This is a genomic window from Gilliamella sp. X-57 (assembly GCF_057063565.1).
This window is the reverse complement of the sequence record NZ_JBXSQI010000019.1, coordinates 1-57671: the sequence shown is the minus strand read 5'-3', so window position 1 is coordinate 57671 and position 57671 is coordinate 1. Positions and strand designations below refer to the sequence as shown.

General features: G+C 34.9%; 51 protein-coding genes and 1 pseudogene (1 of these 52 running past the window's edge). 31 read left to right on the top strand and 21 right to left on the bottom strand.

Annotation, left to right across the window (positions count from 1 at the left end; genetic code table 11):
• From hflK to tsaE, 7 genes and pseudogenes are all read right to left on the bottom strand, one after another.
• Positions 1-1017, bottom strand: partial view of an FtsH protease activity modulator HflK gene (gene hflK, locus ACYIAL_RS09730; protein WP_483751563.1) — the 5' portion only. It extends 213 nt beyond the left edge of the window; only the first 1017 of its 1230 coding nucleotides appear in the window; the start codon lies at positions 1015-1017; the stop codon falls past the left edge of the window.
• Positions 1018-1040: 23 nt separating this feature from the next.
• The gene (gene hflX / locus ACYIAL_RS09725) at positions 1041-2336 is read right to left on the bottom strand and encodes a ribosome rescue GTPase HflX (protein WP_483751562.1); all 1296 of its coding nucleotides are present in this window, start codon (positions 2334-2336) and stop codon (positions 1041-1043) included.
• A gap of 20 nt (positions 2337-2356) precedes the next feature.
• On the bottom strand, positions 2357-2602 hold the full coding sequence (gene hfq, locus ACYIAL_RS09720) for an RNA chaperone Hfq (protein ID WP_065638023.1): 246 nt from the start codon (positions 2600-2602) through the stop codon (positions 2357-2359).
• A 290-nt stretch (positions 2603-2892) separates the two neighbouring features.
• On the bottom strand, positions 2893-3804 hold the full coding sequence (gene miaA / locus ACYIAL_RS09715) for a tRNA (adenosine(37)-N6)-dimethylallyltransferase MiaA (protein WP_483751561.1): 912 nt from the start codon (positions 3802-3804) through the stop codon (positions 2893-2895).
• Positions 3801-5651 carry a DNA mismatch repair endonuclease MutL gene (gene mutL, locus ACYIAL_RS09710; RefSeq protein WP_483751560.1) on the bottom strand — a complete coding sequence of 617 codons (1851 nt, stop codon included), beginning with the start codon at positions 5649-5651 and terminating at the stop codon, positions 3801-3803. The genes miaA and mutL overlap by 4 nt, the downstream gene beginning before the upstream one ends.
• A 20-nt stretch (positions 5652-5671) precedes the next feature.
• A pseudogene (locus ACYIAL_RS09705) lies at positions 5672-6376 on the bottom strand (N-acetylmuramoyl-L-alanine amidase); the annotation flags it as partial.
• A gap of 63 nt (positions 6377-6439) precedes the next feature.
• On the bottom strand, positions 6440-6916 hold the full coding sequence (tsaE, locus tag ACYIAL_RS09700) for a tRNA (adenosine(37)-N6)-threonylcarbamoyltransferase complex ATPase subunit type 1 TsaE (RefSeq protein WP_174796579.1): 477 nt from the start codon (positions 6914-6916) through the stop codon (positions 6440-6442).
• Between the two features lie 128 nt (positions 6917-7044).
• On the opposite strand from tsaE, the gene tusB reads away from it, so the two are divergent.
• The 3 genes from tusB (at position 7045) to ACYIAL_RS09685 (ending at position 9119) form a co-directional block, all read left to right on the top strand.
• On the top strand, positions 7045-7326 hold the full coding sequence (tusB, locus tag ACYIAL_RS09695) for a sulfurtransferase complex subunit TusB (RefSeq protein WP_483751559.1): 282 nt from the start codon (positions 7045-7047) through the stop codon (positions 7324-7326).
• Positions 7327-7444: 118 nt separating this feature from the next.
• Positions 7445-8008 (top strand): L-threonylcarbamoyladenylate synthase type 1 TsaC, encoded by a 564-nt coding sequence (gene tsaC / locus ACYIAL_RS09690; protein WP_483751558.1) that lies wholly within the window; start codon positions 7445-7447, stop codon positions 8006-8008.
• A 4-nt stretch (positions 8009-8012) separates the two neighbouring features.
• Positions 8013-9119, top strand: coding sequence for an anhydro-N-acetylmuramic acid kinase (locus ACYIAL_RS09685; RefSeq protein ID WP_483751557.1), 1107 nt, complete (start codon positions 8013-8015; stop codon positions 9117-9119).
• Positions 9120-9143: 24 nt separating this feature from the next.
• Here ACYIAL_RS09685 and ACYIAL_RS09680 read toward each other — a convergent pair whose 3' ends face one another.
• Both ACYIAL_RS09680 and hda read right to left on the bottom strand, forming a co-directional pair.
• Positions 9144-9923 carry a Cof-type HAD-IIB family hydrolase gene (locus ACYIAL_RS09680; protein WP_483751556.1) on the bottom strand — a complete coding sequence of 260 codons (780 nt, stop codon included), beginning with the start codon at positions 9921-9923 and terminating at the stop codon, positions 9144-9146.
• A 1-nt stretch (position 9924) separates the two neighbouring features.
• Entirely contained in the window at positions 9925-10608 is a 684-nt protein-coding gene (hda, locus tag ACYIAL_RS09675; protein ID WP_085247622.1) for a DnaA inactivator Hda, read from the bottom strand.
• Between the two features lie 985 nt (positions 10609-11593).
• On the opposite strand from hda, the gene mnmG reads away from it, so the two are divergent.
• Together mnmG and rsmG are read left to right on the top strand one after the other, a co-directional pair.
• Positions 11594-13486 (top strand): tRNA uridine-5-carboxymethylaminomethyl(34) synthesis enzyme MnmG, encoded by a 1893-nt coding sequence (gene mnmG, locus ACYIAL_RS09670; RefSeq protein ID WP_483751555.1) that lies wholly within the window; start codon positions 11594-11596, stop codon positions 13484-13486.
• Complete coding sequence (gene rsmG / locus ACYIAL_RS09665) at positions 13464-14063, top strand: 16S rRNA (guanine(527)-N(7))-methyltransferase RsmG (RefSeq protein WP_483751554.1); 600 nt, start codon at positions 13464-13466, stop codon at positions 14061-14063. Before mnmG ends, rsmG begins: the two co-directional genes overlap by 23 nt.
• A gap of 43 nt (positions 14064-14106) precedes the next feature.
• On the opposite strand, the gene ACYIAL_RS09660 is transcribed toward rsmG, so the two are convergent.
• Positions 14107-15342, bottom strand: a complete 1236-nt coding sequence (locus tag ACYIAL_RS09660) for an N-acetylmuramoyl-L-alanine amidase (protein ID WP_483751553.1) — start codon at positions 15340-15342, stop codon at positions 14107-14109.
• A 466-nt stretch (positions 15343-15808) separates the two neighbouring features.
• Here ACYIAL_RS09660 and miaB point away from each other — a divergent pair, with 466 nt between their 5' ends.
• From miaB to ACYIAL_RS09590, 14 genes are all read left to right on the top strand, one after another.
• The gene (gene miaB, locus ACYIAL_RS09655; protein WP_174796410.1) at positions 15809-17236 is read left to right on the top strand and encodes a tRNA (N6-isopentenyl adenosine(37)-C2)-methylthiotransferase MiaB; all 1428 of its coding nucleotides are present in this window, start codon (positions 15809-15811) and stop codon (positions 17234-17236) included.
• 76 nt (positions 17237-17312) lie between these two features.
• Complete coding sequence (locus ACYIAL_RS09650; RefSeq protein ID WP_483751552.1) at positions 17313-17792, top strand: zinc ribbon domain-containing protein; 480 nt, start codon at positions 17313-17315, stop codon at positions 17790-17792.
• Positions 17793-17817: 25 nt separating this feature from the next.
• The gene (locus tag ACYIAL_RS09645; protein WP_483751551.1) at positions 17818-18840 is read left to right on the top strand and encodes a PhoH family protein; all 1023 of its coding nucleotides are present in this window, start codon (positions 17818-17820) and stop codon (positions 18838-18840) included.
• A gap of 18 nt (positions 18841-18858) precedes the next feature.
• Positions 18859-20796: a penicillin-binding protein 2 gene (gene mrdA, locus ACYIAL_RS09640; RefSeq protein ID WP_483748189.1), complete on the top strand. Its 1938-nt coding sequence runs from the start codon at positions 18859-18861 to the stop codon at positions 20794-20796.
• A complete protein-coding gene (gene mrdB, locus ACYIAL_RS09635; protein WP_174796413.1) occupies positions 20796-21905 on the top strand; it encodes a peptidoglycan glycosyltransferase MrdB in 1110 nt (369 codons plus the stop codon). Before mrdA ends, mrdB begins: the two co-directional genes overlap by 1 nt.
• Positions 21906-21919: 14 nt before the next feature.
• Positions 21920-23101, top strand: coding sequence for a serine hydrolase (locus tag ACYIAL_RS09630; RefSeq protein ID WP_483751550.1), 1182 nt, complete (start codon positions 21920-21922; stop codon positions 23099-23101).
• Positions 23102-23560: 459 nt separating this feature from the next.
• The gene (gene rpsB, locus ACYIAL_RS09625) at positions 23561-24298 is read left to right on the top strand and encodes a 30S ribosomal protein S2 (RefSeq protein WP_065638006.1); all 738 of its coding nucleotides are present in this window, start codon (positions 23561-23563) and stop codon (positions 24296-24298) included.
• 88 nt (positions 24299-24386) lie between these two features.
• Positions 24387-25244, top strand: a complete 858-nt coding sequence (gene tsf, locus ACYIAL_RS09620; RefSeq protein ID WP_483751549.1) for a translation elongation factor Ts — start codon at positions 24387-24389, stop codon at positions 25242-25244.
• Between the two features lie 119 nt (positions 25245-25363).
• Positions 25364-26098 carry a UMP kinase gene (gene pyrH / locus ACYIAL_RS09615; protein WP_483751548.1) on the top strand — a complete coding sequence of 245 codons (735 nt, stop codon included), beginning with the start codon at positions 25364-25366 and terminating at the stop codon, positions 26096-26098.
• A 29-nt stretch (positions 26099-26127) separates the two neighbouring features.
• Positions 26128-26685, top strand: a complete 558-nt coding sequence (gene frr, locus ACYIAL_RS09610; protein ID WP_065636398.1) for a ribosome recycling factor — start codon at positions 26128-26130, stop codon at positions 26683-26685.
• Between the two features lie 270 nt (positions 26686-26955).
• Positions 26956-27726 carry a hypothetical protein gene (locus ACYIAL_RS09605; protein WP_483751547.1) on the top strand — a complete coding sequence of 257 codons (771 nt, stop codon included), beginning with the start codon at positions 26956-26958 and terminating at the stop codon, positions 27724-27726.
• A gap of 13 nt (positions 27727-27739) precedes the next feature.
• Positions 27740-28090 (top strand): HEPN domain-containing protein, encoded by a 351-nt coding sequence (locus tag ACYIAL_RS09600; protein ID WP_483751546.1) that lies wholly within the window; start codon positions 27740-27742, stop codon positions 28088-28090.
• Positions 28091-28536: 446 nt separating this feature from the next.
• Entirely contained in the window at positions 28537-29742 is a 1206-nt protein-coding gene (locus tag ACYIAL_RS09595) for an MFS transporter (RefSeq protein ID WP_483751545.1), read from the top strand.
• A gap of 64 nt (positions 29743-29806) precedes the next feature.
• Complete coding sequence (locus ACYIAL_RS09590; RefSeq protein ID WP_483751544.1) at positions 29807-30877, top strand: alpha/beta hydrolase; 1071 nt, start codon at positions 29807-29809, stop codon at positions 30875-30877.
• A 98-nt stretch (positions 30878-30975) separates the two neighbouring features.
• On the opposite strand, the gene ACYIAL_RS09585 is transcribed toward ACYIAL_RS09590, so the two are convergent.
• Positions 30976-31851 carry a LysR family transcriptional regulator gene (locus tag ACYIAL_RS09585; protein WP_174796581.1) on the bottom strand — a complete coding sequence of 292 codons (876 nt, stop codon included), beginning with the start codon at positions 31849-31851 and terminating at the stop codon, positions 30976-30978.
• Between the two features lie 732 nt (positions 31852-32583).
• Between ACYIAL_RS09585 and ACYIAL_RS09580 the strand changes: the two genes are divergently transcribed.
• Positions 32584-33966, top strand: coding sequence for a hypothetical protein (locus ACYIAL_RS09580; protein WP_483748177.1), 1383 nt, complete (start codon positions 32584-32586; stop codon positions 33964-33966).
• Positions 33967-34773: 807 nt separating this feature from the next.
• On the opposite strand, the gene ACYIAL_RS09575 is transcribed toward ACYIAL_RS09580, so the two are convergent.
• The gene (locus tag ACYIAL_RS09575) at positions 34774-35739 is read right to left on the bottom strand and encodes a hypothetical protein (protein WP_483751543.1); all 966 of its coding nucleotides are present in this window, start codon (positions 35737-35739) and stop codon (positions 34774-34776) included.
• Between the two features lie 115 nt (positions 35740-35854).
• Positions 35855-36922 carry a hypothetical protein gene (locus ACYIAL_RS09570; protein WP_483751542.1) on the bottom strand — a complete coding sequence of 356 codons (1068 nt, stop codon included), beginning with the start codon at positions 36920-36922 and terminating at the stop codon, positions 35855-35857.
• A gap of 374 nt (positions 36923-37296) precedes the next feature.
• Here ACYIAL_RS09570 and deoC point away from each other — a divergent pair, with 374 nt between their 5' ends.
• Genes deoC through ispC form a run of 3 tightly spaced genes read left to right on the top strand, consistent with a single transcriptional unit; the run spans position 37297 to position 39961 of the window.
• The gene (gene deoC, locus ACYIAL_RS09565; protein WP_483751541.1) at positions 37297-37962 is read left to right on the top strand and encodes a deoxyribose-phosphate aldolase; all 666 of its coding nucleotides are present in this window, start codon (positions 37297-37299) and stop codon (positions 37960-37962) included.
• A gap of 57 nt (positions 37963-38019) precedes the next feature.
• Complete coding sequence (deoR, locus tag ACYIAL_RS09560; RefSeq protein ID WP_174796422.1) at positions 38020-38781, top strand: DNA-binding transcriptional repressor DeoR; 762 nt, start codon at positions 38020-38022, stop codon at positions 38779-38781.
• Position 38782: 1 nt separating this feature from the next.
• Positions 38783-39961 carry a 1-deoxy-D-xylulose-5-phosphate reductoisomerase gene (gene ispC / locus ACYIAL_RS09555; protein ID WP_174796423.1) on the top strand — a complete coding sequence of 393 codons (1179 nt, stop codon included), beginning with the start codon at positions 38783-38785 and terminating at the stop codon, positions 39959-39961.
• 114 nt (positions 39962-40075) lie between these two features.
• Here the strand turns inward: ispC and ACYIAL_RS09550 are convergent, their stop codons facing one another.
• A complete protein-coding gene (locus ACYIAL_RS09550) occupies positions 40076-41035 on the bottom strand; it encodes an aminoimidazole riboside kinase (protein WP_483751540.1) in 960 nt (319 codons plus the stop codon).
• Between the two features lie 314 nt (positions 41036-41349).
• Here ACYIAL_RS09550 and ACYIAL_RS09545 point away from each other — a divergent pair, with 314 nt between their 5' ends.
• Entirely contained in the window at positions 41350-42819 is a 1470-nt protein-coding gene (locus ACYIAL_RS09545; protein WP_483751539.1) for a glycoside hydrolase family 32 protein, read from the top strand.
• Between the two features lie 132 nt (positions 42820-42951).
• Here ACYIAL_RS09545 and ACYIAL_RS09540 read toward each other — a convergent pair whose 3' ends face one another.
• Together ACYIAL_RS09540 and ACYIAL_RS09535 are read right to left on the bottom strand one after the other, a co-directional pair.
• Positions 42952-44433: a SulP family inorganic anion transporter gene (locus ACYIAL_RS09540; RefSeq protein ID WP_483751538.1), complete on the bottom strand. Its 1482-nt coding sequence runs from the start codon at positions 44431-44433 to the stop codon at positions 42952-42954.
• A 471-nt stretch (positions 44434-44904) separates the two neighbouring features.
• Positions 44905-45909: a LacI family DNA-binding transcriptional regulator gene (locus ACYIAL_RS09535; RefSeq protein ID WP_483751537.1), complete on the bottom strand. Its 1005-nt coding sequence runs from the start codon at positions 45907-45909 to the stop codon at positions 44905-44907.
• Positions 45910-46117: 208 nt separating this feature from the next.
• On the opposite strand from ACYIAL_RS09535, the gene ACYIAL_RS09530 reads away from it, so the two are divergent.
• Positions 46118-47359 (top strand): oligosaccharide MFS transporter, encoded by a 1242-nt coding sequence (locus ACYIAL_RS09530; RefSeq protein WP_483751536.1) that lies wholly within the window; start codon positions 46118-46120, stop codon positions 47357-47359.
• 188 nt (positions 47360-47547) lie between these two features.
• Entirely contained in the window at positions 47548-48309 is a 762-nt protein-coding gene (gene cysE / locus ACYIAL_RS09525; RefSeq protein WP_483751567.1) for a serine O-acetyltransferase, read from the top strand.
• A 60-nt stretch (positions 48310-48369) separates the two neighbouring features.
• On the opposite strand, the gene ACYIAL_RS09520 is transcribed toward cysE, so the two are convergent.
• The 5 genes from ACYIAL_RS09520 to recN all read right to left on the bottom strand — a co-directional run bounded on the left by ACYIAL_RS09520 (position 48370) and on the right by recN (position 53236).
• Positions 48370-49203 (bottom strand): mechanosensitive ion channel domain-containing protein, encoded by an 834-nt coding sequence (locus tag ACYIAL_RS09520; RefSeq protein ID WP_160431415.1) that lies wholly within the window; start codon positions 49201-49203, stop codon positions 48370-48372.
• A 61-nt stretch (positions 49204-49264) separates the two neighbouring features.
• A complete protein-coding gene (gene slmA, locus ACYIAL_RS09515) occupies positions 49265-49858 on the bottom strand; it encodes a nucleoid occlusion factor SlmA (protein WP_065637987.1) in 594 nt (197 codons plus the stop codon).
• Complete coding sequence (dut, locus tag ACYIAL_RS09510; RefSeq protein WP_483751566.1) at positions 49855-50313, bottom strand: dUTP diphosphatase; 459 nt, start codon at positions 50311-50313, stop codon at positions 49855-49857. The genes slmA and dut overlap by 4 nt, the downstream gene beginning before the upstream one ends.
• Entirely contained in the window at positions 50297-51523 is a 1227-nt protein-coding gene (coaBC, locus tag ACYIAL_RS09505; RefSeq protein WP_483751535.1) for a bifunctional phosphopantothenoylcysteine decarboxylase/phosphopantothenate--cysteine ligase CoaBC, read from the bottom strand. The genes dut and coaBC overlap by 17 nt, the downstream gene beginning before the upstream one ends.
• Positions 51524-51574: 51 nt before the next feature.
• Positions 51575-53236 (bottom strand): DNA repair protein RecN, encoded by a 1662-nt coding sequence (recN, locus tag ACYIAL_RS09500; RefSeq protein WP_483751534.1) that lies wholly within the window; start codon positions 53234-53236, stop codon positions 51575-51577.
• Between the two features lie 383 nt (positions 53237-53619).
• On the opposite strand from recN, the gene ACYIAL_RS09495 reads away from it, so the two are divergent.
• The 5 genes from ACYIAL_RS09495 to ACYIAL_RS09475 all read left to right on the top strand — a co-directional run.
• Positions 53620-54561 (top strand): hypothetical protein, encoded by a 942-nt coding sequence (locus tag ACYIAL_RS09495; protein ID WP_483751533.1) that lies wholly within the window; start codon positions 53620-53622, stop codon positions 54559-54561.
• Entirely contained in the window at positions 54515-54871 is a 357-nt protein-coding gene (locus ACYIAL_RS09490) for a hypothetical protein (RefSeq protein ID WP_483751532.1), read from the top strand. Before ACYIAL_RS09495 ends, ACYIAL_RS09490 begins: the two co-directional genes overlap by 47 nt.
• Entirely contained in the window at positions 54868-55350 is a 483-nt protein-coding gene (locus ACYIAL_RS09485) for a three component ABC system middle component (RefSeq protein WP_174796435.1), read from the top strand. The genes ACYIAL_RS09490 and ACYIAL_RS09485 overlap by 4 nt, the downstream gene beginning before the upstream one ends.
• Positions 55347-57287: a DUF3732 domain-containing protein gene (locus ACYIAL_RS09480; RefSeq protein WP_483751531.1), complete on the top strand. Its 1941-nt coding sequence runs from the start codon at positions 55347-55349 to the stop codon at positions 57285-57287. Before ACYIAL_RS09485 ends, ACYIAL_RS09480 begins: the two co-directional genes overlap by 4 nt.
• Before the next feature lie 203 nt (positions 57288-57490).
• Positions 57491-57671, top strand: a 181-nt coding sequence (locus ACYIAL_RS09475) for a transposase (protein WP_255306853.1), incomplete at its 3' end; no start/stop codon positions are given.

Sequence of the window (57671 nt, the reverse complement as noted above, 5' to 3'; positions counted from 1 at the left end):
TTCTAGAGGCAATACCATTAAATTTCCACTTTTATCATTAACTATAATTTTATTGGTTTTAGATAATACTCTTTCCATGGTTTCAATATATAGGCGTTCTTTAGTGATTTCTGGTGCTGCTTTATATTGTGGTAAGATTTTTTCAAAACGAGCCACATCTCCTGCAGCTTCGAGTTCCACTCTAACCTTATAAGCATTAGCATCAGCTAAAATTCTTGCAGAGCGCCCTTCTGCCTGTTGTACTTGTTGAACTTTTTCTGCAGCAGCTTTATTTATTTCACGTTTTTTGTCTTCTCGAGCATTCATTGCATCATTAAAGGCTTCTTGTACTGCTTCAGGAGGACGAGCTGATTGGAAATTAAGATCCACTATACTAATTCCCATATCATAATTATTGATAACATTGACTAACTCATCTTTTGTACGGGTTTCCAATGCTGAACGTCCATCAGTTAAAATATCATCCATACTTGAGCTACCCACTTCAGTACGTAAAGCACTATCAGCAGCTTGTTGTAGACTATCTTTAACATTAGTGACATTAAATAAATATTTTATAGGATTACTGATGCGATATTGAACATTCATCTCAACAAAGACTAGATCCTCACCAGTTGTTATCATAAAACCATTTACATTAAAATTATGCGTACCTTGCGTATCAACTTTATATACTTTATCAATCAATGGTGGATGCCAATTTAAACCAGGTTGAATAATTTCTGGTTGGACTTGCCCCAAGCGAGTAATCACACCGCGTTGACTTTGGTTAATGGTATAAAAACCGCTGACACTCCAAACAAGAACAAATAAAGCGATTATAGATATAATAATTTTAGTAGTATTCATTGGTAATTTAATTCCAGAGGTCCCTCTATTATTGCCTAAATTACCTTTTTTTAAGAGGTCTTTAATTTTATCAAATAAACCACCAGATGAATTATTTGTTGGTTTTTTGTTATTATTTCCCCATGGGTCGTTATCTTGTCCGTTATTTCCGGGCTGATTCCACGCCATATTTTATATGCTCCATTTAACAATTAGTTGTTATTTTGCTTATTGATCAAGTATAACAGATCTGGCTCTTGTTTACAGAGGCGATTCCATTCAATTGAGGGAATTCTCACATCTAAATGAAAACTACCATCCTCATTAATAAATTCATTTTCTACCGCGTTTAACTGATATAAACGGCTTCTAAGTCTTGCTAAATGAGCAGGTAAACTTAAATGGCAAACTTGAATTTGCTTGGCTAACCTTTCTTTTAAAGCAATAAATAATTGATCCAATCCTAAACTATTTTGCGCTGAAATCCAAACTCGAATTGGTATGCCATTTTCATCCCGATCAATACTTGGCTGCTTACCCTCAATTAAATCAATTTTATTCATAATGAGTAATGTTGGAATTTCATTGGCATCAATTTCAAGCAACACTTCATCAACAGCATGCATATTATCCAATATATTTGGATCAGCAGCATCAATAACATGTAATAATAAAGTGGCTTCTTGCGTTTCAAGTAGTGTCGCTTTAAAAGCGGCAATTAAATCGTGGGGTAAATGACGAATAAAACCAACAGTATCAGCCAAAACAACTTCCCCAACATCATCAACAGTAATCCGCCGTAGCGTTGGATCGAGCGTAGCAAATAACTGATCAGCAGCGTACACCTCAGCATTTGTTAATGCATTAAATAGTGTTGATTTACCCGCATTAGTATAACCAACCAAAGATACTGTTGATAGATCAGCTTTATTTCTTGATTGACGATTTTGATTTCGCTGCTTTTCGACTTTTGCCAGCCTTGATAAAATCAACTGAATACGATGACGAATCAATCGTCTATCTGTTTCTAGTTGCGTTTCACCAGGACCACGTAAACCAATTCCCCCTTTTTGTCGTTCTAAATGCGTCCAACCTCGGACTAATCGAGTTGAAAGGTGTTGTAACTGCGCTAGCTCGACTTGCAATTTACCTTCATGTGTTCTGGCTCGTTGTGCAAAAATATCAAGAATCAATCCTGTTCTATCAACAACACGACATTTACACAACTGTTCTAGGTTGCGTTCTTGGGAGGGGGTTAAAGTATGATTTACTAAAATAACGGAAGCATCAAGTTGATCAACTTTTTCAGCGATTTCCTGCGCTTTACCTTCACCAACAAAATATTTGGTTTGAGGCGATTTTCTTGAAGTTGTTATGATATCGAGAATATCTATTTGAGCTGAAGAAACTAATACTTCAAACTCTTTAAGATCCTCGATATCACTTTCTTGAGGGAAGAATACATGGACTAATAAGGCAGTTTCACCGCCTTTATATCGTTCAAACAATCAGATTCTCCACTGAAATATCAGCTTTCAGCTCCCTCTTCAGGCTGAGATACCAATCCAGAAATAGGTCTAGATGGTACGACTGTCGAGATAGCATGTTTATATACCATTTGGCTTACAGTATTTTTTAACAAAATAACAAACTGATCGAATGATTCAATTTGTCCTTGTAGCTTGATACCATTAACTAAATAGATTGATACAGGAATGTGCTCTCGACGAAGCAAGTTTAAATAAGGATCTTGTAATGACTGCCCTTTTGACATAAGTTTATCCTTTAAAAAATAATTATATGAAGATAAAATAAATACATTTATAATGTAATCAATGTATTTTTACATACTATTTGAAATATATCTTTAGTATCTACCAAAATAACATAAAAAGCGCTTCTCTTGAACCGATCAACTAAAATTTATGCAAAAATAACTAAATTTTTAATAAATTTAAACTAAAAAAATAAAAAAATACTAAATTATTGACAATAATGTACATAATTTTACCAACAATACAATTCATAATTGTATACTATTATTCTCGCTATAAAAATTACTACTTATAATATTTTTTGGAAAATTGAGTCCATATTATCATTATTTAGCCATGTGATCGGTTGTTTCCAGCCACGAAGCCAAGTGATCTGCCGTTTGGCTAATTGACGAGTAGCACAAATACCTTTAAATACCATTTCATCATAACTTATATCACCATTTAAATATTCCCACATTTGGCGATACCCCACACAACGAATAGAAGGCAAATTTAAATGCAAATCAGATCGCTGCATAAGCAGTTTTACTTCATCTTCAAAGCCTTGATCTAGCATCTGTAAAAAACGTTGTTCAATTCGTTTATGTAACTGTGCCCGATCTTGCGGCATAATAGCAAACTGCATAATATCATAAGGTAATGCTTCACCGCTTTCTTGTGTCAGTTCCGTTAGACTCTTACCCGAGATTAAATAAACTTCTAAAGCACGATTAAGGCGCTGTGGATCGTTAGGATGAATTCTTTTAGCCGAAACGGGATCGACTTTTTTTAGTTCATCGTGAATCGCTTGCCAACCTAATCTATTGGCTTTTTCTTCTATTTGTTCACGAATTTCACTATTGGCCGCTGGAAGTGGTGAAAGCCCTTCAATTAAAGCTTTAAAATAGAGCATTGTCCCACCAACTAACAATGGAATTCGACCTTTTTTTAGTGATTTTTCAATTTCTACAATTGCATCATGCCTAAAATTAGCCGCTGAATAACTCTCTGCGGGATCACACATATCAATCAATTTATGTGGATAATTTTGTTGCTCTTTTTTAGTTGGCTTTGCGGTACCGATATCCATACCGCGATAAATCAAAGCAGAATCGACACTAATAATATCAATAGGATAACGATCGTAAAGCGCCATAGCAAATGCCGTTTTACCCGATGCTGTTGGTCCCATTAACGAAATAATTTTTGGTTTATTCATGATAAAATTGATTGAGTTAAAGATTGTATATCAATCGGATATAAAAATGATTCTTGTTGTAATAGATTAATATCTATCTCTTCTAATTGAGCAAGCAACGGAATGACTTTAGCCACACTCCAGATCATAGTGCAATTATCACCATACTGATTAGCTAACCAAGCCGCTATTTGTGTAGGATCTAACACTCCTTTTTTTGAATCTGATATAAAAGCAATTAAAGCAGGTAATAATTGCTGCCAATTCATAGTGCGCAACATTTTAGGAACATTTTGCAAATACAATTTTGCTTTATCAATATAAAAATCAAAACCTAAAAAGTTCAACTGAGGTTGATAACTGGAAAGCACTTGCTGCTCTTGATGATTGATTAAAATTGTTAATGGAATAAGCAATTTTTCAGAATCTTGTGATAATAATTTAATAGCAGTCACTTTTTGCTTAGCAATAGATAATTTCATTAACATTAATTTTTGCTGATTATCTTCATACTTTTCAAGTAATGCAATATCGGGCTGAATAACCGTTAATACCCGACCAAATTGTACTAATGATGAGCTATCTAGTTGCTGTTGTAATGCTTGTAGTGGCGTACTTCTTTTAGGAAATAATGCGTCAATAACCGCTTTTTGTGGTTCAGTTATTTCATTTTCTTCTGCCGATAAGAATGACTGTTTTTGCTCAAATTGCACTGTCTCTTGGGAAGGTGCAACATTGACTAACTCACCATACAATGCATTTTCTTTAGCATAATTACTTGATTTTTTCGATAATTGACTACGGGTTTGATAAGAATTAGCAGCCGTTTTTTGATTAAAGATATTCTCACCCGCTGCTTGTCGATTAGGTGTTATGGTGACTTTTTCTTCTGATACAGATGAATTCGATTCAAGAGCCATCACTATCGCTTGATAAACAAAATCATGAACCAGTCTTGCTTCATGAAAACGGACTTCGTGTTTGGCTGGGTGAACATTAACATCAACTTGTTTTGGATCAATTTGTAAAAACACCACATAACTTTGTTGTTCATTAGTGCGACTGATGTAAGCCTGACGCAATGCATGATTAAGTAATTTATCTTTGATGACTCGCCCATTAACATAAAAATACTGCAAATCACTACTTTCACTACTAGTGACCCAACCTTGAATGAGTAAATCATCATGCTGCCAATCCAGTTTTACAGCTTTTTGCATAAAAGATCGACCGCAAACTAATTCGACTCGTTTTTCAAGAGCTGATGAACGATACTGCTTAACGAGTTTACCATTATGTTGTAAATTAAAGGTAACATCGGGGCGTGCAAGTGCAATACGCCGAACAAACTCTTCAATATGCATAAACTCAGTTTTTTCTGTTTTTAAAAAACGACGTCTTGCAGGTGTATTATAAAACAGATCAAGGACTTCGACAGTCGATCCTACAGGGTGAGCTGCAGGTTTAATCATCGGCTTCATATCCCGTCCTTCAGCGTAAACTTGCCATGCTTCGGATTGTTCAGCGGTACGTGAAGTTAATGTCAATCTAGCAACCGAACTTATACTCGCTAGCGCCTCACCACGAAACCCAAGACTAATAATGGCGTCTAAATCATCTAACGTACTGATTTTACTTGTCGCATGACGAGCAAGTGCCAACGCTAATTCATCTTTAGCAATACCACAACCATTATCACGAATACGAATTAATTTACAGCCACCTTGCTCAAGGTCAATATCTATTTGAGTACTACCCGCATCAAGGCTATTTTCAACTAACTCTTTGATGACAGACGCGGGGCGTTCTACAACCTCACCAGCAGCAATTTGATTGGCTAATTGGGGAGAAAGAATATGAATTGCCATTAATGTTGTTCCCCAAATTTTGGATTTTGTTTAACGTAATTTTTTATACCTTGATAGATAGCTTTCGCTATCTTATCTTGATGAACATTACTACTTAGCAAGCGTTCTTCACCTTCATTAGAAATGAAGCCAACTTCAACTAAAATTGACGGGATATCTGGCGAACGTAATACGCCTAAACTTGCATATTCTGGGGCAGATTTATGTAGTTTTACTGTCTTTTTCATTTCTTTTAATACTTGTGTTGCTAACTCATAACCCACTTGTTGAGAATAAGAAAACTGTAGATCTAATACTGCTTGGCTTAAGTGAGGATTATGATCGTCGCTTAATGCATCACCAGCACCACCTAATAATTCTGATTGTTTTTCGCCCTGTTCAAGCCATCTGCCCAATTCTGTATCAGCTCGCTTAGTTGACAAGACCCAAATCGAAGCACCTGTAGCCTCCCTATTTGGCGCAGCATCAGCATGTACTGAAACTAATAAATTAGCTCTATTTTTACGGGCGATTTCCGAGCGCTGCGAAACAGAGATAAAATTATCACGACTACGGGTTAATACTCCCTTAAAATTGGGATCTTTATTTAGCAAAGTAGTGAGCTTTTTGGCGATTGAAAGCGTCACTGTTTTTTCATATAAGTTATTTTTTCCTATTGCACCGGAATCTTTACCGCCATGACCCGCATCGACGGCAACCACAACATTGGCTGCATAAACAGAGCTACAAAGCAGCAATAATATAAAAATAGTGATTAATTTTTTCATTCGTCTTTTTATTGTTTACTTCTATTGTGATAACTTAATAATTGTTTGACCTTTTTCGCTTGTTGCTTGCACAAAAGCGGTACGCTCAAGCGCTAAATAAGCCAAATGAATTTCAAGATCAGCACTAGGCAAAATACCTTTTGCTTGCTCGGGCCACTCAATTAAACAAATCGATCGCAAAGCAAAATATTCACGAATCCCCATAAACTCCAGCTCTTCAGGATCGCAAAGTCGATACAAATCAAAATGATAAACAGAAAAGTTTTCAAAATGATAGGGTTCTACTAATGTATAAGTTGGACTTTTTACGTTACCTTTATGACCTAATTGTTGTAAAAAACCACGACTAAAAGTCGTTTTACCTGCACCAAGATCGCCAATTAAATGGATAACAATAGTATCATCATGCTTGGACAAATAGTTTAAACACAGTTTGGCAATTCTACTACCAAACAAAATTGTTTGTTGCTCATCGGTTAAAATAATCGGATTCATGATGAATTCTTTGTTCAATAAATAGTTCTTATTATATACTAATAACCATTAAAGATGTACCAAACAAGATAACCTTAATTTTGTAAAAATGTTTCAGGAAACCCTACGTTTTAGTATAAAAAGTGAAAAAAATGCTACATACAATCTCGACAGCAAATCATTCAATCATAAACCCACAATTAATATCAGATCAAGATGCCGTATTGTTCTGGCAAAATGGCGTCGTTCTGGCGATACAAAATAACCCATTATTAAATGATATTATCCATAAAACCGAGCATTGCTATATCATCAATAGTGATATTGAAGCTCGTGGACTAAGTAATATTATCGATTCAAGGCTTAAAATTATTAATATGCAACAGGTTGTTGAACTTACAGCTAACCATTTTCCACAAATGAATTGGGAATGACTATAGACTAAGACATTCACTATTACCACCATTTAAAAGCTAAATCATACTAATTTGCAAAACCTAAAACCTAGGTTTAATATAAATATCAATTGTACTCAGTTAATATTCAAATTTAATGGCTAATTTATTAACGCTATCTGAAATAAGTAATTATTTAAAAAATGGTGAAGTGATCGCTTACCCAACTGAAGCCGTTTTTGGTCTAGGTTGTGATCCGGATTGTGAATCAGCCGTATTAAAGTTACTACAACTAAAACAACGATCAATAGATAAAGGCTTGATTTTAATTGCTAGCCGTTACCAACAACTAATTCCCTATATAGATGAATCAGCCATCACCAATGAACAAAAACAGTTAGCATTTACTAACTGGCCAGGGCCTGTTACTTGGGTTTTTCCTAAAAATAAAAATACGCCTTATTTTTTGACAGGTAAATTTGATTCTATTGCGGTGCGCGTCACCAATCATCCTTTAGTTTGTAAGCTTTGTGATCTTTATGGCAAACCGATTGTGTCAACTAGTGCTAATCTTTCTACTTATAACCCTTGCAAAACCGCCATCGAAGTTGCCAAACAGTTTGGTCAAAATTTTCCTATTTTAGGCGGTGAAACAGGCCATCGATCACAACCATCACAAATTAAAGACATCAAAACAGGGCAAATCATCCGGCAAGGGTAACTTTATGCAAAATTTATATATTGGTGTGATGTCAGGTACTAGCATGGATGGAGTTGATATTGCTTTGGTAAATATTACCGCAAAAAATGTCACATCAATAGCGAGCAACTGCTATCCAATACCTGCCGATTTAAAACAGCATTTACTAAAATTATGTGAAAGCCAGCAAACCACATTACAAAATTTAGGTGAGATAGATCATCAAATAGGCAAACTGTTTGCTGATAGCATAAATCAGTTTTTAAAAGATAATAATATTGATAAACAACAAATTAAAGCTATTGGCTGTCACGGACAAACAATTTACCATTCACCAAACGGTGATAATCCTTTTACCTTACAAATTGGTGATGCTAATATCATTGCCGCAAAAACAGGTATAACTACTATTGCTGATTTTCGTCGTAAAGATATGGCTTATGGCGGACAAGGCGCACCACTTGTTCCAGCTTTTCATAAAGCAGTACTACAAGATCCACAAATAAATCGCGTGATACTAAATATCGGCGGTATTAGTAACATTTCGGTATTAATACCCAATCAACCCATCCTAGGTTATGATACTGGTCCAGGTAATGTATTACTAGATGGTTGGATAAAAGAGCACTTAGATAAAAACTATGATAAGGGCGGATTATGGGCAAAAACAGGTAAAATAAACCAAAAATTATTAAACCTTTTATATCAAGAAGACTATTTTCAAATACCCGCCCCCAAAAGTACAGGACGAGAACTATTTAACTTATCGTGGCTTTATAAAAAATTAGCAGGAACACATTTAAAAGCACAAGATATTCAAGCAACACTGGTTGAATTTACCGCTTTATCCATTGCCAATGAAATTAATAAATTACCTATAGTCAGCGCATTACCTTGTGAGCTTTTAGTTTGCGGTGGAGGTGCTAAAAATCCACTAATTATGCAAAGATTATCGGCTTTATTACCCTCATGGGCAGTATTAACAACCGATACAAAAGGTATAAATGGAGACGATATGGAGGCAATAGCCTTTGCTTGGCTTGCTTATTGTCGAATCAATAATATTCCATCAAACATTCCAGAAGTAACTGGCGCAAGTCAAGCTGTTTGTTTAGGGGTTATTTATCAATAAACTAAAAATATAGATAAATTTTGATTAAATCAATCCAAAATGTTGTAACCCTTTAATTATTCCATCATTATCATTAGTATCTGTAACAAACTCAGCTTGCGCTTTTAATTCATCAACAGCATTACCCATAGCAATTGGATGATCAACGGTTAGGAACATTTCAAAATCATTCATGCCATCACCAAAGGCATAGGTTGGCACATCAGTAAATCCTTTATTTTTTAACAATTGAGTAATACCATAACCTTTAGAACCACCGTGATTAAAAACATCAACACAGTAAGGTGTATTACGAATAAAGGTTAACTCAGGGAAGATATCTCGATAAAGCGCCTCACCAGATTCACAAAGTAATAAAAGCATCTGAATAGGTGATTTTAAATAAATCTGATCATCGACAGGCGGAACTTGCTCTTTTAGGAAATGATAAAATTTTTTAGTCGGTTCACTATCTTGCGACACTCGCATAATTTCGTGATTATAAAAAGACAACGGAATACCTGTTTGCTGTTTAGAGTATTGATACAAACGATCAATAACACCCTTATCAATATCATTAGTAAAGACCTTTTCGCCTTCATATAAAACAACTTGCCCGTTCATGCCAATTATCGACTCAATTTGAGTCTTTTTCATTAAATCAACCACTTCACAAGGAGTTCGACCCGTTGCAATCATTGGCGTAATATTTTTTTGTTTTAATTTTTTTATAGCTTCAAAAGAGCTGGGTAATACATCAATTTGGCTATTAAATAGTGTCCCATCTAGATCAAAAAAAACAATAGCTTCAGGTTTTTGACTCATATCACAAATCCAAAATATGTTTGATAAAAGGAATGGTTAATTTACGTTGTTGCGCAAGCGTTGCCACCTCAAACTTTTCTAATAAAGAAAACAGTGTGCGCATATCACGGTTAACACGTTTTAATAAAAATAACCCAACTTCTGTTGATAATTCAAACCCACTTAATTGCGCTCTTAATTGTAAGGCTTTAAGCTTGTCATCATCGCTAAGCTCTTTTAATTGATAAACCTGACCCCAAGATAACCTAGAAACCAAATCAGGTAATATAAAAGAAATTTGTTTAGGTGGTCTACTTGCCGTTATCAATAATTTGCTCACGTTTTTTTCAGTTAAACGGTTAAATAAATCAAAAATAGCTTCTTCCCAATCCCTATGGCCTGCTATTGCATCAATATCATCTAAACAGACTAAATCATAATGATCTAATCCCTGCAGAATTTCAGGTACAAGATGATAATACTGCTTTAGCGGAATATAACTGGCTAATTTATTTTGACTTGATGCATGTAAAAGGTGAGTCCGACCCGCAGCGCTAGCCGACCATATATAAAAGATATTAAACCCCTCTTTACCTAATAAGGTTTGCAATGAATCAAACAATAATCGATTATCACCGACATAAAAACTATCAAAAGTTTCATTATTGGGTAATGAAAAAGGTAAAGGTAGCTGCGAAAGAGTAATAAACGAACCTCACAATAAAAACATAATCATGTTAAGTATAAATTTGCTTTTATAAAAATCAATCACTTTTCTATAAAAGTGAAATATCCTACCCTTTAAATTATTCAATGTGTACTTTAGTTGTACAAATATAGCTTAATTCATCACATAATAAGACAAAACTGAATCCATCGACTAATGTGATCATGACTTATTGATTCTTTTCCTGACTTTTATAGCATTATTTTATACTCATATTTAGGCAATAACTTACCATACTGTCGTTTTTTTATAAAAAATAAATTATTTTCATCAGAAAAATATTTTTTATTCCGTTGAAGCTAATAACTATGCAGCTTTTTTCCTAAAGCCAGGCATAAATTAAAAAAACATTTCTATATAACAAAAAAATAATACTCCCAATTAATGTTAGCTTCATTAAGGAGATATAGTTAGGTATAAAATAAAGTAATTGATAAAAATGATTCCAAGCAAAAATATAAAGTAAATTAAAAAACAACATTACAAAGATAGAAAGATGATTAAATTATTTAATAACGGATCTTTCATCCGAGTACAAAATAAAACCAATAAAAGGTAAAAAATCAAGCAAACAAATTTATTTTTTGTGGATAACTCTGTGATCAATTAGGATCATAAGCTGTTATCACTGCATTAATAACCTTAATCAATAAATCAACTGTGGATAAAGATAATAGTTATTAACAAGTTTAAACTTAAAAAGATCCGATCAATTAACAGAATTAGATGATCGATAAGATCCTATAAAATAATTATAAAAATGAGTTATCAACAAAAATGATCCATAGTAATAATAAAAATAATAAAAAGATCATCTAAAAGATCTTATTTAATTTAAATGGCGATCAAAATAGATCATTTGACGTAATCGAAAAGATGAGTAAAATTCCCTACGCTAAATAAACCAAATCTCCCGATCTAAATTAGCGATCATCTTTACAAAAAATAAATACGAGGCTTTTTTATGTTTTATCCAGATCTTTTTGATGTCATCATCGTTGGTGGCGGTCATGCAGGAACAGAAGCCGCAATGGCATCAGCAAGAATGGGACGAAAAACACTACTTTTAACCCATAATATCAACACATTAGGACAAATGTCCTGTAATCCAGCCATTGGTGGTATTGGCAAAGGACACTTAGTTAAAGAGATTGATGCAATGGGTGGATTAATGGCTCATGCTATCGATCTATCAGGGATCCAATTTAGGATCTTAAATAGTCGCAAAGGTCCAGCTGTTAGGGCTACACGTGCACAAGCAGATCGATCTCTCTATCGAAAAGTGATAAGGACAGCTCTTGAAAACCAAGAAAATTTAATGTTGTTTCAACAATCCGTTGAAGATGTGATCATTGAAAACGATCAGATCATTGGTGTAAAAACTCAAATGGGTGTTTCTTTTAAAGCCCAAGCTGTTGTATTAACAACCGGTACTTTTTTAGACGGTAAGATCCACATAGGACTTGATAATTATAGTGGCGGTCGCACTGGCGATCCAGCTTCGATCGGTTTATCAAAATCACTACATCAATACTCATTTAGAATGGGGCGATTAAAAACCGGTACCCCACCGCGAATTGATGCTAGAACTATTGATTTTTCAAAATTGGGCACGCAATATGGCGATGATCCTGTTCCAGTATTTTCATTTTTGGGTAATGCAAATGAACATCCTAAACAGATCCCTTGCTATATCACCAGCACTAATGAAACAACACACGATATTATTAGATCTAATTTAGATCGCAGCCCTATGTATACCGGCATTATAGAAGGCGTAGGACCAAGATATTGTCCATCAATTGAAGATAAGATCATGCGTTTTGCTGATCGTAATTCTCATCAGATCTATTTAGAACCAGAAGGATTAGACAGTAATGAGATCTATCCAAATGGGATCTCAACAAGCTTACCATTTGATACGCAACTTGCATTTGTGCGCAGTATGAAAGGATTAGAAAAAGCCAATATTGTAAGACCTGGCTATGCGATCGAATATGATTATTTTGATCCAAGGGATCTTAAACCAACACTTGAAAGTAAAGTGATCAAAGGTCTCTTTTTAGCTGGACAGATCAATGGTACAACAGGCTATGAAGAAGCGGCAGCACAAGGTATGCTTGCAGGTTTAAATGCAGCGCGCTTTGCATATGATCAAGATCAATGGTATCCAAGTCGCGATCAGGCTTATTTAGGTGTGCTAGTTGACGATCTTTGTACACTTGGTACTAACGAACCTTATCGCATGTTTACCTCGCGTGCTGAATATCGTTTAATGTTACGCGAAGATAATGCTGATATTCGTTTAACTGAAATAGGTCGCAATCTAGGCATGGTCGACGATTACCGTTGGCGTTGTTTTAATGAAAAATTTGATGCTATAGAGCAAGAAAGATCGCGTCTACGTGATATCTGGGTACATCCTCATATTGAAAGTATCGATGAAGTTAATGCTGTTTTAAGTGCTCATTTGACTAAAGAAGCCAATGGTGAAGAGTTACTTAAACGGCCTGAAATGAGTTATAACACATTGAAATCACTTTCATTATTTGCACCTGGGTTATCTGACCCACAAGCTGCCGAGCAGGTTGAAATTCAAGTAAAATATGATGGTTACATTAAACTGCAAATAGAAGAAATTGAACGTCAAAAGCGCAATGAAGAAACGCTTATTCCTGAGCATATTGATTATGCCGAAATATCTGGATTATCGAATGAAGTTGTGGCGAAATTAAAGCAACATAAACCTGTTTCTATAGGACAAGCTTCGCGTATTTCTGGTATTACACCAGCCGCTATTTCAATGTTATTAGTTTATTTAAAAAAGAAAAATTATGTTAAAAAAGAAACTCACTAATCTAATTGATCAAACGGATCTTTCGATCTCTCAATCGCAAATAGATCAATTGATCCATTATGTTGAGATGCTAAGCAAATGGAACAAAACTTACAACTTAACAGCAGTGCGCGATCCGAGCGAGATGTTAGTTAAGCATATTATGGATAGCTTAGTTGTATCGCCTTATTTAACTGGCAAAACCTTTATTGATGTAGGAACAGGCCCTGGTTTACCAGGCGTTCCATTAGCGATTATTAACCCCGATAAACAATTTGATTTGGTTGATAGTTTAGGTAAGCGTATTCGCTTTTTAAAGCAAGTACAGTTTGAATTAAAGCTAACAAATATTAACCCAATACAAAGCCGAATCGAAGAGTATAACGATAAAAAATTTGATGGGGTTATTAGCCGAGCTTTTGCCTCTTTGCAAGATATGCTTAATTGGTGTAAGCATCTTCCCGATCAACAAGGATCTTTTTACGCTTTAAAAGGGAGTGATATTGATCCTATTCCTGAAGGTTTTACGCTTAAACAAAATATCAAATTAACTATACCAGAATTAGATGCTGAAAGATGTTTGATTATTATTCAATAATTTTATACTAAAACACAGGTTTTTCTGAAACTTTTGTACAATATTAATGTTTACGTTTTTTCAAATAATCTTTAATACCATCAACAATTGATTTAGATACCTGATTTTGGAATGAAGCAGTCTTTAATTTTTTTTCTTCAGTAACATTACTAATAAAGGCTGTTTCGACTAAAACAGATGGAATATCCGGCGATTTTAATACTGCAAAGCCTGCTTTTTCAAGTGATGGTTTATGTAACTTATTAACTTTTTTCATTCGATTTAAAATAGCATTACCAAGTAACACACCATTACTTAACGTTGTTTTTTGAACCAAATCTAAAATAGTATCATCTAAATATTTATCGCCACTGCGACTTACGCCACCTATCTGATCTGCTTCGTTTTGAGTTTGAGCTAAATAACTTGCGGCGGAACTACTTGCCCCACGTGTTGATAATGCAAAAACAGAGGAACCACCGACAGAACGATTAGCAAACGCATCAGCATGAATAGAAATAAATAGATCAGCATGTAAAGATCGTGCCTTAGCTACTCGTACTTTTAAAGGAATAAACACATCTTCATTACGTGTCATGTAGACTTTTATATTTGGCTCTTTCTTAAGTAAATTATAAGTACGACGTGCAATTTGTAAAACAATATCTTTTTCACGTGTTTTATTGTAGCCAATAGCGCCAGGATCTTCACCACCATGTCCAGGATCGAGTACCACGATAATCGGGGCATTTTTATTTTTATTCGTTTGTGTTTTGATCTCAGATTGTTTTTTATTGAGATCACCTTTTTTATACTCTTCTAAAAGTGCAAGTAAAGGATCATCATCTGTGGTGGAAGCAGGTTTAGATGGATAAAGATCCATCACTAAACGATGCTTAAATTTCGCTATCGGTGCTAAGGTAAAAGTATTAGGTTTAACGCCCTGTTTTAATTCGATCAATATTCTCACTGTTTTAGGATCGCGTTGAACAACGCGTATCGATTTAATATAAGGATCGTGCTTTAATACTTTTGAAGAAATTTTTTTTAAGGTTGGATTTAAATTAATATTGTTAATATCAATTGCGATCCGGTTTGGATTACTCAAGAGAAAGTGTTTGTATTTTAATCTAATATTTGATTCTAAAGTGATTCTTGTATAGGTTGATGATGGCCAAACGCGCACAGCAATAACTTGCGCCATTGTTGCAGCAAAGCCTATACGAGTGACAGATAACAAACAAGTCGCAATAATACCTTTAACTAATAGGCGCTTTGTAGGACTAAATGTTTTTGACATATTTAATCTAAACACTTTATTTTCTATATGAGTTAATCGCAAATAATAACATAAATTATAAAGATATTAAAAAGAATGATTCTTATCTTCACCCACTTTTTAATCAATAACGCATCCATATTTAATGTTATAGCTCAATTAGCATTTAATAAACAATTATATGATATTACAAAATTGATTTTATTGGTTTTTATCCATCTTAACATCAGATGGTATATGTGATAATAGCAAAAATCACAAAACATCTGAAAAAGACACTGAAAAAGTGTTTTATACTAAAACACATATCTACCTGAAACTTCTTGACAGTATTTTTAGGGATTCTAAAAGGCCTATCTAACGTTTTGCGTTGCCATTTTTTATTTTATTATAGACCCTATAACTACAAAGGATTACAATATGGCTCGCTAAAATCGCGGATTTAAACCCGTTTTCATTTTAACAATTAAATATAGCTGAGTTATTGATGAGCAAAAAATTACATATCAAAACTTGGGGCTGCCAAATGAATGAGTATGACTCAACAAAAATGGCAGATCTCCTTGAATCCACCCATGGTTTAACATTAACAGACAATGCCGAAGAAGCTGATATTTTATTACTAAATACCTGCTCTATTCGAGAAAAGGCTCAAGAAAAGGTCTTTCATCAATTGGGACGTTGGAAAAACTTTAAACAACATAATCCAAATATCATCATTGGTGTTGGTGGTTGTGTTGCTTCGCAAGAAGGTGCTCAAATTCGTAAACGTGCACCATTTGTAGATATTATTTTTGGACCGCAAACTTTTCATCGCTTACCTGAAATGATTGAACAGATTCGCAGTGGTAACGATAATCATATTGTCGATGTTAGTTTTCCTGAAATTGAAAAATTTGATCGCCTGCCAGAGCCTCGTAGCGAAGGACCAACCGCATTTGTTTCTATAATGGAAGGATGCAATAAATATTGTACTTATTGCGTGGTTCCTTATACTCGTGGCGAAGAAGTTAGCAGACCTTGTGATGATGTCATCTATGAAATTGCGCAACTGGCTGAACAAGGTGTGCGTGAAGTCAATTTATTAGGTCAAAATGTTAATGCTTATCGTGGACCAACGTTTGATGGTGATATTTGTTCCTTTGCTGAGTTATTACGCTTAGTAGCAGCCATTGATGGTATCGATCGCATTCGCTTTACTACCAGTCATCCAATTGAATTTACTGATGATATTATCGACGTTTATCGTGATACACCAGAGCTAGTTAATTTTTTACATTTGCCGGTACAAAGTGGTTCAGATCGTGTATTAAACTTAATGAAACGTACGCATACCGCGCTTGAATATAAATCGATTATTCGAAAATTACGTAAAGTGCGCCCTGATATTCAAATTAGTTCGGATTTTATCGTCGGTTTCCCGGGCGAAACACAAGAAGATTTTGAACAAACCATGCAACTGATTGCTGATGTCAATTTTGATTTAAGTTATAGCTTTGTTTATTCATCACGCCCAGGTACACCCGCAGCTGAAATGGAAGATAATGTATCAGAAGAGGAGAAGAAGCAACGCCTTTACATTCTTCAAGAACGAATTAATCAGCAAGCCATGCAATTTAGCCGTCGTATGTTAAATACTGTTCAGCGTATTTTAGTTGAAGGTCCGTCCAAAAAAGACCTTATGGAATTAACGGGTAGAACAGAAAATAATCGAATTGTTAACTTTGAAGGTCGTCCTGATATGATTGGCAAGTTTGTTGACGTTGAAATTACTGATGTTTATCCAAATTCATTACGAGGAAAAGTGATTAGGACTGAAGATGAAATGGATCTACGTGTAAGCGAATCACCAATGTCAGTTATATCACGAACCCGAAAAGAAAATGATTTAGGCGTTGGGATCTATCAACCGTAAAAGTGAACGTAAAATATTTAGCTAGTTTTTATAATAGAACTTAGAAAATAATTAAATAAAGGATAGAAAGGAAAATATGTTTATTATTTTTGGAACTCGTGGAAGAGAAGTTAACGAACATAGTGGACAATTTAATTGCCCAAATTGTTGTTCACAACAAAATATTACTAACGACGAAAAACAACAAAAATATACGCAGGTAAAAGTAGCTAAGTATTTTACACTGTTTTTTATTCCTATTTTCAGTTACGAAACATTAGGGCGTTATATAAAGTGTAATGAGTGCAATAGTGATTATAATGAAAAAGTGCTCGAATATGTGCCGCCAACATTTGAAGAACAAGTTGCATCATATGTTGAACAAGAGTTAAAAAGCGGAACACCTATTTCAATGCTGGTCAATAAATTAAAGGCACAAGGATTTGATGAAAAACAATCAACAAATGCAGTAGATAATGTTGTTAACGGAAACATTGTTTCTTGTCATCAATGTAAAATGGATTTTTTTAAAGGCGTTGAAAAATGTTCTTTATGTGAACAGCGTCTTAGTAATTAAAATTAATTGATTAGAGGTTTTATCTTTGAATATTACGACACATGAAACCATGCTTGAACCAGCTGATAATCAGCGGCTCAATAGTCTTTGTGGTCCTTATAATGACAATATTAAACAACTTGAGCGTCGATTAGGTATTGAAATTAATCACCGTGGGAATTTATTTGCAATAACTGGTGATAGAATTTGTGTGCAAGCGACTGTCGATATTTTGCAGTCTCTTTATAAACAAACCAAAATAAAAGATAAAACGGTTGACATTGAACCCGAACAAATTCATTTAGCAATAAAAGAAACTGGTGCGCTTGAAAAGGTCAGTGAACACTTACCTGCTTATATCGATCATCAAGGCGGAAAATTAGTAACGATTAAAACTAAACGAGGTTTGATAAAACCCCGAACCGCGAACCAAGCACAATATATTGCGCATGTTTTAGATTATGATATTTCATTTGGCATTGGACCTGCTGGAACAGGTAAAACCTATTTAGCAGTAGCTGCCGCAGTTGATGCGCTTGAAAAGCAACAAATTCGTCGTATTGTGTTAACTCGACCTGCTGTTGAAGCAGGTGAAAAATTGGGCTTTTTACCTGGTGATTTAAGCCAAAAAGTGGATCCTTACTTACGTCCACTTTATGATGCCTTATTTGAAATGCTCGGCTTTGAAAAAGTCGAAAAATTAATTGAAAAAAGTGTGATTGAAGTGGCACCACTCGCCTATATGCGTGGGCGAACGCTAAATGATGCGTTTATTATTCTTGATGAAAGCCAAAATACGACTATTGAACAGATGAAAATGTTTTTAACCCGTATTGGCTTTAATTCAAAAGCGGTCATCACTGGCGATATCACCCAAATTGATTTACCTCGTCATCAAAAATCGGGTTTACGTCATGCTATTGAAGTACTCAGCCAAGTTGAAGAAATTAGCTTTAATTTTTTCAATAGTGAAGATGTGGTGCGTCATCCAGTGGTTGCTAGAATTGTTAACGCTTATGAAAAATGGGAAGAACAGCAACATAAGCCACAAACAGAAAAAAGTATTTAGAGGAGCTCTATTATCTCTATATCAAGTAAAAAAAAGAGAACGAACATTCGAGATCATTCAGCAGAAGCAACGTTGTTTTTTCGCAGAGCGTTATTTTCATTTGTTGTTATTATTATTTTAATTATTATTTTGCTGGTTAACCTTTCGGGGTTACAGATTTTGAATTACAGTTATTACAGCACAAAATCCAATGATAATCGCATTGAAATTATTCCTATTCCACCTAATCGCGGCATGATTTATGATCGTAATGGTACCCCATTAGCCATTAATAATATTACATATCAATTAAATATCATTCCCGATAAGATAAAAAATCTAAATGAACAATTTGAACAGTTAAAAAGTATCGTCGATTTAACTGATGAAGATATTGAAAATTTCCAAAAAGAACGTCGTAATTATAAAGCGCACAGGCCAGTTCCATTAAAAGATAATTTGACCGAACAACAAATTGCTCGTTTTGTTGTTGATCAGCATCGGTTTCCATATGTTTCAATCGCCGATATACAGCATCGCTACTACCCTTATGGTGCATCTCTTACTCATATTCTTGGCTATATTTCTAAAATTAACAGCCAAGATAAACAGCGTTTAGATGATGAAAATAAAACCAGTGATTACGTGGCAACGTTTAATATTGGTAAAATGGGAATAGAAAGGTATTACGAAGACGTATTACACGGAACGCCGGGTTATGAAAAGGTTGAAGTCAACAGCCGAGGGCGTATTGTCCGACAACTTAACCAGCATCCACCGAAAGCAGGCGAGGATATCTATTTATCTATTAACCTTAAATTGCAGCTTTATATTGAGCAATTACTCGCTGGACGTAAAGCAGCCGTAGTTGCTATTGATCCGAATAATGGTGAGATTTTAGCCTTGGTTTCTAGCCCAAGCTATGATTCCAATCCATTTGTAGGCGGGATATCAAGTAGTAAATATAGCGAATTGCTTAAAGATCCAAATAAGCCTCTTTTTAATCGGGCTTTACTGGGCGCTTATCCGCCTGCTTCGACAGTGAAACCTTTTATTTCTATTGCGGCTTTAAGTGAAGGTGTTATTTCACCAAAAAGTGTGGTTAATGATCCCGGTTGGTGGCAATTACCTGGTACTGAACGACGTTATCGAGACTGGCTTAAATGGGGGCATGGTCGCGTTGATGTATTAAGAGCGATTGAAGAATCAGTTGATACCTACTTTTATCAAGTTGCCTATGATATGGGGATTGATCGCTTAAATTTATGGATGACTAAATTTGGTTATGGTGAGCGAACAGGTATTGATATATCACCAAACGAAGAAACTCGTGCGGTTATGCCGAGCCGTGAATGGAAAATGAAGCGCCATAAAAAGTCTTGGTTACAAGGCGATACCATTCCAGTTGGTATCGGTCAAGGTTATTGGACGGCAACCCCAATCCAAATGGCAAAAGCATTAACGACCTTGATCAATAATGGTAAAACTTACACACCACATTTTTTATTATATAAAAAGAGTGATATTTTAAATTCAAATGAACATCAACCAATAGTTAATCCTGAAAATTATATCGAAACAAATAGCTTAGTTGATGTCAACCCAACTTATTGGTCACTTGCTAAAGAAGGTATGAACCGTGTCATGTTTGGATCACGAGGAACGGCACGTAAGATTTATGCTGATGCAAAATATCAGGCAGCAGGTAAATCAGGTACCGCACAAGTTTACGGTTTGAAACAAGATGAAATCTATAATGCGCATAAGATCCCTGAGCATTTACGCGATCACGCATTATTTATTGCCTATGCCCCTTACGATAAGCCAAAAATTGCATTAGCCATTGTTTTAGAAAATGGTGGGGGCGGAAGCTCAAACGGTGGTGCGGTAGCGCGTAAAATCTTAGATTTTTACCTTATTGGTAATAATTCAACAGAGCTAGATGAACTATCATCCAATACAGGAATAGAGGACTAATGATGAATAATATCAAAAAGAGTTTTTGGCAAAAAATACATATTGATCCCCTGTTCTTTTTATTTATTACATTATTGCTTGCTTATAGCCTTTATATTCTTTGGAGTGCAACTGGGCAAAGTATTGATATGATACAAAAGCGAGTAATACAAATATTGCTTGGATTTATTGTAATGATTGTACTAGCTCAGTTTTCACCCAGAACCTATGAAAAGTGGGCACCATATCTATATGTCGTTTGTATTTTGATTCTATTATTAGTGGATATTTTTGGTTATACCAGTAAAGGCGCACAGCGTTGGTTAGATTTAGGTATTTTGCGGTTTCAACCTTCCGAAATAGCCAAAATAGCGGTGCCATTAATGGTTGCCAAATTCATTCATCGTGACGGATGTCCGCCACCATTAAACACCACCTTACAAACACTTGCTATTATTGGCGTACCGACGTTACTTGTTGCGATGCAGCCCGATTTAGGTACCGCAATTTTGATTGTCATGTCAGGCATTTTTATTATCTTTTTAGCGGGCATGAACTGGCGCTATATTCTTGTTGCACTTATTTTAATAGCAATATTTTTACCGATTATGTGGTTCTTTTTAATGCATGATTATCAGCAAAAACGCGTATTAATGCTGATCAACCCTGAGCTTGATCCAAGTGGGGCTGGCTATCATATTATTCAATCGAAAATAGCAATTGGATCGGGCGGTATATGGGGTAAAGGTTGGCTTGAAGGTACACAATCGCAACTTGAATTTTTACCAGAGAGGCATACCGATTTTATCTTTTCAGTTATTGCTGAAGAGTTTGGTTTTGTTGGATCTATCGTTTTACTGATTCTATTTTTATGCTTAATTGTGCGCGGGCTGATTATTGCTACGCAAGCCCAAACCACATTTGGGCGAATCTTATCGGGTGGGCTAATTTTAGTGTTTTTTGTTTATGTGTTTATTAATATAGGTATGGTCAGTGGAATCTTACCTGTAGTTGGTGTACCATTACCACTCATAAGCTATGGGGGCTCATCTTTAGTCGTATTAATGGCAAGTTTTGGCATTATGATGTCTATCCACACACATCGATATATGTTATCTAAAAATATTTAACGGAATTTAAATAAATGACAAAGAAATTTAAATTATCTTTTGCTTTTTTCGTGCTTACAGTTTGTTCATCAGCATCGGCCGAAATGGCATTTCCTATTCCAGCTATTCCACAGTTAGATGCTGAATCTTATATTTTAATCGATGCAAAATCAGGTGAAATTTTAGCGCAATATAATGCTGAACAGCAGCGCGATCCGGCAAGTCTAACAAAAATGATGACCAGCTATGTGGTGGGTCAAGCGCTACAGACAGGGCGCATTAAAAATGATGATATGGTTGTGGTCAGCAAAGACGCATGGGCGACAGGTAACCCAGTGTTAAAAGGGTCATCATTAATGTTTTTAGAAGTCGGTAAAACGGTATCGGTTTCTGATCTTAACAAAGGCATCATTATCCAATCTGGTAACGATGCGTGTATTGCTATGGCTGAGCATGTTGCTGGTAGCCAAGGTGCTTTTGTTAATTTAATGAATGATTACGCCAAAAAAATTGGACTAAATCATACCCATTTTGAAACTGTACATGGACTTGATGCACCAGGGCAATACACAACAGCCAAAGATATGGCCTTTTTAGGACAAGCATTAATTCGTGATTTACCTGAAGAATATTCCATTTATAAACAAAAAGAATTTACCTATACCCTATCAAAACCCCAACTTAATCGAAATGGATTACTTTGGGATACTACATTAAATGTAGATGGCATCAAAACAGGTCACACCAATGCCGCAGGTTACAATTTAGTTGCTTCAGCGGTTGATGGCAATACTCGTTTAATTTCAGCGGTACTGGGTGGTCGCACCTTTAAAGGCCGTGAAGAAGAAAGTAAAAAGTTATTAGTCTGGGGATTCCGCTTTTTTGAAACCGCAAACCCTATAAAAGCAGGTACGCCATTAGCGACCGAAACGGTTTGGTATGGTGATGAAAATAAAGTTCAATTAGGTGCGATTGATGGATCTTATATCACTGTACCAAAAGGCCGCTCTGCAGATGTGCAAGTTGAATATAAAATTGATGATTATATTTATGCCCCAATCACTAAAGGCACTACAGTGGGTAAAATGCAGTTTCTATTAGATGGCAAAGTGATTAGCGAACAACCTCTGGTTGCTTTACAAAACATCGAAGAAACAGGATTTTTCGGTGGTATATGGGATTGGATCTGCCTACAGTGCCATAAGTTATTCAGCTAATTTTTATTATCATTGTTCTGTAAGCGGACGCTTACAGAACAACCTACCCCCCTCAAAAAATATAATCTAATATAAAAATCACCGCTCAAAAACTGTTATAAAAAATATTGATTTTATTTAAGTTTTTATTGTTTGTTTTAATATTTGCTTATTAAATAAATAATGTAAGCTTAATAAAACTTACCTATATCTAAATAACGATAATTAGCTTCTCTAACAGCTAATAAATAGAAATAAAGCTGGTAATCTTATACTTTTTATGCTATAAAACGCACGCTACATTTCATATTATTTTTTTTGTAAAATTAATGATGAATAAAAGCATTAAATTTAATGATTAATTAACGTTATAACACACACATATCATTACACTTTTCCGGGGTGCCTTTTACCTTGTGTAATTAGGTCGGTTAAAGCGGATATGTGGAGGCATAACCCCAACGTCAAAATGAGGAAATCATGACTACAGTATCAATGCGCGATATGTTACAAGCGGGTGTACACTTTGGACACCAAACTCGTTATTGGAACCCAAAAATGAAACCATTTATTTTTGGTGCACGCAACAAAGTTCATATTATCAATCTTGAAAAAACAGTACCATTGTTCAATGAAGCATTAGCTGAATTAAACAAGGTTGCTGCTCGTAAAGGTAAAATTTTATTTGTTGGTACAAAGCGTGCAGCTAGCGAAGCAATTAAACAAGCAGCTGAAAGTTGTGGACAATACTATGTTAATCACCGTTGGTTAGGTGGTATGTTGACTAACTGGAAAACAGTACGTCAATCAATCAAACGTTTAAAAGATTTAGAAACACAAGCTAGTGATGGCACATTTGATAAATTAACCAAAAAAGAAGCACTTATGCGTGCTCGTGAAATGGCTAAATTAGAAAATAGCTTGGGCGGAATTAAGAATATGGGTGGCTTACCTGATGTGATCTTTGTGATTGGTGCAGACCACGAACATATCGCTATCAAAGAAGCTAACAATTTAGGTATTCCAGTCATTGCTATTGTTGATACTAACTCAGATCCTGATGGAATTGATTACATCGTACCAGGTAATGATGATGCAATCCGTGCAATTCAATTATATGCTAATGCAGTTGCTGAAGCAGTACGTTCTGGTCGCGAGCAAAACCAATCTCCAGTATCTGAAGAAAGCTTCGTAGAAGAAGCTCCAGCAGCAGAGTAATAAACTCAAATATTTTCAGGGTCGATACTTAATGCTATCGACCTATTCTAATGAAAGTTATCACAATGGTTAAATAGAGGATTAAAAAATGGCTGAAGTTACCGCTTCTATGGTAAAAGAACTGCGCGAAAGAACTGGCGCAGGTATGATGGAATGTAAAAAAGCATTAGTTGAAGCTAATGGTGATATCGAACTTGCAATTGACAACATGCGTAAATCAGGTCAAGCAAAAGCCGCTAAAAAAGCAGGTCGTGTTGCGGCTGAAGGTGTTATTATTTCTAAAATCTCTGCGGACAAAAAATTCGGTATTATCTTAGAAGTAAACTGTGAAACAGACTTTGTTGCGAAAGATGCTGGATTTTTAGCATTTAGTGATAAAGTTGCTGAAGCAGCATTAACTGAACGCACTAGTGATATTGCTGCACTGCAAGCTAAATTTGAAGAAGAGCGCACAGCTTTAGTTGCTAAAATTGGTGAAAACATCGGCATTCGTCGCGTTGCACAAATCGCTGGTGATGTTGTGGGTAGTTACCAACACGGTGCGCGTATTGGTGTATTAGTCGCTGCTAATGGTGCTGATGATGAATTAGTTAAACATATTGCAATGCACATTGCTGCAAGCAAACCAGAGTATGTTGATCCCAGCGATGTTCCAGCTGATGTTGTTGAACATGAACGTAACATTCAAATCGATATCGCAATGAAATCAGGTAAACCACGTGAAATCGCTGAAAAAATGGTTGCAGGCCGTATGCGTAAGTTCACTGGTGAAGTATCACTAACTGGACAACCATTTGTTATGGATCCTTCAAAAACGGTTGGCGAATTATTAAAAGAAAAGAGCGCAGCAGTTGCTTCATTCATCCGTTTTGAAGTGGGTGAAGGTATTGAAAAAGTTGAAGTTGACTTTGCTGCAGAAGTTGCTGCAATATCGAAACAATCTTAATCGTTTCAAAAAACCGCCGTTAAGGCGGTTTTGTTTATCTACAAAATATTTTAAAATTACTATAGGCTAATTTTTTTAGCTTATTGAGTAATAAAACAACGAAATAGTGAGACTTCAGTATGGTGACCCCTTTCTATAAACGTATTCTTCTTAAACTCAGTGGCGAAGCACTACAAGGCGACGAAGGTTTTGGTATTGATGCCACCGTTCTAGATCGCATGGCGCAAGAAATCAAAGAGCTAATTGAAATGAATGTTCAAGTCGCTGTTGTTATTGGGGGCGGTAATCTATTTCGGGGTGCAGGGCTTGCTAAAGCGGGAATGAACCGCGTTGTTGGCGATCATATGGGAATGCTAGCAACTGTAATGAATGGTCTTGCGATGCGAGATGCGTTACACCGAATTGAAGTTAATGCCCGTTTAATGTCAGCCATTCCATTAAACGGTGTATGTGATGATTATCGCTGGACCGAAGCAATTAGCTTGCTTCGTCATGGTAGAGTGGTTATTTTGTCTGCTGGAACAGGCAATCCATTTTTTACCACCGATTCAGCCGCATGTTTACGTGGTATTGAAATTGAAGCTGATGTTGTTTTAAAAGCCACCAAAGTTGATGGTGTTTATTCAGCCGATCCCATTAAAGATCCAACAGCAACACTTTATAAAACATTAAGTTATGACAAAGTGCTTGATGATGAACTTAAAGTGATGGATTTAGCTGCATTCACATTAGCAAGAGATCATAATCTACCCATTTGTGTCTTTAATATGAATAAACCTGGTGCATTGCGTCGCGTTATTTTAGGTGAACAAGAAGGGACATTAATTAATAACAAAGCAACAGTAACCAGTTAATTATCTTTATTTTAAATAAGGCTTTTATTATGTTAAACGAGATTCAAAAAGAAGCGCAAACGCGCATGGAAAAAAGCATTGATGCGTTTCAAAATCATATTTCTAAAGTTCGAACCGGTCGTGCATCACCAAGTTTATTAGATGGCATTATGGTTGAATATTACGGCAGCCCAACGCCACTGCGTCAACTAGCTAACATCGTTGCTGAAGATGCAAGAACGCTGGCTATCACCGTATTTGATAAATCATTAACTCCTGCTATTGAAAAAGCAATTTTAACGTCTGATTTAGGGTTAAACCCAGCATCAGCAGGTACTGTTATTCGCGTACCATTGCCACCACTAACAGAAGAACGCCGTCGTGATTTAACTAAAATTGTTCGTAACGAAGCGGAACAAGGTCGTGTATCTATTCGTAATATCCGCCGAGATGCCAACGATCAAATCAAAGCATTACTAAAAGATAAAGAAATTTCAGAAGATGATGAACGTAAAGCACAAGATTTAATCCAAAAAGCGACAGATGCCGCAATTAAAAAATTAGATACAGTGCTTGCCGATAAAGAAAAAGAGTTAATGGAATTCTAATTCTTCTACTTTTTCCCTTTTCTTCCAAACGCTCTGTTTTATAAAGTAGAGCGTTTTTCCCTTGAAAAACTAATTTTTATACTGAAACCTATTTTAGGATGGAAAATACCAATATAAGTAATCTAAATTTTTATTGGTTGATAGGAAAAATCTTTTTCTTGTTAATCATAAGCAATAATTTATAATGATTAATTACTGGACGTCCGATATTACTATCGCTTAGTTATTTTATGTATTATTCAATTCAATTCTGTATAAGGATTATCAACGATGGCAAAATCTAATGTACCTGCAACAAAAAGCACAATGATATTAGATAAGCTAATACAGATTCTTTTTTCTGAACGAACTTTCGAAGGTTGTGAAGAATTTGAGTTCCGTAAAAATTTGAAGCCTTTTCCTCAAGGAGATTTAATTGGGGATCAATTGTGGGCATTTTTTTATGCTTGTAAGAGGGATGTTTCAACTGCATTATCGCTATTTGAAAGATCTTTTTCTTATAATGAGCCTTATTTTATGATGAATTATATAACCTATTTGTCTTATATAGGGTTAATTAAAAAACATATTGCAGAAATTATTAGAGCAAATAATCAAATTTCAAATAACTTTAATTTGTTAAAGAGTTTGTTTGATGCATATTTATGGAATGGTAATTTTGAGGGAATTAATAAAGTATATCAAGAACTTGATAAATTAAATAAAAAAGATGTTATTTCTGAGTTATCTCAACATCTTGATTCATTGCATCAATTTCAAACTAATTTAAAATTGAGTGATGAAAATATGCAATTTTTACTTAAAACTTTTCTTGATATAGCAGATACCTATCGGTTATCACATTCTAAAATTTGTTGTGAGTATTATCCAGACGACGATATTAATATTATGATACTAACAACCAACGACTCTGATTTTGTACGTTTGGCTAAAATAGATGGTGAGTTGGCTGATAAAATTGCTGAAAATGAACACCTTCATGATAAGGCTTTCGGAGTCTCTATTCGTTATCTAAAATCTGAATATCGAGTTATTACTTAGGAGGCGAAAGTAAGTGTCAGTAAACTGCAAAGACTTTCTCTCTTTTGCTGAAGATTCATTAAAACGGAATGATGAAATCGGTTATCGTAATGCAATTGCTAGAGCATATTATAGTTGTTACCATGCTATCTTATCTTCAATCAATTTTAGATTACCTAAAGATGAACCATCTCATAAAAGTGTGACCGATTATTTAGCAGCTCCGGGTAAAGATGAAGCCATTCCAAGAATGAAATTAATTTCTTTAAGGGCAAGATTGTTAGAGCAAAAAGCACTTAGAATTAAATGTGATTACCATTTACAAGAAACATTAGACAAAAAAGAAGCCGAACTTAGTATAGCTAAAGCTAGAAAATTTATATAAGATATAGAAGAATTTATACCTTTATCAAATGACTCAGCGCCAAACTCTTAACTATTACTACCTTTAAAAATAGCCCATTTAAAAAATATAGAAAGTCCCCCCTCAATGATAACGGTAAAAAAGCATTTAAAAATGTAATATAGACAGATGTAATATTTACTTTTTTAACTATTATTCAAAAAAAACAACCTAATTATCCTCAACAAAACCGGCTTATACCCCATGCCTTTAAGGCATACATAACTATAAAATATAAGTATTTTACATAGATTGATGAAGTGCCTATACTTTTTTGAAGTTAGTTATTTAAACTATTTCTGCTTGTGTTATCCGCTCTGATCTTATCTATATAGATAAGTTGGTTTTTGGTTTAGAGGCATTTTACTGGCCAAGGTTTCAACGTTAATTCCACTATGGAGCTAGTTGAATAAAAGGTACTTTATGTAATGAAAACACTATTATCGTGTCAGACAGAACCAGAAAAAGCATCCCATTGGTCTGCTATTTTTTCATTATTCATGGGGGTAACCAGCCTTATTGCGGCTGAGTTTATTCCTATCAGTTTGTTAACACCTATTGCACAAACATTAAAAATTACTGAAGGAATGGCAGGTCAAACGGTCACTGCTGTGGGGATTTTTGCTGTTATTGCAAGTTTGCTACTAGCGCCGCTAACAAAAAAAATAAATAGACGATTAGTGTTATTAACGCTCTCTATTTTATTGATAATTGCTAATATATTAGTCGCATTTACACCTAATTATATCATTCTACTGATAGGGCGCAGCATATTGGGGATATGTGTTGGTGGCTTTTGGTCTATGGCCTCAGCGGTGACGCTACAACTTGTACCGACAAAAGATCTATCTCGTGCATTAAGTATTATCTATGCTGGTGTTTCAGTGGCAACGATTATTTCACTACCATTAGCAAGCTATTTAGGTAATCTGATTGGTTGGCGAAATATCTTTTTGCTATCGGCATTACTGGGTGCTATCGCCTTTATTTGGCAATTTATTGCATTACCTACTTTACCTGCACAGCAAGGTAATAGTTTTAAAAATATGTTTTTTCTCTTAAAACAGCGCTGGATAACGATAGGAATAGTAGCTACGATATTTAGTTATGGGGGATATCACATATTTTTTACATATTTAAGACCATTTTTAGAACATAATCTTGCCTTGCAAACAAATACCCTCTCTACGCTTTTACTTCTATTTGGCATTGCTAACTGTATTGGCACCCTTATTGCCGGTTTTGTGATGGGTAAACAATTTAAAATAACGATGATAGTTGTTCATTTTATTTTATTGATGCTTGCTATTATTTTAATGTTTATCAATAAAAATATAACATTCAATATGTTAATCGTTATTGTTTGGGGGTTGATGTTTGGTTTTATTCCGGTAGGTTGGTCTACTTGGATTGTACGTACACTTGCCGATAAAGCCGAAATGATGGGCGGATTATCTGTTGCGGCGATTCAATTTTCTATCGGATTGGCAGCGGCAATGGGAGGCATCATCTTTGATCATAAGGGGATGCAAGGTATCTTTTTTAGTTCTGCGCTAATTTTTTTATGTGCCTTGATATTAATTAAACTCAGCTTTTGGTTATTTACTCGTGTAACAGCACATCCTATTGCATAGTAATATTTTTTGCAATTGATTGAAAATATTAAATTAAAATTCACTTATTAAAAGGATCACATTAATGAAAAAGGTTTTATTTTATTTCAAAGATAGTACTGCTTTAATCGTCTTTTTAAGTCTTTTTGGGTTATTTTTATCACCATCAGTAATGGGAGCCGATATGTCTAACAATGCGAATAATTTTTATCAAAGCGATAATGTCACTATGCAAAAAGTTAGTTTTCTAAATCAATATAAAATGAGCGTGGTTGGAAATTTATTTATGCCTAAAACGCTTGATCCAAAAAATAAATATCCAGCCATTATTGTTGGACATCCAATGGGTGCGGTTAAAGAACAAAGTGCCAATTTATATGCGACTAAAATGGCTGAACAAGGCTTTATTACATTAGCCATTGACTTATCTTTTTGGGGCGAGAGTGAGGGGCAGCCGCGTAATGTTGTATTGCCCGATATATATGCAGAAGATTTCAGTGCTGCAGTTGATTATTTAGGTACTCAAACTTTTGTGGATCGTCACAATATTGGCGTAATTGGTGTTTGTGGTAGTGGTAGTTTTGTTATTAGTGCCGCTAAAATTGATCCTCGTTTGAAAGCTATTGCAACGGTAAGTATGTACGATATGGGTTCGGCCAATCGCCATGCTCTTCACCATTCGTTAACACTTGAACAGCGAAAACAGATCACTAAACAGGCGGCAGAACAACGTTATGTTGAATTTACCGGTGGTCAGACATTATATACAAGTGGTACGGTCAATAAAGGGCAACTCAAACCAGAAGATGGTCCAATTGCCCATGAATTTTACGATTTTTATCGTACGCCTCGTGGTGAATATACGCCAGCCAGTTCAACGCCAGAACTAACGACTCACCCAACATTAACCAGTAATGTAAAATTTATGAACTTCTATCCATTTAACGATATTGAAACCATTTCACCACGACCAATGTTATTTATCACAGGTGATCAGGCTCATTCTAAAGAGTTCAGTGAAGATGCTTATAATCGCGCAATAGAGCCGAAAGAACTCTATTATGTAAAAGGAGCTGGGCATGTTGATCTTTATGAGCGAATCGATTTAATCCCTTTTGATAAATTAACAACCTTTTTTAAAACGCATTTAAAATAGCCATTAATTTTTAATGAAATGTTGTCCCATAGCAAAGGGAGTAAGAATTTACGAAGCTCCCTTGCTTTTGCTCATCATTATAAAATAGCAGATGAATATCAAAAATGTTCTTTTAGCTGTTTTAAAAACAGTTCAGCAGCTTTAGAAAATACATGATATTTTTTCCAGACAATATTCACATCTACTTTCAATTTTGGATATAAAGGTCTAAAACAAAGCGGGTTATTGCCTGTTGTATTAATCAGTTTATCTAAACACAAGGCATACCCAATATGTTGTTCAACCATTAAAGCAGCATTAAATATTAAGTTATATGTTGCAATAATATTTAATTTTTCATAGTTTCGTTTAAACCATTGTTCAATGCTATCACTAACATATTTTTGTTGGGAAACAATCAGTGGTAATGACCATAAATCAGATGGAGAAATGACTTCAAGGTTTGCCAACGCACAATCTTTTCTCATTAATACTCCCCATGTATCTTGTTGAGGAAGGCACAATGATTCATATTTTGTTAGATGAGTCGGTTCAATTAACACACCAAAATCAAGTAATCCCTTATCAATACGTTCGGTGACATCATTTGCATTACCACTATAAATATGGATGCGGATGTGTGGGTAAACCTCTTGCATTGATTTAATCACATTCACCACCAACTTCATTGCATCGGTTTCACCACAACCAATATAAATATCACCACTAATACTTTCGGTGGGTGCTTGAAACTCTTCTTCTGTTTTATGCACAAGTTCCAGTATTTCCTCGGCACGTTTACGTAATCGTATTCCTTCATCGGTCAAGGTAATTCGCCTACTGCCACGAATAAATAGGGGGGTGCCAAGTGTTTGTTCAAGCTCCATCAACTGACGAGATAAGGTAGGTTGAGTTAGATGCAAATGGTTGGCGGCAGCGGTAATACTTTCTTCTTTAGCAAGAGCAAGAAAATAACGTAAAATTTTTATATCTATCATTTCCTTTTCCCATCATTCTTGTTTAACAATTATTTGATTTTTATGTTTAAAAAATGTTATGTCAGAAAATGACGAATATTTACTTCCATTATTAACATAATCTTTTAAAAATCATCAGATGTTTTATCACAAATGATTTAAGTTGGATAGGTTACTCTTTGTTACCGCTCAGTATTGCCAAGCGAGTTAATTGGCATAGAGCATTTGGCAAAAAGTCAAATAAGCTTTGGACTTACACAGATGAGTGTTTTAGATGGTTTTTTGTTAAAAATCGGTCAGAAAATGTGCTGATTTTATTAAAGTTTTTATTGGCGCTTTTTTTATTCAAAAAACACCGCCAAAACCATTCTCCAAAACACGCCACCAAAAGCTTAACTTTACTCACTTAACAAATCTTTACAAAATTTTAACAAAAAAACTAGCGCATTCTTAATCATCCAGTTACAATCTAAAATCCTTCAAAGCAAGGGAAAGCTCATTAGTTGAGTGGTTAATTATAAAGAAACAAAAAACAAGTAATTACTTGACGGGATAATCGAAATGCGTTACCATGTATGGCATCTTGCCTGCCAAATCCGATATAAATTTTTTCAATTTCATCATAGTCAGAAACAGACACAATTCTTATTTTTATCACCTAAGTCATTTTGCGTAGCGAAGCTGTGTTTATCGGCAGGACTGTCGTTGAGGTCCAGGTTTAAGCCTTTATCGTTATTATCAAGGTATTCATTGGTCTTTGCACCGTTGTTGTTATTGCCGTGTTCGTTTGATACACAAGCGTTATCGGCGCAAACCACAAAGGCAATTGCGGGCAGTGCGCCTTATTTAACGTTTGATGGAGGTCGAACTAAGGTAACTTCAAATGATGATTTATTGAATATTATTTTGCCGGATGGTACAAAGGTCACCCCTTCATCCAATACTTCAAGTGCAACAAATCCGATACTGATAAGGAATGGAAGTACTTTTGATGATATACACATGGTGCTGCCGCTAGGGGCAAACACAGTGAGTTTAAGCGACTTAATTACTCAAGGCAATTGGGGGGATGATGATGGTGATGGTCAGGGTACTAATGGTGTTACGGCAACAGGGAGTATATCGGTGAGTTTTACTGATAAGAATGGCAGTACAGTAAGTCGTAGCGATACATTAGATATATGTAGTGCACCTTATAAGGTAATATTACGTAGTACAAATGGTAATTTAACTACTCAGTATGGTATACCGAATAGTAGGCTTTTCAGAGGTAGTGGGGTAACGTATTATATCAATCCAAATTCACCGCCTAAAGTTTGTTACGCAAGGCCGAATCTTGATGAACGCAATGGTACAGCTAACATGTGGAAGGGTTCTAAGGGTTTTTTAGTTCAGTCAACACGTTTGTCATCTTATGGACTTAATTTCCCTACTACGGGTGCCGATGGATTGTTTTTTGATTTAGATATAGTTGGGGGTGATGCAAGTCAGTTGACTTGGTCTTCGGTTCCTCATGGTGATATAACTGCTACTGTCACATGGGTAAAACCAAACGATAATGATACATGGATTTCTGATAGATCCCAATATGTAACACGGGTAACGTTAAGAGGTCCTAGGGCGGATAGCGCTCAGATACAGTCAGATAGTCCTAGTCCACTTCGTAAACCTATTTTACCGCAGCTCATTGAATTAGAGGGTAGGGATAAAAGTGGTAATGTGGTGAAGTATGGTTTTGTATTGCAGAAGTGGTTTGTCAATCGAGGGAATTATAAGGATACTCCTTCAGGTCAAACTACATGGTGTAGTAGTTTGGGCTATCGTCTGTCTAGGATAAGGGATTTAACCAATGCAAAATGTGGTGTACGGGCGGATGATGGGTTTCCATGTGTAGATGGGATAGATAGCGCCACGCCGTCGTCAGGTACTACGAATTACCAGCGTCATATAGGTGCAGGGTTTTTCACGGAGTGGGGCAGCATGGGCAATTACGCCGATGCGGGCTTCCGCATTTTTACTGGCTACTGGACGAGTGATGCAATATACGACACTAATTTTGATGTCAACTCGAGTAATGGTTACGTCTACAGATACCGCGGCGGCAAACATCCTGCTGTTTGTACTACTCCTTAGTTAGGGGGTGGAGGGCGCTTATGGAGCAAATAGAGGGTAATATAACAAAGAAACAAGCCTTCGCGCAGTTTAGGCTTCCCATTGGCTTGCGCTTGTTGCGACTGAAAGAAATATAATTTCCTATATTAATAAAAACGTGCACAAAAATAAGCACAGGGCTCTTTTAAAAATCCCTCAAGCGAGGGATTGATTTCGATTAATGGATTAAGCTATCAAGTGGGATATTAAACAGATGATTAAATCTTTTAATCACTGGTCGGGTTAAGTGAGCTTTATGCAGGCATTTACCCAGATAAATCCCGATTTAGCTTAGCACTATTTTTACAAAATGATGTGTTAGCCCAATGTCCTTATATAATTGAATGTATTTATCCCGATAATGGAAGTGAATATCAAGGCACCGGCGAATACTAATTTGTTAAAATGTGTCATAACCATCATATCAATCAAAAATTTACCAAACCCGCCTGCCCGCAAACGAATGGGAAAGCGGAAAAGGTGATATGGGCTTTAATGGAGATGTGGCATAATCAGCAAATATTTAGTGATTCAAAAAATAGGCAACAAAAACTTAAGCTATTTTATTAACTATTATTATATGGTTAAACCGCATAAAGCGATTTCTGGAAAAACGCCTTATGAGTTTTTAAAGGATTATTTTAATCATGAAGTGTAAAAAACTAAGTATTTTCCTACAATTAAAATTTATCAATATAATAAATTCCTCTTTTAGATCATTTTCTTCTTATGCCTAATCTTAATTATAAATAAAATAAATAGCAGGGTATATATTGATATAATTTATGCTTAATAAGGCAAAAAATCATCGTTTAGTTCATCTTGATTGTTGCAATAATTCTCTTCTTTTTGTGTACATTGACGAGAAAATGCATTATCTGAATCCTCATTGCTACGTTTTTTATACTTACATTTCGAATTAAGTAAGGTATAGTTATGTTTTTTAGTGTTAAATTGAAAAGTTTTAGTTATTACAATCTCGCTATTTTCTTTAATTGGACAATATTTATGCTGAATTGCTTGTTTTTTATTTTCATCAAAGGAAATATCGAGCCCTTCTAAATTCAGATAAATAAATTTTCCTTTTTTCTTATCAAAGGAGTAAAAACGATGAAAAATAGGTACACCCACTATATCATCAGTTGTTTTTGAAATATAAAAATCATTATCAACGCCATCAAAGTTGTAATCATCCGAGCCTTCTGGTGTCCTGCCTAATATCCAATCACCATTTTTTATTGTATCAACTGACATAAATCCATAATCTCTAATGGCAACATCGTTAATAGTTTGCAATAAACTACCATCTTTTTTACGATAAACATTAATACCAATCATTTTAAAATAGCAACCATTTATGGATAAAACGATTTTAAAAAAGTAATCTTTGGTTGTTCTACGTTGTAAAAATTCTATTTTTTTAGACTTTTTTTCAAATGAGTCTGAGCCGGAATCTAAAAAACATCCAAATTGTAATTTACTTTCTAATTTTGTTTCAGGCAAAGATTCTGAGCTTTCATTAGCTGAAATATTATCGGACTCAACGTCATCCTCATTTTCAGTTAAAAGCTTAGGATGATTGGTTATATTATTTATATATACAGTTGCATTACCAGAAAAATCACTACCATAATCATAATAATACTCTTCTTTATATTTGCCATTCGTTCTGATTTCGATACCATAAAAATGATCAGCAAAGACAAGGTTAGGTAAATATAAGATAAACGCTATAATGTATTTTATTGTTTTCATATCTTTTTCACTTAATCATATTATCCGCTTATTCAGCTAACAACAATTTATAATTGTTTTATAAAATTTTTTGGCATTTTAGTTGATAACCTATGTCTATTTAGGTTTGCAATTGCTAGTCGCCACTAAATGCATTCCATGGTATCCAATGAATTATTTCGCCATGATTTTTACTTTGATAGCTGACTTTAAACCATAAAAGTTTTTTACTTGCATCGATATTAGTTTTATCGATTTTCTCTTCGTCCCATTCTACATCAATAATTTTGACAAAATCATTTCGTTTTAAATAGTTATCAGTTGGGTGCTGAAAGTTGGGTTGTTTATAAAGTGGAACTTTTGTTAGTTGAATATAAGAATGAATATCTCTTTTTTCGGTTGAGTTATCCAACAAATCTGAAAGATTGTCCATATCATAAAAAGTAAAATCACCTTTAGAATTTAGAATATCTAAACCAATCATATATCGGTATCCAAAGTTATTTAAATCCTTCATTCTTTGAAACACTTCAATATTTTTGAAATGGTATTGCTTATCTTCATTTGCTATTATTACTGTATATTTATCTAAGTCATAATCCTCAATTGATTGATAGTGTTGATAAAAACTAATATTACCAACTTTACCAACAAAGACGTCAAAATTTTTGTGGGATAAACTTTCATCAGTATGTGGAAAATAGGAATAAGAATTTAATAGGTAAGGCTCAAAAAAAGCCAATGAATCATCTAAATCTTTAATATTGTTAACTTGTTTTCTTTCTGTGCAATAAGAATATCGGGTTTCCATCAAGTTGATTAATCGTCTCTTAACGAATGCGCAATCAACAGTTAGATTGTTGTTTTCAATCGTTATGGGAATATAACCCTCAGTATTATTCGTTGTTATATACGTGTAAAAAAATGCGGGTTTATTATTCCAATTGGCAAATTTAATATCAAGTGAATGATAAGGCCTAATCAAATTTTTAAATTGATAATCTATATTATCAGCTTTTAGTTCTAATATAGTGGATTTTAAAAATTGATTATTTTCTTCATCACAACGATAAGTGGTAAAGTTATACGATTTTGAATTAATCATGAACGGATAGTTTTTAACTTCTGATTTGTTTGAGCAATACTCTTTAGCATTACAAATAGTACTTATTGACATACATAATATTAATATTATTTTTTTCATTTCCAATTTTTGTTTTAACAAATAATGGTTTTTTAATTTATTGAAAAACACAAACATCTATTGATTTTCTCCAAAATATTAGACAGAAACTATCTCTCTAAATAATTTATTTTAGTAATATAATTGATCCAGCTGAAGGTAAAATGCAGATGAGCTTAGTTAAGCTATATTTCAAGTATTTATTTTGTAACTTTTATGCTAAAAATAAAAGACGATTTTCAATTTTTATCTGTACTATTTCAATCAATTACGCCATAATGTTATAAAAATAACAGTACTTGGCTATATTTGTTATTTTTATAACATCCCTATTTATTTACATACTAACAATATTTAATTAAACATTATTACAAAGACATTTTAAGGATCTCGTTATGAGTTATGCAAAGTATATTGATCATACTTTACTCGCAATGAATGCGACGGAAGATCAAATTCGTAAGCTTTGTGATGAAGCTAAGGAATATCATTTTTATTCGGTTTGTGTAAATTCAGGCTATGTGCCTTTAGCAGCAAGTTTACTTAACGGTAGTGATGTAAAAGTGTGTGCGGTGGTTGGCTTTCCACTTGGTGCTATGCTCACTAGCGCTAAAGCGTTTGAAACTGAAATGGCGGTTAAAACTGGCGCGCAAGAAATCGATATGGTTATTAATGTAGGTTGGTTAAAAAGCAATGATTTCGATGCCGTTAAACGGGATATTGAAGCGGTATTTAAAGCTTGCGGTATAGTGCCATTAAAAGTCATTTTAGAAACCTGTTTATTAACCAAAGAAGAAATTGTTAAAGTTTGTACAATTTGTAAAGAAATTGGCGTTGCATTTGTGAAAACTTCAACCGGCTTTAGCGTGTCGGGTGCAACTGTTGAGGATGTTAAATTAATGCGTGATACTGTAGGTAAAGAGATGGGCGTTAAAGCATCGGGCGGTATTCGCGATCGTGCAACTGCTGAAAAAATGATTCAAGCAGGTGCAACGCGTTTAGGTGCAAGCGCAGGCATTGCTATTGTATCGGGTGATACCACATCATCAAGCAGTTATTAATCAATAAACTTATCAATAAGCGACTTTATGTCGCTTATTGATATTGATGGAATCTGAATGGAAACGCAATCGCAAAAAAGAATTAATGACCTCATTCAAATTTTAAAAAAAACAGATAAGATCCATTTAAAAGAGGCCGCTAAGTTGTTAGCGGTTTCTGAAATGACCATTCGACGTGATTTAAGTAACATCCCTACATCATTAACGGTTTTAGGTGGTTATATTGTTAGTGAAGCTCGTTATCAAGCAACGCAATATTTTGTTTCCGATCAGCAAGATAAACAAGTTAACGAAAAGCTACATATTGCTAAACTAGCTAGCAAACTTGTTTTTGCAAACGATACCGTTTTTTTTGATTGCGGTACCACAATCCCTTTTATCATTGATGCTATTGATGATGAAATAACCTTTACCGCTATCTGTTATTCATTAAACGCATTTTTAGCATTACAAAAAAAACCTAATTGTAAGACAATTTTATGTGGTGGTTATTATCAGGTTAATAATGCTATTTTTACCTCTATTGGACAGCATTGCCAATTAAATTCGATTTGCCCAAATAAAGCGTTTATTTCAGCTGCTGGGGTTGATATATCACGAGGAGTCACTTGTTACCATTTTGATGAACTTGATATGAAGTTGCAAGCTATGAAACAATCTGATCAGCGTATTTTGATTGCCGATCATACTAAATTTAGTCAAGTCAAGCCGGCTTTTATTAGTGAATTAACGCTGTTTAATCAAATTATTACCGATAAAGCCCCGACTAAAGAATTTATCTCTTTTTTCAATAACCATAATTTAAAACTAATGTATTAATATGCAAAATATCACAATTTTAGGGTCGACTGGTTCAATTGGTTGCAGTACGCTAGCGGTTATTGCTCAAAATCCTCATTTGTTTAAGGCGTATGCCTTAGTGGGTGGCAATAATGTTGCCAAAATGACTGAGCAATGTTTGGCATTTAAGCCTAAATACGTTGCTATGGCAACAGCGCAAGCGGCTAAGGAGCTAAGAGCAAATCTTGCTAATCTAAAATTGGATATTGAAGTGTTAAGCGGTGAACAAGCCATTTGTGATTTAGCGCAGTTGCCCGAAGTCGATCAAGTGATGGCCGCTATCGTTGGTGCTGCTGGGCTAAAACCAACCCTTGCGGCAATTAAAAAAGGTAAACGTATTTTGCTTGCCAATAAAGAATCTCTTGTGACCTGTGGGCATCTGTTTATGCAAGCGGTTAAAGAGTATGGCGCTGAACTGTTACCTGTGGATAGTGAACATAACGCGATTTTTCAAAGTTTGCCAATAGCGGTACAGCATAATTTAGGTTTTGCTAATTTGGCTGAACAGGGCATTACTAAAATAGTTTTAACGGGTTCTGGTGGGCCGTTTCGTGATTGGGAATTCGATAAGCTTGCATCGGTTACGCCAGCGCAAGCAGTTGCACATCCTAACTGGTCGATGGGTAAAAAGATTTCTGTGGATTCGGCAACCATGATGAATAAAGGACTTGAGTATATCGAAGCTCGTTGGTTATTTAATGCAAGTGCCGACGAAATGGAAATTATTATTCATCCGCAATCGATTATTCATTCCATGGTACGTTATCAAGATGGTAGTGTGGTGGCAGAACTAGGTGTGCCTGATATGTGTACGCCGATTGCTTATGCTATGTCTTACCCCAAACGGGTTGCTTCAAGTGTACCGCCTTTGGATTTTTGTCAAATTTCGGCTTTAACGTTTACACAGCCTGACTTTAATCGTTATCCTTGTTTAAAATTGGCAATAGAAGCGTCCAATCAAGGGCAAGCTGCCACAACGGCACTTAACGCAGCCAATGAAATTGCGGTAGAAGCATTTTTGCAACATGAAATTGGTTTTATGGATATTGCCAAAAATGTAGCAAAAGTATTAGATCAATTAGCTTTCCCTGAGCCAAGGACAATTGATGAGGTTTTTATGATTGATCAGTGGGCAAGATCGCAATGTGGTCAGCACTAAACGCGATTTGATTTTTATAAACAGTGAGTTAAATAGGTCGTAAGGGCAGTCAATCGCAATGACATTTTGAAAGTATTATGTTCAATGTTGCTGCCCTATTCATGCTTTTCTTGACTAAGCGATTTGTTTAGCGGTTAATGTTGGATTATCGCTAATAAAGGATTGTAAAAATCTGCTATCGGGTAGCGCAGTTAACGCGCCTTTTTGGGTGGTCGCTAAGGCACCACAAGCACTAGCTATTGTCATCATGCTTTCTAACATGAGTTTATCTTCAGGCATTCCTGATGATGCAATACTGCTAAGTAGTCCAGCCACAAAGGCATCGCCCGCACCAGTAGTATCAATACTATTTACATGGTACGAATCAAACGAAAATGTTTTGCCTTGCCATAAGGCAATACTGCCATCTTTACCTTTAGTGATTAACTTTAATGGTGCTTTATAGTGCTGTTGTAGTTTACTTAATGCTTCATGCCAGTCATTGCATTGCGTGAGCCAAAATAGTTCTTCATCTGATAGCTTAAGGATATCAGCATCATGACAAAATTGAGTTATTGTTGTGCGCATTTCATCTTGATTTGCCCACATCTGTTCACGCAAGTTAACATCGAAGCTAATTAAGCCATTTTTAGCGGTAAGGTTTTCAATGGCAGTTTTAAGCGTTTGCCGACAAGTGTGGCCGACTAGCGCCAAAGAGCAAAAATGTAAAATATCTTGGTTAAAATCAGGTATCGCTTGCTGAGACAAAAATTGATCAGCAGAAGGTGAAACCAAAAAAGTAAAACTTCGCTCCCCATTTTGACCTAAATCAACAACAACGGTACTTGTTTTATGGTGATCATCCTTTTCAAGGCTTTGGCAATCAACATGATATTCAAGAAACGTTTTTTCCATAAAATGACCAAAAGGATCATTTCCCACTCGGCCAATAAAAGCGGAAGGTAACCCTAATTTTGCAATACCAATTGCGACATTAGCCGGTGCGCCACCCGCACAGGCTTGATAATTCATATCGCCAAATGGTAACAAGTCAATAACAGCATCTCCAAGAGACCAAACTTTAGTATTATTCATTTTTTACTCGATCATAATTAGTGACTAAGGTAATCTAGCATAAATACAGATTACCGCTAAGCTTTGTAAAATATGTCATCTTTTTGCTTTTTAATAAAGTCATTGATGTTTAATTTATTGTTGAATTAATGATGGTTATTTTTTTAAAAGTTTGTCATAGACTAAATCATTTGGCAAAAAATTCATTGTTAACGTTAAAAATGTGTGACTATCATCACATATTTTATCGCTAATTTCATTAATGGTTAACGTTAACAATTAAATTAAGATACTATTAAATAAAGATATCTACTATTGGATAAAAAGGGGTTTTTATGTCTACTGCTATAGATAAAGCTAATCAAGCTGTTAAAAATTTAGAAAAAGTGATGAATAAACAATACTATCCTCATTTTCATTTAGCACCCTCAGCAGGTTGGATGAATGATCCTAATGGTTTGATTTACTTTAACGGTCAATATCATGCTTTTTATCAGCATCATCCTTATGATGAAAATTGGGGGCCAATGCATTGGGGGCATGCTGTTAGTGATGATTTGGTTACATGGCGTAGATTGCCAATCGCGATTGCTCCTGATCAAGAATTTGATAAAAGTGGTTGTTTTTCTGGCTCAGCTGTTGATAACCATGGTGAATTATGCTTAATTTATACAGGTCATCTTTGGTTAGCAGGTCAGGGTAATGATGAGCATATTCGTCAAACGCAATGCTTGGCTACAAGTAAAGATGGTGTCCATTTTGAAAAGCAAGGTGCAGTACTTACGCCAAAAAATGGCATTATGCACTTTCGCGATCCTAAAGTGTGGCAACAACATGGCAAGTGGTGGATGGTGGTCGGTCAACGAACGCCAAATGATGTGGGGCAAGTTTTACTTTATAGTTCAGATGACTTAAAAAATTGGATATTTGATCATGTCGTGGTAAGTGATATCGATCCTGATGTTTATATGCTTGAATGTCCTGACTTTTTTCCGTTAGGTGATAAATGGGTTTTGATGTTCTCACCGCAAGGCATGAAAGCAACAGGCTATCAGTATCGCAATCTATTTCAATCGGGCTATATTGTGGGTAACTGGCAACCTGGGCAACAATTTTCAACGGTTAAACCTTTTCAAGAGATGGATTTTGGGCATGATTTTTATGCACCGCAATCATTTCTTGCGGCCGATGGGCGTCGTATTGTGTTTGCTTGGATGGATATGTGGGAGTCAGCGATGCCAAGCAAAAAAGATAAATGGGCTGGTGCATTTACGCTACCGCGTGAACTCATTTTAGATCAAGATAATAAAGTCCGAAACCGCCCGATTAAAGAACTTGAAGCATTGCGCGAAAAACCGGAATCATTTGGTGAAATAATACTGAGTAGTGAACTTAAAAACACCAATATTCAATCCATTAGTTGCGAACTTACTATTGAATTTGATTTAACACAAAGCACCGCTGAACGTTTTGGTTTACAACTAGCAGCAACTAATGATGGTAAGCAGGCGACACTTTTGTATATTGATCTACAATCAGAACGCCTTATACTTGATCGCAGTTTATCGGGGATTGAATTAACTGGTTATCGTAGCGTACAGTTACCAAAAACAGGTAAGCTAACTTTGCATATTTTTGTTGATGCCTCATCTGTCGAGGTTTTTGTTAATGATGATTTGTATAGTCTCACTAGTCGTATTTATCCACAATTACCAGCCGAGCGAGTCATCAACCTCTTTGCTGAAAACGGAAAAGCGAAAGTTAAAAAATTGGAAAGTTGGCAATTGCAGTCTATTTATGCGTAATGTCTATTCACTGCCTATTGGCAGTGAATTTTCGTTTTAAAATCTGCATTTTTATTGTTTCATTCCACATAATCACAACCAATAAGTCATGATGCAAAACTATCAATGCAGCTATTTTTATTACCTATTAGTTTAGTGATTATTTAGTGTTTGTTTCGCCTTGGGTTTATCATAAACGCCAAAATGGTCTACAATTGTACTACTGGCTTTATTTAGCCCTAACACTTCCACCTGTGCCCCTTCTTTGCGGAATTTAATTACCACTTTATCTAAAGCTGCTACAGCGGTTATATCCCAAAAATGTGCGTGGGTAAGATCAATTGTTACCTTTTGTACAACTTCTTTTAAATCAAATGAGCTAATAAATTTGGTAGAAGAAGCAAAAAATACTTGTCCATACACGGTATAAATACGTTGTTCCTTGCTGGGTTGCTCAGTTTGAATTTGTAGGTAATGAGCGACTTTATTGGCATAAAACAGTGATGCCAGTAATACCCCAACAAATACGCCATAAGCAAGGTTATGGGTAAATACAACGACAACTACAGTTGCCAGCATCACAATATTGGTTGAAAGTGGGTACGATTTAAGGTTCTTAATCGAGTCCCAGCTAAAGGTTCCTATGGAAACCATGATCATCACAGCTACTAACGCAGCCATTGGAATTTGGCTTACCCAGTCTTGTAAAAAGACAACTAATAATAAAAGTACAGTTCCGGCTATAAATGAGGATAGACGCGTTCGTCCGCCTGACTTCATATTGATAATTGATTGCCCAATCATTGCGCACCCCGCCATACCGCCAAAGAAGCCTGTCACGATATTGGCAATACCTTGCCCCTTGCATTCTCGGTTTTTATCACTCGGTGTATCGGTAATATCATCTACAATGGTTGCGGTCATCATTGATTCTAATAAGCCGACAATGGCTAATGAAAGGGAGTAAGGCAGAATAATCAATAAGGTATCAAGGTTAAAAGGAACATTGGGCAGTAAAAATGTAGGCAAGCTAGTGGGTAATGTACCCATATCACCCACCGTGCGTATATCCATGCCAAAATACATATAGATACCAGTAAGAATAAGAATGCAAAGTAGTGGTGAAGGAATCATTTTTCCTATTTTGGGGATATAAGGGAACAGATAAATTATGCCAAGCCCAGCAATGGTCATTGCATAGACATGCCATGTGACATTGGTTAGCTCAGGAAGTTGTGCTAAGAAAATTAAGATGGCTAATGCATTAACAAAACCTGTTACCACAGAGCGAGAAACAAAGCGCATTAAGTTTCCTAATTGAAGAAAACCGGCAATAATCTGAAAAATACCGCATAAGATTGTCGCAACAAGCAAATATTCAACCCCATGTGCTTTAACCAGTCCAGCAATTACTAGCGCCATTGCACCGGTAGCGGCAGATATCATACCCGGGCGACCTCCGGCAAAAGCAGTAATAACCGCTATACAAAAAGCCGCATACAGCCCCATTTTAGGGTCAACACCGGCAATAATTGAAAAAGCAATTGCTTCAGGAATAAGGGCAAGTGCTACAACAATGCCCGATAGAACATCATTTTTGATATTGGAAAACCATTGTTTATGTAAAGATTGCATTGAATTTAATCACCACTGAAAAAACAAAAGAAAATTACAGCGTGAAGCAATGCATTTATAAGGTTATCAAAAGTTGATAGAAAAGATATGACTTGTGTGCATCACGCGAGTAACTATAATAATTCTTGATAGAAAGAACGCGCAAAAAGCTACACAGGTATACTCCATAATTAAATTATATTTTTTTATAATAATAGAACTTAACCCATTGTACAATGGATAATTTTTACATTATCGTTGAAAGTTATAATATTTTTATTGCTTTAAAAATTTTAATCTAACAATGTAAATTTAAATGTATGCCGTTGCAATAGATCTATTTATTATAGGATTTAATGACGGAATTAACCGTCATCATTAAAAGTAAAATAGACAAAATTGAAAATGGGATTAGGCATTGGCGGTTATACAATGTTTTAGATCTGTTTTTCTATGCCTTTATTTGGTTTGATCTAATATATTTTATTTCAATTACAAAGAGGCTCTTTCTAAATAAGGTGATGCTACCTGTATTATCTCTTTTTGTTTTTTGCTATTAATAATATGTAATGCTGCTTGTTCACCAATCTCATAATGAGGCAACTGGACGGTTGTTAATGGAGGATAAAATAGTTCACCCGTTCCCACCATATTATCATAACCTAACACAGCAATATCATTTGGGATATTAAATCCTTGACCGAGTAAAAATTGATAAGCAACAAAAGCGATTCGATCATTACCACAAATCAGTACATCAAAATCAGGTTTTTTATGACAATGTTGTTTCAATATATCAACCGTCATCATATATTCTTGTGCAAGGTCATCTGATAATATTGAGGTGTGATAACTGGTAATAGTATTTAAATGATAACCCGCATCGAGCCAAGCTTGCTCAACGGCTTTACGTCTGGTTTTGCCTGCTAATGTGTTTTCTGATAAATAGATACATAGTGGCTTTTTATAGCCTTTATTTATGACCTGTTGCATGGCTTGATATTGACCTAAATAGTCATCTGGAATGTAGCAAGCGAGTTGCTTTGAATCACTTATGCAGTTAGCTAATACAACATTTTTATCTAATAGCTTTTCAGGTAGTTCAACTTTTCTTAATCCCATTGTGGTATAGATAATACCGTTAGGGCGATATGACAACAGAGTATTAATGGCATGATCGGCATCTTTATCATCAAATAAATTAACAATAAAGGTATTCCATCCATGATTTTGGGCTGTTTTTTCTATGGCTTGGAGTAATTCTACTGAAAACGGTGTCATGGCGGTTTCTAATGCTAAAACACCAATAGCACAAGGTCCCGAGTTATCACCACGAATCTTTCTTGCCGATAAATCAGGCACATAATTAAGTTGCTCAATAGCTTGTTTAACGCGTTTATAGGTTTCTTTATTTAATTTGTCAGGATTATTTATTGCACGTGAAACCGTCATCAGTGAAACAGATGCTAATTTTGCAACATCTTTAAGTGAAGCCATAGTTAATCCTTTTGCTTAACAAGATAAAATGATTATCAGTCATTACTTATGGGAGATGATACCACAAATATAAATGATAAAAAGTGTGAGGAGGTTAACATTTATGATAATCGATTCTATCTATTTCGTATTAAATATGGTCATAATGTTAACATTAACATGTTAACGTTAAACTTCATCAAACTTCAACAATATAAGAGTAATAAACATGAATATGATACAAAATAGAAACTATTGGTTCTCGTCTGGTTACCTTATTACGTTTTACGCTGCGTGGTCGCTTTGGTGGTCTTTTTATTCCATTTGGTTAAAAGGTAAAATTGGCTTATCGGGCGAACAGTTAGGTATTGTTTATGCCGCGAATTCTGCCGCAGCCATGTTTTTTATGATCTTCTATGGCATTATCCAAGATAAATTACAAATAGGAAAAGCGGTAGTAACTTTTCAAAGTATCATTATGGTGCTGATTGGTCCATTCTTAATTTATGTGTATGAGCCTTTATTGAAAAATGATTTTATTTTTGGTGTGTGTATCGGCGCCCCTGTTTTAAGTGCTAGTTTTATTTCAGGTAGTGCTTTGATTGATTCGTTTATTGAGCGTATTAGTCGATTATTTGGTTTTGAATTCGGTCCTGCGCGTTTTTGGGGATCGTTTGGTTATGCGGCTGCCACCTTTGTTGCCGGTATTTTATTTAGTATTGATCCGCATATTAACTTTTGGATGGCATCGGTGGTTGCCGCTATCTTTTTAATTATTAATATTGTATTTAAGCCAACATACTATCAAGGGTCGCAGACCGAAAATAACAATACTGCTTTAACAGAAAAAACATCGACCATACCCACAATGGGTGAAATTTTCTCACTATTTGGTTTACAAAAATTTTGGTTGTTTGTCTTATTTGTGATTGGTACTTACAGCTTTTATACCATCTATGATCAGCAATTATTTCCGAATTTTTATACCAGTTTTTTTGAAAAGAAAGAAGATGGTTATCAAGTTTATGGCTATTTAAATTCTTTCCAAGTTTTTTTAGAAGCAACTTGTATGATTATTGCACCTTATTTTATTAACAAAATGGGAGCTAAAAAGTCATTGTTAGTTGCAGCACTAGTTATGATTTGCCGAATTGCATTATCAGCAACATTGGATAATGTTTATTTTATTTCATTAGTAAAACTATTTCATGCAATTGAAATTCCACTATTTATTTTGGCGATGTTTAAGTATATCGTCGGTAATTTTGATGCAAGATTATCGGCGACCCTTTATTTAGTTGGATTTAATATTTCATCCAATCTTGGTGTTATTGTGTTGTCATGGCTAGTTGGTAAATTATTTGATAATACCGGATATGCGACAACATTTTATGTCCTTGCCGGTGTTGTTTTACTGACTTCGGTGATAGCAATATTTACTTTAAGCGATGAGCAAAAATCAAAACAATAATAATTTTAAATTCGCACTAACAATAATAACAAAATGGAAACATGGAATTTCCATTTTGTTTTTTAACGTGATGATAAATGAATACAAAACTTGCTTCTAGGTTAAGTTTGCGAAACAATGTTAACAATTTTAGTTATTGTGTACAGGAACATGTCGTGAACGATGCAAAAATAGTTGTTAAACCCGAGATGTTGTGGCAAGCCATTCGACAAGAAGCATCGACATTAGTCGAAAGCGAACCAATGCTGGCGAGTTATTTCCATGCAACTTTACTCAATCATGAAGATCTGGGTAGTGCTTTAAGCTATATTTTAGCTAATAAGCTTGTTTCTCAGGTTATGCCGGCTATTGAAATTCGTGAAATTGCTCGGCAAGCATATAAAGCTGATGAAAATATTATTCAGTCCGCAATAAACGATATTCTAGCTGTCTATATTCGCGATCCAGCAACTCATTATTATTCAACGCCACTGCTTTATTACAAAGGTTTTTTATCACTACAAGCTTATCGAATTGCACATTGGCTTTGGCAGCAAAACCGTAAATCATTGGCGATTTTTTTACAAAGCCAGATTGCGATAGTGTTTGGGGTAGATATTCACCCAGCAGCAAAAATTGGCTATGGGGTGATGTTTGATCATGCGACAGGCATTGTGATTGGTGAAACCGTGGTAATTGAAAACGATGTTTCTATTTTACAATCCGTCACCTTAGGTGGCACGGGTAAACAAAATGGTGATCGCCACCCAAAAATTCGTGAGGGTGTAATGATTGGTGCGCACTCCACGATTTTAGGCAATATTGAAATAGGCAAAGGGGCTAAAATTGGTGCGGGTTCAGTTGTGTTAGATCCTGTGCCACCGCATACCACCGTTGCCGGCGTGCCAGCAAAAGTAGTGGGTTGTCCTGATTGCGATAAGCCAGCTTTAAATATGGATCAAGATCTTTAATCACTAGCAAATGATAAATAAAACTCCATTGAAAGGGAGCAATGGAGTTTTTATAAATGGCTACTTAGTATTAAGGTTTACATCCATGGTTGGATATGGAATATTAATATTATTTGCAGTTAATCCATTTTTGATATTTTCAAGCAGCTCGCCTTTCACTACACCATAATTTTCATTTAATGTCCAAACTAAAACATTAAAATTCATTGAGGAAGCATCTAACACATCTAATCGAATGGTTGGCTCTTTGGTGGTTAATATATTATTAGTTTTATCAACGGCTTGTTTTAACACTTGATAAACTTTTTGAATATCTGAATTATATCCCACATTAATCACTAAATCTAAACGTCTTTCAGGTAAACGTGTATAGTTAATAATGTTGGCACTCACTACCTGACTATTCGGGATCACAACAAGTTCATTCGTTGGGGTAACAATAGAGGTTGAAAAAATTTGTATAGAATCAATAACGCCTTGCTGGCTATTGATGACAACAGTTTCACCAACTTTAAATGGACGAAAAATAATTAAAATAACCCCAGCGGCAAAGTTAGATAGCGAACCTTGTAATGCCAAACCAATCGCTAAACCAGCGGCACCAATAACAGCAACAATCGAGGCCGTTTGTACGCCTAATTGCCCTAAAACCGCCACTAATGTTATGACAATGAAGGCATAATAAGACAAAGCACTGACAAATTTAACAACGGTCGGATCAACGTGTCGGTTGAATAATATCCGTTTTAATTGGTTGCTAATAAATCTAGCAATCGTTCTACCAATAACAAAAATAAGAATAGCAAAGCAGAAATGAGCGATATAGCTAAATACAACCCCATCATATCGTTTGATAAAGGTAAGGGTATGATTTAAGAAATCTTCAAAATTCATCTTATTATCCTCGGTAATAGGGAATAGAAATTTCTGTTAATGTGTTTTAGTGCAAAATTGGCTAAACCAGTTGTTTAACTAATAAACTCCAACGTGTATCAAAATTAGTGGTTGGTAGATATTTAAAACCTGAACGAGAATAACGCGCCATCATACCTTCACAATAAGCTAATAACTGGCTAGATAAAATCCGTTCGTCTGTTATAAAAGCCACTCCCTCACGAATTTTTCGTTCACGTAAAACTTGTTTAATTTGAGTTTCAATGCGTTCAAATAGTTGGCTAATCCGCTCTTGTAACTGTTCTTGTTCAAACATTAACGCATGACCGGTCATAATTCTAGTTAATCCCGGGTTTTTTTCAGAAAAGCCTAATATCAACGCAAGAATAAGTTGTAAACGCGTAAAGGTATTAGGCTCATCTTGAATGATCACATTAATGCGCGATAACAAAATATCTTCAATATAAACAATTAAGCTTTCAAACATTTTTGTTTTGCTTGGAAAATGTCGATATAGCGCTGCTTCAGACACACCGACTGTTGCGGCTAATTTGGCCGTTGTAATTCGTTGAGTGCCTTCATTGGATTCAAGCATTTTTGCCAATGCTTGTAAGATATCTTCTTTACGATTTTTATTTTTGCTACTCACAGTCATTTTTTACCCGAATGCCCAAATCCACCTTCTCCACGCGCTGACTCAACAAATTCATCAACAATGTTAAATTCGGCTTGTACAACCGGAACAATAATTAATTGGGCAATTCGATCGCCTGCCTCAATAACAAAAGGTGTTTGACTACGATTCCAAACGGGAACAAATAATTGACCTTGATAATCAGAATCGATTAAACCAACCAAATTACCAAGCACAATACCATTTTTTGAACCAAGCCCTGAACGAGGTAATACTAAGGCAGCCAAACAAGGATCGGCAATATGCATTGATAAGCCCGTCGGCGTTAAGATAGTTTCGCCGGGTTTGATTTCCGTAGTTTTATCGAACATCGCGCGTAAATCAATACCAGCAGATCCTGCGGTTGCATAGGTTGGGAGTGGAAATTCATTACCCAAACGTTGGTCTAATACTTTTATATCAATTTTTCTTTTCATCATGACTCGCTTTATATCGTGTTATAACAGCTTGAAGTAACTGTGTTGCTAATTGTTGTTTACTGCTTAATGGTAACGTTTGCTCACCATTTTGCCAATATAGCGTTAATGTATTTTGATCAGAATTAAAGCCGATGGTTTTGTCTGAAACATCATTAGCGCAAATTAAATCTAGATTTTTTGTGATTAATTTTTTTAGTGCATAAGTTTTGACATCATGAGTTTCTGCTGCAAATCCTACCACAAAAGGGCGATTCGTTTTTAGTGCTGCGACACTTGCGACAATATCTGGGTTTTTTACTAATTCAATAATAAGTTCGTCGTTATCGCTGGTTTTTTTGATTTTTTGTGGCGCAATTGTTTTGGCATGATAATCGGCAACCGCCGCGCACGAAATGAAAATAGTTGATTTTTGCGCGCAATTTAATGCTTCATCATACATCTGTTTAGCGCTTTTAACGTCAATTCGCTTGACACCATTTGGCGTATCTAAATGGACTGGTCCACTAATTAATGTAACGGTAGCCCCCATTTGCGCCGCCGCGTTTGCAATTGCAAAGCCCATTTTTCCTGAACTGTAATTACTAATGTAACGAACTGGATCGATTTCTTCGATGGTTGGGCCTGCTGTAATGGTAATGGATATGTCTGAAAGTACTGAAGTTGCTTTAAAATAGTGTACAATTTCTTCAACAATTGCGTGTGGCTCAAGCATACGACCTGGTCCAATATCACCACAGGCTTGGAACCCGTTATCTGGTCCTAAAATCAAGGTATTTCTTGAGGCTAATACTGATAAATTATGTTGAGTCGCCACAGCTTTATACATTTGTTGATTCATTGCTGGAGCAATGGCTATTGGTACTGGCGTGGCTAAGCAAATGGTTGATAACAGGTCATCAGCAATACCATTGGCCATTTTGGCAATAATATTGGCAGTTGCTGGCGCAATTAAGACTAAATCAGCCCATTTGGCCAGTGCAATATGACTCATAGAAAGCTCGGCCGATGGATCAAAGAGATCACAAGATACTTGATTGCCAGAAACAGCTTGCAGGGTCATTTTAGTCACAAAATGGCTAGCTGAATCAGTCAGCACGACATGTACTTGCGCACCGGCTTTTTTTAAATGGCGAACAAGATCAGGGCATTTATATGCAGCAATGCCACCTGTAATGCCTAACAAAATATGTTTACCCGATAGACTCATGATCAAGCTTCCTTCACATCAAGATGAAAGCGCTATATTACCACAATTCAGTTAGATAATAAGTAGCTCTTTTGCATTGGCTAATGTTGCCTCTGTAATTTTATCGCCACCTAATAATCTGGCTAACTCATTTAACCGTCCATTTTCATCCAATTTTTGCATATCGGTTGAGGTTTGTTTGCTATCTGTTTGTTTACTAACAAAATAGTGCTGATTTGCTTGCCCTGCCACTTGTGGTAAGTGTGTGACGGTAATTACTTGGGTCGATTGCCCAAGTTGCCTTAATAGTTGCCCCACTTTAGCGGCAGTTGGACCACTAATACCAACATCAATTTCATCAAAAATTAAAGCAGGAGTATCCATTTTTTGCGCTGTTAAAACTTGAATGGCTAAGGCAATACGTGATAATTCACCACCAGATGCCACTTTAGCAAGCGGTTGTGGATTTTGACCAGCGTTGGTGCTGACTAAAAAGATGACTTGATCGGCGCCATCTTCATTTAATCGATTTTCGTCAAAAGCGATATCGATACTAAATTGTCCATTTGGCATAGATAGTTCATGCATAATGGTGGTTACTTTTTTGGCTAAAGTTTTACTTATTGTGATCCTTTTTTGATGCAATTTAGCGGCAATGTCAACCGCGAGTTGATGGTATTTACTAATATCAGTTTTAAGTTGTTCGCTTTGTTCATCCTGTTGATTAATTTGTTTAAATTCAGCTAACAAGGTCTGATGCAAATCGGGTAATGCTTCGGGAGCAACATGATGTTTACGCGCTAAAGCAATTTGTTTAGATAATCGCTGTTCAAGCTGCATAACGCGAGCTGGATCAATCTCTAAACGTTCACTATAGTGACGAAGTTCGTAGCTAGCTTCTTTAATCTGGATGGAAGCCTCGTCAAGCATGTTACAAACATTATGTAAAGTTGGATCGAGCTCAACCAATTCTTGAACACTATTTTTAACACTACTGAGTAAATTACTGACGTTATATTCATCGGCTTCATCTAACAACATCACAGATTGTTGACTTAGATTGATTAATTGTTCACTGTTGGACAATCGTTTATATTCTTCATCAATCTGTTGATATTCAACAGAAATTGGTGAAAATTCGTTTAACTCTTTTAACTGATATTGCAAAAGTTGCATATGCGCATCACGCTCTTGCCGTGTAGTTTGGTATTGCTGGTAAGCTCGTGTTGCTTCTTTCCACTGTTTATAGGCTTGCTGCATTTGGGCGAGCAACGTGGGTTCATTCATATAATGATTTAGTAACAACTGTTGATAATCACTGCGTAACAGGCGCTGATGTTCATGTTGCCCATGAATTTGAATCAACATTTGCCCCAAATCTTTTAATTGCGAAATAGGTACCGCACGACCATTAATAAATGCTTTAGAACGCCCATCTTGATTAATCACTCTGCGTAAAATGCATTCATTGCCCTCATCAAGCTGATTTTCTCTCAACCACGCAAATGCAGCCGGCGTATCATCAAGCACAAAGCAAGCTGAAATATCAACACGATCAGCACCATGCCGAATAGATGAGGCATCAGAACGATTACCCAAACATAATCCTAATGCATCAATAGCAATAGATTTCCCCGCGCCCGTTTCACCCGTAATAGCGGTCATCCCCGTAGTAAAGTCAACAAGAAGCTGATCCACAATAGCAAAATTATTAATAGTTAGTTGAGTTATCATAATAAATTAATACATAAGGCTAGTTATAATATTGGCAGTATAGCAGTAAAAACACTGTAAATAAATACAGGTGATTGTTTTTATTTTTTCGAAATTTTGGGGGGAAAGCACACGGGGGGATTCTGCCGTATCAATATTGACAATAATGATTAAGTGCACCTCCAAAAGCAAAATTTACGTATAGTCTTAGTCAAGATATTCCCACTTTGTGTGCATAAAGGAAACCTAACTTTAGGTATTTCGGGTTTTATCAATACGCAGCTTCCCATTATATTAAGTAAGCGTTATTTATATGAAATCGTAACAAATCCACCTATGCGGTATGCAATATTTTTATATGATTTACAGTTGATTCATCAAAATGATTGAAAGGAATCGTGGTTATGGTGATTTCTTATTATAATATTGTGATTAAATTTAATTCAATGAAAGGTTTTACTGATGACTTATTTTATGTAATAATTTTGCCAATCATTATAATTAAAATGACTAAAAATAAAAGGTTAGCTTTTATGGATAAAATATTTTCTAATCAAGCTACGCCCAAATATTTAGGGTATGTCTATCAAGTTTTAATTGCTATTGAATCTTATTTTAATGCAAAAAAGAACCAAACTATTTGGTTAGAATGCTATGGTGATATATATGATGGTACTACTATTATTGAAACTAAAAGTCATTTAGAACATCATGATTTAACAAGTAATTCTGTAGATTTCTGGAAAACATTATATAACTTTTTAAAAGAAAATACTGATACTGTTGAATATTTCATTTTACATACCACCTCAGATGTGCCTATTGAGTCAATTTTTTATAATTGGAATGATAAAAATGTTAAGGAAAAATATGAAATTTTAAAATCACATAGTCCAGTGAGTACTATACAAAAGTACTATGATTTCATTTTTTCCGATAAGTTAAAAGTTAAACTTAATTCCGTTCTTGAGCGATTTTCAATTAAATCATCTCAGGAATCAGTTGAAAATAAATGGAATAATTTAATAAAGGATGGTCGACTTATTCATCATTTTTGTAAATCTAAAGAAGATGCATTACATTGGCTATATGGGCAATTCAATAAACAAGCAATTATTGAACATAAAAAATGGTGCATAGATGTTAATGATATGGATGAAAAACTAACATTATTTTCTAAAGTTTTTAAAAGAGAAAAGATCCCATTTCCTTTTGTATCTCAAAACGAAATACATTTTGATATTAAAGAGTGCAAATTTAAATTCATTAACGAGTTAGAAAAAATAAAATTAAAAAAAAATGGCTATTTTAACTGCTGTTTCAGATTACCTTCGTGCACAAAATAGCCATATACAATTAATAAATAAATATGCAGATACTCTTTCTAATATTTTAGAAAATCATAATGAAACTATTTTGGATCGTTTAAGAAATAAAAAACAGAAACATGCAGAAAATATTCAAGAAAAAAATATTAATAGCGAGGAGCTTTTATATTTTTCTAGGCAACTTTACCATGATTGTGTCGGGAATACTGAAAAAATAGATATCCCAAATGTCAGTGATACAGGAATGTATTATCAGAATGGTAGAATACATCACAATGTTGATGAAGAAAAATTTTCTTGGGTATTTAATGACGAGGATATTACATGAAAATCGGTCGACTAGCTAATGCAATTTATTCTCCCCCATGGGTTGCAGAGCTTTTACATTATTTCTTAAGTGGAGCACAATCAGTAAAAGCTGAAGGCATTAAATTAGAGCTTATTTATATGGTTTTACCATTTATCTTTAATGAAGCAATTCGAAACCGTTTAATCATTTCAAGATCTAATTCAAATATAAATACAACATTTTTTAATAATGTATCATTAGACTTAAAAAACGCCTTAGCAGAGCAAAATGACCAATACCTAAGATTTAAGAATACAACACAAAATGGTTTGATTTACTTAAGCAATTTTACTCAACTAAAGTTTGACAAATATATTTCAATATCAAATCCATTATTATATAAAAATATTTCAAATAGTAAAAAAGATTACATTAAAGCAGCTTACCAATTAGGAATTATATTGGCTAAAGAGGACTACCTTACTATTTTTTTAAAATTTAGGATAACAAATTTATGAAGGCAACATTAAAAAGTATTGTTCTTTTTGCTAAGGATGGTAGAAAAAGAGAAGTTTCTTTGGAGAAAGGACTAAATGTAATAACTGGTGATTCAAAAACAGGGAAAAGTGCTCTTTTAGAAATAGTTGATTATTGTCTTTTTGCTTCACGTTCAACAATTCCTGTGGGTAAAATAACTGAATTTACTTATCTATATTCAATTGTATTAGAGTTTAAAACATGTTTTATTGTATTAGCTAGACCAAATTGGAATAGTGAGTTTAGAGCAAGTGAATACTTTTCCATTGAATCTGATGCAACTTTTCTTGATTCTTTTGATTTAAGTTATTTTAATCATAAACAACTTCGTCCTTTTAAAGAAATTCAAAAAGAAACTGAAGAACAATTTGGGTTGTTTGTATCCGATACAAGAGTAAGCAAAGATACAGATAGAAGGCTAGCTGGTAAAGTATCCATAAGAAATACGATATCTTTAATTTTTCAACATCAAAACCTGATTGCAAATAAACATAGTTTTTTTTATCGATTTGATGATTTTTATAAAAGAAAAGATGTTATCTCTCAATTTCCTATTTTTTTAGGTTGGGTTGATGGTAAATATTATGCTTTAAATCAACGTTTAGAAAGATTAAATAAAGAGTTAAAGCAAAATACAAGAGATAAAATTAGTAAAGAAAAGAAGTTAGTAGAACAATTATACAAATTAAGAATGCCTATTTTACAATATTATCAAGCATTGGGATTAGTTTTAGAAGATAATGTTACTATTGATGAATTAAAAAAAATTGCCAAAGAATTACCAGGAATACCCCAAAATATTTATGAAAATAGCGATGTTGCAGAAACACTAGAGAACTTAGAAGAACAACGCATAAAATTTAGAGAGCAGCTAAGTGAAACTAATAAATTAATAAAAAAAATAGATAATAATGGTAGTGAGCTTTTCACATATGAAAAGAATATAACTAGAATAATAGATTCAATTCCTGAAAAAAATGATCACACCAATTATGAATGCCCTTTATGTAATAACCATGTGAATGAAGTTAATAAGCGAGTCGAGCTAGCTCATTTGTCAAGAATTGAGCTATTAAAGGAATTAAGGAAAATAGTATCTTATAAAAGTGATAATACAGAACATTTATTATTGCTGATAGAAAAAAAAGATGAATTAAAAAATAAAATCCGTGAAATTAATGCTCAAATTAGAAACCTACAAGAAACTTTAAAAGAAAATAATAAACATAGAAGTTTACGCGATAGTTTATTGGTATTGAAGGGAAGAATTCAAATCGTCTTAGAACAAATTCAAGAAAAACCAACATTAGGGGAAAACTTTTTTGATGTTATAGGTTATGAAAAAGAAATTAGAGATATAAAAAAACAATTAAAAATATATAATTTAGAACAAAAAATTGATCGCGCCAATTATTTTTTAAGTGAAAAAATGACATCTATCAGTCAGCAATTAGATTTTGAGAAAGAGTTGCAACCAGGTAGAATGTATTTTAATTTAAAAGATTTTGAATTTTATTATAACCACAATAACGAAAAAATAAGATTGTCTGAGATGGGAAGTGGAGCAAACTGGCTAGCTTGTCATCTATCTTTATTTCTCGCATTATTGCATTTAATTTGCAAAGAAAACTCTTCAATGCCAGCATTCCTTTTTATTGATCAACCAAGTCAAGTTTATTTTCCAAGAGCAATTACGAAAATTACTTCTTTGGAAGAAGGTGCTGATCCTGAAAAAACATTTGATGAAAATATCATTCAAGTAAAAAATATATTTAATGTTATCCTCAGAGAAATTCAGACTATAAAGGATGAATATAATGTTGATACTCAAGTAATATTACTGGAGCATGCAGATGAGCCTGAATTTGATCAGTTTGTAAGAAAACGTTGGACAACGGATGGTAATAAATTAATTTAACGACACATGGTTATGAAAAGGGCAATATCAATTGTCCTTAATTTTTCCAACAATACTTTCCATCGTAATCGCCAAAATTTTCGCAATTGAAACGCCTTTTCTTAGTAAAGCATTAATTTCAATGTAAATATGTAACTATCCCCTAAAATAGTACAGCAAAAAAGTAGAAAATTCTCTATGATAAAAGTAAAGGGGATTTAATTATGAAAAAAATGACTGAACATCAAATCGTCGCTATTTTAAAAGAAGCTGAAGCTGGTATTCCTGTCAAGGAACTCTGTCGTAAATATGGCATGGGGAATTCAACTTTCTATAAATGGCGGGAAAAATACGGCGGAATGGAAACTTCGGACATCAAACGCTTAAAGGAGCTGGAGGCCGAAA

What these genes read in the sequence shown, in the direction of transcription:
- hfq (WP_065638023.1), bottom strand. Translation starts at nt 2,602, where the DNA reads ATGTCAAAAGGGCAGTCATTACAAGATCCTTATTTAAACTTGCTTCGT.
- miaA (WP_483751561.1), bottom strand. Translation starts at nt 3,804, where the DNA reads ATGAATAAACCAAAAATTATTTCGTTAATGGGACCAACAGCATCGGGT.
- mutL (WP_483751560.1), bottom strand. Translation starts at nt 5,651, where the DNA reads ATGGCAATTCATATTCTTTCTCCCCAATTAGCCAATCAAATTGCTGCT.
- tusB (WP_483751559.1), top strand. Translation starts at nt 7,045, where the DNA reads ATGCTACATACAATCTCGACAGCAAATCATTCAATCATAAACCCACAA.
- tsaC (WP_483751558.1), top strand. Translation starts at nt 7,445, where the DNA reads ATGGCTAATTTATTAACGCTATCTGAAATAAGTAATTATTTAAAAAAT.
- ACYIAL_RS09685 (WP_483751557.1), top strand. Translation starts at nt 8,013, where the DNA reads ATGCAAAATTTATATATTGGTGTGATGTCAGGTACTAGCATGGATGGA.
- ACYIAL_RS09680 (WP_483751556.1), bottom strand. Translation starts at nt 9,923, where the DNA reads ATGAGTCAAAAACCTGAAGCTATTGTTTTTTTTGATCTAGATGGGACA.
- mnmG (WP_483751555.1), top strand. Translation starts at nt 11,594, where the DNA reads ATGTTTTATCCAGATCTTTTTGATGTCATCATCGTTGGTGGCGGTCAT.
- rsmG (WP_483751554.1), top strand. Translation starts at nt 13,464, where the DNA reads ATGTTAAAAAAGAAACTCACTAATCTAATTGATCAAACGGATCTTTCG.
- ACYIAL_RS09660 (WP_483751553.1), bottom strand. Translation starts at nt 15,342, where the DNA reads ATGTCAAAAACATTTAGTCCTACAAAGCGCCTATTAGTTAAAGGTATT.
- miaB (WP_174796410.1), top strand. Translation starts at nt 15,809, where the DNA reads ATGAGCAAAAAATTACATATCAAAACTTGGGGCTGCCAAATGAATGAG.
- ACYIAL_RS09650 (WP_483751552.1), top strand. Translation starts at nt 17,313, where the DNA reads ATGTTTATTATTTTTGGAACTCGTGGAAGAGAAGTTAACGAACATAGT.
- mrdB (WP_174796413.1), top strand. Translation starts at nt 20,796, where the DNA reads ATGATGAATAATATCAAAAAGAGTTTTTGGCAAAAAATACATATTGAT.
- ACYIAL_RS09630 (WP_483751550.1), top strand. Translation starts at nt 21,920, where the DNA reads ATGACAAAGAAATTTAAATTATCTTTTGCTTTTTTCGTGCTTACAGTT.
- rpsB (WP_065638006.1), top strand. Translation starts at nt 23,561, where the DNA reads ATGACTACAGTATCAATGCGCGATATGTTACAAGCGGGTGTACACTTT.
- tsf (WP_483751549.1), top strand. Translation starts at nt 24,387, where the DNA reads ATGGCTGAAGTTACCGCTTCTATGGTAAAAGAACTGCGCGAAAGAACT.
- pyrH (WP_483751548.1), top strand. Translation starts at nt 25,364, where the DNA reads ATGGTGACCCCTTTCTATAAACGTATTCTTCTTAAACTCAGTGGCGAA.
- frr (WP_065636398.1), top strand. Translation starts at nt 26,128, where the DNA reads ATGTTAAACGAGATTCAAAAAGAAGCGCAAACGCGCATGGAAAAAAGC.
- ACYIAL_RS09605 (WP_483751547.1), top strand. Translation starts at nt 26,956, where the DNA reads ATGGCAAAATCTAATGTACCTGCAACAAAAAGCACAATGATATTAGAT.
- ACYIAL_RS09595 (WP_483751545.1), top strand. Translation starts at nt 28,537, where the DNA reads ATGAAAACACTATTATCGTGTCAGACAGAACCAGAAAAAGCATCCCAT.
- ACYIAL_RS09590 (WP_483751544.1), top strand. Translation starts at nt 29,807, where the DNA reads ATGAAAAAGGTTTTATTTTATTTCAAAGATAGTACTGCTTTAATCGTC.
- ACYIAL_RS09575 (WP_483751543.1), bottom strand. Translation starts at nt 35,739, where the DNA reads ATGAAAACAATAAAATACATTATAGCGTTTATCTTATATTTACCTAAC.
- ACYIAL_RS09570 (WP_483751542.1), bottom strand. Translation starts at nt 36,922, where the DNA reads ATGAAAAAAATAATATTAATATTATGTATGTCAATAAGTACTATTTGT.
- deoC (WP_483751541.1), top strand. Translation starts at nt 37,297, where the DNA reads ATGAGTTATGCAAAGTATATTGATCATACTTTACTCGCAATGAATGCG.
- deoR (WP_174796422.1), top strand. Translation starts at nt 38,020, where the DNA reads ATGGAAACGCAATCGCAAAAAAGAATTAATGACCTCATTCAAATTTTA.
- ispC (WP_174796423.1), top strand. Translation starts at nt 38,783, where the DNA reads ATGCAAAATATCACAATTTTAGGGTCGACTGGTTCAATTGGTTGCAGT.
- ACYIAL_RS09550 (WP_483751540.1), bottom strand. Translation starts at nt 41,035, where the DNA reads ATGAATAATACTAAAGTTTGGTCTCTTGGAGATGCTGTTATTGACTTG.
- ACYIAL_RS09545 (WP_483751539.1), top strand. Translation starts at nt 41,350, where the DNA reads ATGTCTACTGCTATAGATAAAGCTAATCAAGCTGTTAAAAATTTAGAA.
- ACYIAL_RS09540 (WP_483751538.1), bottom strand. Translation starts at nt 44,433, where the DNA reads ATGCAATCTTTACATAAACAATGGTTTTCCAATATCAAAAATGATGTT.
- ACYIAL_RS09535 (WP_483751537.1), bottom strand. Translation starts at nt 45,909, where the DNA reads ATGGCTTCACTTAAAGATGTTGCAAAATTAGCATCTGTTTCACTGATG.
- ACYIAL_RS09530 (WP_483751536.1), top strand. Translation starts at nt 46,118, where the DNA reads ATGAATATGATACAAAATAGAAACTATTGGTTCTCGTCTGGTTACCTT.
- cysE (WP_483751567.1), top strand. Translation starts at nt 47,548, where the DNA reads ATGTTGTGGCAAGCCATTCGACAAGAAGCATCGACATTAGTCGAAAGC.
- ACYIAL_RS09520 (WP_160431415.1), bottom strand. Translation starts at nt 49,203, where the DNA reads ATGAATTTTGAAGATTTCTTAAATCATACCCTTACCTTTATCAAACGA.
- slmA (WP_065637987.1), bottom strand. Translation starts at nt 49,858, where the DNA reads ATGACTGTGAGTAGCAAAAATAAAAATCGTAAAGAAGATATCTTACAA.
- dut (WP_483751566.1), bottom strand. Translation starts at nt 50,313, where the DNA reads ATGAAAAGAAAAATTGATATAAAAGTATTAGACCAACGTTTGGGTAAT.
- coaBC (WP_483751535.1), bottom strand. Translation starts at nt 51,523, where the DNA reads ATGAGTCTATCGGGTAAACATATTTTGTTAGGCATTACAGGTGGCATT.
- recN (WP_483751534.1), bottom strand. Translation starts at nt 53,236, where the DNA reads ATGATAACTCAACTAACTATTAATAATTTTGCTATTGTGGATCAGCTT.
- ACYIAL_RS09495 (WP_483751533.1), top strand. Translation starts at nt 53,620, where the DNA reads ATGGTGATTTCTTATTATAATATTGTGATTAAATTTAATTCAATGAAA.
- ACYIAL_RS09490 (WP_483751532.1), top strand. Translation starts at nt 54,515, where the DNA reads ATGGCTATTTTAACTGCTGTTTCAGATTACCTTCGTGCACAAAATAGC.
- ACYIAL_RS09485 (WP_174796435.1), top strand. Translation starts at nt 54,868, where the DNA reads ATGAAAATCGGTCGACTAGCTAATGCAATTTATTCTCCCCCATGGGTT.
- ACYIAL_RS09480 (WP_483751531.1), top strand. Translation starts at nt 55,347, where the DNA reads ATGAAGGCAACATTAAAAAGTATTGTTCTTTTTGCTAAGGATGGTAGA.